The 54575-nt window shown below is 70.0% G+C and carries 58 protein-coding genes and 2 tRNA genes (2 of these 60 only partly in view); 18 read left to right on the top strand and 42 right to left on the bottom strand.

The features are described 5' to 3' along the window. On the top strand, nucleotides 1–192 hold the end of the coding sequence (locus QNO12_RS06790; protein WP_257502016.1) for a 1-phosphofructokinase family hexose kinase. 804 nt of this gene lie to the left of the window's left edge; the window shows 192 of its 996 coding nt (coding positions 805–996); its start codon lies off the left edge, out of view; it ends in the stop codon at nucleotides 190–192. A 26-nt stretch (nucleotides 193–218) separates the two neighbouring features. Here the strand turns inward: QNO12_RS06790 and QNO12_RS06785 are convergent, their stop codons facing one another. After that, nucleotides 219–800: a DnaJ family domain-containing protein gene (locus QNO12_RS06785; RefSeq protein ID WP_257502015.1), complete on the bottom strand. Its 582-nt coding sequence runs from the start codon at nucleotides 798–800 to the stop codon at nucleotides 219–221. 67 nt (nucleotides 801–867) lie between these two features. Continuing rightward, nucleotides 868–1821 carry an aldo/keto reductase gene (locus QNO12_RS06780; RefSeq protein ID WP_257502014.1) on the bottom strand — a complete coding sequence of 318 codons (954 nt, stop codon included), beginning with the start codon at nucleotides 1819–1821 and terminating at the stop codon, nucleotides 868–870. Nucleotides 1822–1938: 117 nt separating this feature from the next. On the opposite strand from QNO12_RS06780, the gene QNO12_RS06775 reads away from it, so the two are divergent. Continuing rightward, on the top strand, nucleotides 1939–2988 hold the full coding sequence (locus QNO12_RS06775) for an LLM class flavin-dependent oxidoreductase (RefSeq protein ID WP_257502012.1): 1050 nt from the start codon (nucleotides 1939–1941) through the stop codon (nucleotides 2986–2988). A gap of 22 nt (nucleotides 2989–3010) precedes the next feature. Here the strand turns inward: QNO12_RS06775 and QNO12_RS06770 are convergent, their stop codons facing one another. The 5 genes from QNO12_RS06770 to QNO12_RS06750 form a co-directional block, all read right to left on the bottom strand. Next, nucleotides 3011–4036, bottom strand: coding sequence for an NAD(P)-dependent alcohol dehydrogenase (locus QNO12_RS06770; RefSeq protein ID WP_257502011.1), 1026 nt, complete (start codon nucleotides 4034–4036; stop codon nucleotides 3011–3013). Beyond that, the gene (locus QNO12_RS06765) at nucleotides 4033–4257 is read right to left on the bottom strand and encodes a helix-turn-helix transcriptional regulator (RefSeq protein ID WP_257502010.1); all 225 of its coding nucleotides are present in this window, start codon (nucleotides 4255–4257) and stop codon (nucleotides 4033–4035) included. Before QNO12_RS06765 ends, QNO12_RS06770 begins: the two co-directional genes overlap by 4 nt. Beyond that, nucleotides 4257–4691, bottom strand: a complete 435-nt coding sequence (locus QNO12_RS06760) for a hypothetical protein (protein ID WP_257502009.1) — start codon at nucleotides 4689–4691, stop codon at nucleotides 4257–4259. Before QNO12_RS06760 ends, QNO12_RS06765 begins: the two co-directional genes overlap by 1 nt. Nucleotides 4692–4809: 118 nt before the next feature. Continuing rightward, complete coding sequence (locus QNO12_RS06755; RefSeq protein ID WP_374761020.1) at nucleotides 4810–5313, bottom strand: bleomycin resistance protein; 504 nt, start codon at nucleotides 5311–5313, stop codon at nucleotides 4810–4812. A 60-nt stretch (nucleotides 5314–5373) separates the two neighbouring features. Continuing rightward, nucleotides 5374–5973: a M15 family metallopeptidase gene (locus QNO12_RS06750; protein WP_257502008.1), complete on the bottom strand. Its 600-nt coding sequence runs from the start codon at nucleotides 5971–5973 to the stop codon at nucleotides 5374–5376. Nucleotides 5974–6059: 86 nt separating this feature from the next. On the opposite strand from QNO12_RS06750, the gene QNO12_RS06745 reads away from it, so the two are divergent. Both QNO12_RS06745 and QNO12_RS06740 read left to right on the top strand, forming a co-directional pair. Then, on the top strand, nucleotides 6060–6719 hold the full coding sequence (locus QNO12_RS06745; RefSeq protein WP_257502007.1) for a response regulator transcription factor: 660 nt from the start codon (nucleotides 6060–6062) through the stop codon (nucleotides 6717–6719). After that, the gene (locus QNO12_RS06740) at nucleotides 6716–7807 is read left to right on the top strand and encodes a sensor histidine kinase (RefSeq protein ID WP_257502006.1); all 1092 of its coding nucleotides are present in this window, start codon (nucleotides 6716–6718) and stop codon (nucleotides 7805–7807) included. Before QNO12_RS06745 ends, QNO12_RS06740 begins: the two co-directional genes overlap by 4 nt. Here QNO12_RS06740 and QNO12_RS06735 read toward each other — a convergent pair. From QNO12_RS06735 to QNO12_RS06720, 4 genes are all read right to left on the bottom strand, one after another. Continuing rightward, nucleotides 7780–8247: a VanZ family protein gene (locus QNO12_RS06735; RefSeq protein ID WP_257502005.1), complete on the bottom strand. Its 468-nt coding sequence runs from the start codon at nucleotides 8245–8247 to the stop codon at nucleotides 7780–7782. The genes QNO12_RS06740 and QNO12_RS06735 overlap by 28 nt on opposite strands. A 130-nt stretch (nucleotides 8248–8377) precedes the next feature. Continuing rightward, complete coding sequence (locus tag QNO12_RS06730) at nucleotides 8378–9106, bottom strand: formylglycine-generating enzyme family protein (protein WP_306820640.1); 729 nt, start codon at nucleotides 9104–9106, stop codon at nucleotides 8378–8380. Between the two features lie 100 nt (nucleotides 9107–9206). Beyond that, nucleotides 9207–9485 (bottom strand): GlsB/YeaQ/YmgE family stress response membrane protein, encoded by a 279-nt coding sequence (locus QNO12_RS06725; protein WP_257502003.1) that lies wholly within the window; start codon nucleotides 9483–9485, stop codon nucleotides 9207–9209. Nucleotides 9486–9707: 222 nt separating this feature from the next. Continuing rightward, nucleotides 9708–10535, bottom strand: coding sequence for an SDR family NAD(P)-dependent oxidoreductase (locus QNO12_RS06720; protein ID WP_257502002.1), 828 nt, complete (start codon nucleotides 10533–10535; stop codon nucleotides 9708–9710). A gap of 159 nt (nucleotides 10536–10694) precedes the next feature. Between QNO12_RS06720 and QNO12_RS06715 the strand changes: the two genes are divergently transcribed. The 4 genes from QNO12_RS06715 (at nucleotide 10695) to QNO12_RS06700 (ending at nucleotide 13653) form a co-directional block, all read left to right on the top strand. Then, a complete protein-coding gene (locus tag QNO12_RS06715) occupies nucleotides 10695–11489 on the top strand; it encodes a glycosyltransferase family 2 protein (protein WP_257502001.1) in 795 nt (264 codons plus the stop codon). After that, on the top strand, nucleotides 11486–12322 hold the full coding sequence (locus QNO12_RS06710) for an endonuclease/exonuclease/phosphatase family protein (RefSeq protein ID WP_257502000.1): 837 nt from the start codon (nucleotides 11486–11488) through the stop codon (nucleotides 12320–12322). Before QNO12_RS06715 ends, QNO12_RS06710 begins: the two co-directional genes overlap by 4 nt. Next, on the top strand, nucleotides 12319–12969 hold the full coding sequence (locus QNO12_RS06705) for a DUF2238 domain-containing protein (RefSeq protein ID WP_257501999.1): 651 nt from the start codon (nucleotides 12319–12321) through the stop codon (nucleotides 12967–12969). The genes QNO12_RS06710 and QNO12_RS06705 overlap by 4 nt, the downstream gene beginning before the upstream one ends. 90 nt (nucleotides 12970–13059) lie before the next feature. Then, nucleotides 13060–13653 (top strand): TetR/AcrR family transcriptional regulator, encoded by a 594-nt coding sequence (locus QNO12_RS06700; RefSeq protein ID WP_257501998.1) that lies wholly within the window; start codon nucleotides 13060–13062, stop codon nucleotides 13651–13653. A gap of 41 nt (nucleotides 13654–13694) precedes the next feature. Here QNO12_RS06700 and QNO12_RS06695 read toward each other — a convergent pair whose 3' ends face one another. The 3 genes from QNO12_RS06695 to QNO12_RS06685 all read right to left on the bottom strand — a co-directional run bounded on the left by QNO12_RS06695 (nucleotide 13695) and on the right by QNO12_RS06685 (nucleotide 15752). Then, nucleotides 13695–14393 carry an ABC transporter ATP-binding protein gene (locus tag QNO12_RS06695; RefSeq protein ID WP_257501997.1) on the bottom strand — a complete coding sequence of 233 codons (699 nt, stop codon included), beginning with the start codon at nucleotides 14391–14393 and terminating at the stop codon, nucleotides 13695–13697. Between the two features lie 9 nt (nucleotides 14394–14402). Then, nucleotides 14403–15437, bottom strand: a complete 1035-nt coding sequence (locus QNO12_RS06690) for an FtsX-like permease family protein (protein WP_350338522.1) — start codon at nucleotides 15435–15437, stop codon at nucleotides 14403–14405. A gap of 239 nt (nucleotides 15438–15676) precedes the next feature. Then, nucleotides 15677–15752 (bottom strand) — tRNA-Glu (locus QNO12_RS06685). A gap of 104 nt (nucleotides 15753–15856) precedes the next feature. Between QNO12_RS06685 and QNO12_RS06680 the strand changes: the two genes are divergently transcribed. Further along, nucleotides 15857–16495, top strand: a complete 639-nt coding sequence (locus QNO12_RS06680; protein ID WP_257501995.1) for an MBL fold metallo-hydrolase — start codon at nucleotides 15857–15859, stop codon at nucleotides 16493–16495. Between the two features lie 74 nt (nucleotides 16496–16569). Here QNO12_RS06680 and QNO12_RS06675 read toward each other — a convergent pair whose 3' ends face one another. From QNO12_RS06675 to QNO12_RS06660, 4 genes are all read right to left on the bottom strand, one after another. Next, a complete protein-coding gene (locus QNO12_RS06675) occupies nucleotides 16570–16839 on the bottom strand; it encodes an HPr family phosphocarrier protein (RefSeq protein WP_257501994.1) in 270 nt (89 codons plus the stop codon). 67 nt (nucleotides 16840–16906) lie between these two features. Further along, entirely contained in the window at nucleotides 16907–18979 is a 2073-nt protein-coding gene (locus QNO12_RS06670; RefSeq protein ID WP_257501993.1) for a PTS fructose transporter subunit IIABC, read from the bottom strand. A 48-nt stretch (nucleotides 18980–19027) separates the two neighbouring features. Next, nucleotides 19028–20017, bottom strand: coding sequence for a 1-phosphofructokinase (pfkB, locus tag QNO12_RS06665; protein WP_257501992.1), 990 nt, complete (start codon nucleotides 20015–20017; stop codon nucleotides 19028–19030). Continuing rightward, the gene (locus QNO12_RS06660; RefSeq protein WP_257501991.1) at nucleotides 20014–20799 is read right to left on the bottom strand and encodes a DeoR/GlpR family DNA-binding transcription regulator; all 786 of its coding nucleotides are present in this window, start codon (nucleotides 20797–20799) and stop codon (nucleotides 20014–20016) included. The genes pfkB and QNO12_RS06660 overlap by 4 nt, the downstream gene beginning before the upstream one ends. 88 nt (nucleotides 20800–20887) lie before the next feature. On the opposite strand from QNO12_RS06660, the gene QNO12_RS06655 reads away from it, so the two are divergent. The 4 genes from QNO12_RS06655 to QNO12_RS06640 all read left to right on the top strand — a co-directional run bounded on the left by QNO12_RS06655 (nucleotide 20888) and on the right by QNO12_RS06640 (nucleotide 26358). Then, a complete protein-coding gene (locus tag QNO12_RS06655) occupies nucleotides 20888–21793 on the top strand; it encodes a phosphotransferase (protein WP_257501990.1) in 906 nt (301 codons plus the stop codon). A gap of 211 nt (nucleotides 21794–22004) precedes the next feature. Continuing rightward, complete coding sequence (locus tag QNO12_RS06650) at nucleotides 22005–23489, top strand: aldehyde dehydrogenase family protein (protein WP_257501989.1); 1485 nt, start codon at nucleotides 22005–22007, stop codon at nucleotides 23487–23489. Between the two features lie 95 nt (nucleotides 23490–23584). After that, nucleotides 23585–24643: an alcohol dehydrogenase AdhP gene (gene adhP, locus QNO12_RS06645; RefSeq protein ID WP_257501988.1), complete on the top strand. Its 1059-nt coding sequence runs from the start codon at nucleotides 23585–23587 to the stop codon at nucleotides 24641–24643. A 125-nt stretch (nucleotides 24644–24768) separates the two neighbouring features. Beyond that, nucleotides 24769–26358 (top strand): carbohydrate-binding protein, encoded by a 1590-nt coding sequence (locus tag QNO12_RS06640; protein ID WP_257501987.1) that lies wholly within the window; start codon nucleotides 24769–24771, stop codon nucleotides 26356–26358. Between the two features lie 196 nt (nucleotides 26359–26554). Here QNO12_RS06640 and QNO12_RS06635 read toward each other — a convergent pair. From QNO12_RS06635 to QNO12_RS06625, 3 genes are all read right to left on the bottom strand, one after another. After that, nucleotides 26555–26626 (bottom strand) — tRNA-Gln (locus QNO12_RS06635). A gap of 77 nt (nucleotides 26627–26703) precedes the next feature. Next, on the bottom strand, nucleotides 26704–28215 hold the full coding sequence (gltX, locus tag QNO12_RS06630) for a glutamate--tRNA ligase (RefSeq protein WP_257501986.1): 1512 nt from the start codon (nucleotides 28213–28215) through the stop codon (nucleotides 26704–26706). 59 nt (nucleotides 28216–28274) lie between these two features. After that, nucleotides 28275–29207, bottom strand: coding sequence for a LysR family transcriptional regulator (locus tag QNO12_RS06625; RefSeq protein ID WP_257501985.1), 933 nt, complete (start codon nucleotides 29205–29207; stop codon nucleotides 28275–28277). Nucleotides 29208–29288: 81 nt separating this feature from the next. Here QNO12_RS06625 and QNO12_RS06620 point away from each other — a divergent pair, with 81 nt between their 5' ends. After that, entirely contained in the window at nucleotides 29289–30353 is a 1065-nt protein-coding gene (locus tag QNO12_RS06620; protein ID WP_257501984.1) for an aminotransferase class V-fold PLP-dependent enzyme, read from the top strand. On the opposite strand, the gene QNO12_RS06615 is transcribed toward QNO12_RS06620, so the two are convergent. The 5 genes from QNO12_RS06615 to QNO12_RS06595 all read right to left on the bottom strand — a co-directional run bounded on the left by QNO12_RS06615 (nucleotide 30350) and on the right by QNO12_RS06595 (nucleotide 36354). Then, a complete protein-coding gene (locus tag QNO12_RS06615) occupies nucleotides 30350–31630 on the bottom strand; it encodes an MFS transporter (protein ID WP_257501983.1) in 1281 nt (426 codons plus the stop codon). The two genes, QNO12_RS06620 and QNO12_RS06615, sit on opposite strands and share 4 nt — an antisense overlap. A 23-nt stretch (nucleotides 31631–31653) precedes the next feature. Then, complete coding sequence (locus QNO12_RS06610) at nucleotides 31654–32418, bottom strand: fumarylacetoacetate hydrolase family protein (protein WP_257501982.1); 765 nt, start codon at nucleotides 32416–32418, stop codon at nucleotides 31654–31656. Nucleotides 32419–32469: 51 nt separating this feature from the next. After that, nucleotides 32470–33576 (bottom strand): branched-chain amino acid aminotransferase, encoded by a 1107-nt coding sequence (locus QNO12_RS06605; RefSeq protein ID WP_257501981.1) that lies wholly within the window; start codon nucleotides 33574–33576, stop codon nucleotides 32470–32472. A gap of 45 nt (nucleotides 33577–33621) precedes the next feature. Beyond that, nucleotides 33622–34719: a 3-isopropylmalate dehydrogenase gene (locus QNO12_RS06600; RefSeq protein ID WP_257501980.1), complete on the bottom strand. Its 1098-nt coding sequence runs from the start codon at nucleotides 34717–34719 to the stop codon at nucleotides 33622–33624. Between the two features lie 93 nt (nucleotides 34720–34812). After that, the gene (locus QNO12_RS06595; protein ID WP_257501979.1) at nucleotides 34813–36354 is read right to left on the bottom strand and encodes an MFS transporter; all 1542 of its coding nucleotides are present in this window, start codon (nucleotides 36352–36354) and stop codon (nucleotides 34813–34815) included. 106 nt (nucleotides 36355–36460) lie between these two features. Here QNO12_RS06595 and QNO12_RS06590 point away from each other — a divergent pair, with 106 nt between their 5' ends. Then, nucleotides 36461–37006 (top strand): TetR family transcriptional regulator, encoded by a 546-nt coding sequence (locus QNO12_RS06590; RefSeq protein ID WP_257501978.1) that lies wholly within the window; start codon nucleotides 36461–36463, stop codon nucleotides 37004–37006. A 15-nt stretch (nucleotides 37007–37021) separates the two neighbouring features. Here the strand turns inward: QNO12_RS06590 and serA are convergent, their stop codons facing one another. The 3 genes from serA to QNO12_RS06575 all read right to left on the bottom strand — a co-directional run bounded on the left by serA (nucleotide 37022) and on the right by QNO12_RS06575 (nucleotide 39662). Continuing rightward, entirely contained in the window at nucleotides 37022–38626 is a 1605-nt protein-coding gene (serA, locus tag QNO12_RS06585; protein WP_257501977.1) for a phosphoglycerate dehydrogenase, read from the bottom strand. A 146-nt stretch (nucleotides 38627–38772) separates the two neighbouring features. Beyond that, nucleotides 38773–39123: a bacitracin resistance protein gene (locus QNO12_RS06580; protein WP_257501976.1), complete on the bottom strand. Its 351-nt coding sequence runs from the start codon at nucleotides 39121–39123 to the stop codon at nucleotides 38773–38775. Continuing rightward, nucleotides 39120–39662 carry a DNA polymerase III subunit gamma/tau gene (locus tag QNO12_RS06575; RefSeq protein WP_257501975.1) on the bottom strand — a complete coding sequence of 181 codons (543 nt, stop codon included), beginning with the start codon at nucleotides 39660–39662 and terminating at the stop codon, nucleotides 39120–39122. Before QNO12_RS06575 ends, QNO12_RS06580 begins: the two co-directional genes overlap by 4 nt. Nucleotides 39663–39726: 64 nt before the next feature. On the opposite strand from QNO12_RS06575, the gene QNO12_RS06570 reads away from it, so the two are divergent. Then, the gene (locus QNO12_RS06570; protein WP_257501974.1) at nucleotides 39727–40644 is read left to right on the top strand and encodes an oxygenase MpaB family protein; all 918 of its coding nucleotides are present in this window, start codon (nucleotides 39727–39729) and stop codon (nucleotides 40642–40644) included. A 201-nt stretch (nucleotides 40645–40845) separates the two neighbouring features. Here QNO12_RS06570 and ilvC read toward each other — a convergent pair whose 3' ends face one another. The 6 genes from ilvC to QNO12_RS06540 are packed head-to-tail and all read right to left on the bottom strand — an operon-like array spanning nucleotide 40846 to nucleotide 48206. Continuing rightward, nucleotides 40846–41871 (bottom strand): ketol-acid reductoisomerase, encoded by a 1026-nt coding sequence (ilvC, locus tag QNO12_RS06565; RefSeq protein WP_257501973.1) that lies wholly within the window; start codon nucleotides 41869–41871, stop codon nucleotides 40846–40848. Between the two features lie 39 nt (nucleotides 41872–41910). Then, on the bottom strand, nucleotides 41911–42420 hold the full coding sequence (gene ilvN / locus QNO12_RS06560; protein WP_257501972.1) for an acetolactate synthase small subunit: 510 nt from the start codon (nucleotides 42418–42420) through the stop codon (nucleotides 41911–41913). Nucleotides 42421–42423: 3 nt separating this feature from the next. After that, a complete protein-coding gene (locus tag QNO12_RS06555) occupies nucleotides 42424–44226 on the bottom strand; it encodes an acetolactate synthase large subunit (RefSeq protein ID WP_257501971.1) in 1803 nt (600 codons plus the stop codon). 42 nt (nucleotides 44227–44268) lie between these two features. Continuing rightward, nucleotides 44269–45978, bottom strand: coding sequence for a dihydroxy-acid dehydratase (gene ilvD / locus QNO12_RS06550; RefSeq protein ID WP_257501970.1), 1710 nt, complete (start codon nucleotides 45976–45978; stop codon nucleotides 44269–44271). Nucleotides 45979–45987: 9 nt separating this feature from the next. Further along, nucleotides 45988–46785, bottom strand: a complete 798-nt coding sequence (otsB, locus tag QNO12_RS06545; protein WP_257501969.1) for a trehalose-phosphatase — start codon at nucleotides 46783–46785, stop codon at nucleotides 45988–45990. Beyond that, nucleotides 46782–48206, bottom strand: coding sequence for an alpha,alpha-trehalose-phosphate synthase (UDP-forming) (locus QNO12_RS06540; RefSeq protein WP_257501968.1), 1425 nt, complete (start codon nucleotides 48204–48206; stop codon nucleotides 46782–46784). The genes otsB and QNO12_RS06540 overlap by 4 nt, the downstream gene beginning before the upstream one ends. Before the next feature lie 131 nt (nucleotides 48207–48337). Between QNO12_RS06540 and QNO12_RS06535 the strand changes: the two genes are divergently transcribed. Continuing rightward, nucleotides 48338–48592, top strand: a complete 255-nt coding sequence (locus QNO12_RS06535; RefSeq protein WP_257501967.1) for a hypothetical protein — start codon at nucleotides 48338–48340, stop codon at nucleotides 48590–48592. A 60-nt stretch (nucleotides 48593–48652) separates the two neighbouring features. Here QNO12_RS06535 and QNO12_RS06530 read toward each other — a convergent pair whose 3' ends face one another. Genes QNO12_RS06530 through QNO12_RS06520 form a run of 3 tightly spaced genes read right to left on the bottom strand, consistent with a single transcriptional unit; the run spans nucleotide 48653 to nucleotide 51280 of the window. Next, the gene (locus QNO12_RS06530; RefSeq protein WP_257501966.1) at nucleotides 48653–49837 is read right to left on the bottom strand and encodes an acetyl-CoA C-acetyltransferase; all 1185 of its coding nucleotides are present in this window, start codon (nucleotides 49835–49837) and stop codon (nucleotides 48653–48655) included. Beyond that, nucleotides 49834–50502, bottom strand: a complete 669-nt coding sequence (locus QNO12_RS06525) for a CoA transferase subunit B (RefSeq protein WP_257501965.1) — start codon at nucleotides 50500–50502, stop codon at nucleotides 49834–49836. Before QNO12_RS06525 ends, QNO12_RS06530 begins: the two co-directional genes overlap by 4 nt. A gap of 1 nt (nucleotide 50503) precedes the next feature. After that, the gene (locus QNO12_RS06520; RefSeq protein ID WP_257501964.1) at nucleotides 50504–51280 is read right to left on the bottom strand and encodes a CoA transferase subunit A; all 777 of its coding nucleotides are present in this window, start codon (nucleotides 51278–51280) and stop codon (nucleotides 50504–50506) included. Between the two features lie 119 nt (nucleotides 51281–51399). Between QNO12_RS06520 and QNO12_RS06515 the strand changes: the two genes are divergently transcribed. Beyond that, the gene (locus QNO12_RS06515) at nucleotides 51400–52182 is read left to right on the top strand and encodes an IclR family transcriptional regulator (RefSeq protein ID WP_257502225.1); all 783 of its coding nucleotides are present in this window, start codon (nucleotides 51400–51402) and stop codon (nucleotides 52180–52182) included. A gap of 3 nt (nucleotides 52183–52185) precedes the next feature. Here the strand turns inward: QNO12_RS06515 and QNO12_RS06510 are convergent, their stop codons facing one another. The 4 genes in view from QNO12_RS06510 to QNO12_RS06495 are tightly spaced (each overlapping or abutting the next) and all read right to left on the bottom strand, a layout consistent with a single transcriptional unit that may run on beyond the window. Continuing rightward, complete coding sequence (locus tag QNO12_RS06510; RefSeq protein WP_257501963.1) at nucleotides 52186–53100, bottom strand: alpha/beta hydrolase; 915 nt, start codon at nucleotides 53098–53100, stop codon at nucleotides 52186–52188. Then, the gene (locus QNO12_RS06505) at nucleotides 53097–53849 is read right to left on the bottom strand and encodes a 3-hydroxybutyrate dehydrogenase (protein ID WP_257501962.1); all 753 of its coding nucleotides are present in this window, start codon (nucleotides 53847–53849) and stop codon (nucleotides 53097–53099) included. The genes QNO12_RS06510 and QNO12_RS06505 overlap by 4 nt, the downstream gene beginning before the upstream one ends. Further along, nucleotides 53846–54541: a TetR/AcrR family transcriptional regulator gene (locus tag QNO12_RS06500; RefSeq protein ID WP_257501961.1), complete on the bottom strand. Its 696-nt coding sequence runs from the start codon at nucleotides 54539–54541 to the stop codon at nucleotides 53846–53848. The genes QNO12_RS06505 and QNO12_RS06500 overlap by 4 nt, the downstream gene beginning before the upstream one ends. Next, nucleotides 54525–54575, bottom strand: the 3' end of a protein-coding gene (locus tag QNO12_RS06495) for a class I adenylate-forming enzyme family protein (RefSeq protein WP_257501960.1). Its footprint extends 1515 nt past the window's final position; 51 of the gene's 1566 nt are visible here — the last part of the coding sequence; the start codon falls outside the window, past its right edge; its stop codon occupies nucleotides 54525–54527. The genes QNO12_RS06500 and QNO12_RS06495 overlap by 17 nt, the downstream gene beginning before the upstream one ends.

Raw genomic sequence — 54575 nt, 5'->3', positions numbered from 1 at the left:
GGCGCCGGCGATTCCTTTCTGGGCGCCTTCGTGCTGCGGCTCGCGCAGGGCCGCGACCTTCGCTCCGCGTTCCGCGCTGCGGTGGCAGCGGGCAGTGCCACGGCGATGCTGCCCGCGACCGAACTGTGCCGTCCCGAAGACGTGGCGACGCTCGAGGCAGGACTCGAGCCGATCCCGACGGAGAACTGGTGACGTTCGTCCTGGACGAGTGAACCGGACTACGCGCGTCCTCGCCTCCAGAAGCGCCGCCCGGCACGACGTCGCGTCGCGGACTCCGCCTCCGCCGCGACGCGCCGGGCCGCGGCATCCCGCCGGTCCCTCCAGTCGCGCACCCATTCGTCGATGTCCACCGTGGGCGTGACCACCGGTGGACCCCCCAGCAGCTGGCGGCGCGCCTCGATGACGCGGTGGTTGAAGTCCGCGAGGTGCTCGCGCACCCCGGACTCGGCGTGCAGGTCGTCCAGGCGCGCCGCCAGGGTCGCGTACTCGGTGCGCAGGGTCAGGGCGGGCGGCCCCAGCCCGGTCAGCCGCTCGCGCTCGATCTTGCGCTTGATCCACCAGTCCGGATCGTGGGACGCGCCCAATCCCGGGATGGGCTTGCCGGCGCCGGGAAGATCGTCGAAGTCGCCGCGGCGGATCGCCTGTTCTATGACGACGTTGACCGCAGCGGCTCGCTGCGCCTCGGTCATGATGGCGGATTCGCCGTCCGGCTCGTCCTCCTCAGGGGGGTCCTCCCCCCGTTCCAGAGCCTCCCTGCGCAGGCGGTACCGCATCGCGGCATCCCGGCTGTCGTGCGCCACGCTCACCTCCACGTGTACCAGTCCAGGCTAAACGCGCACGGCGCCGGTAGCACGCTTCCGTGCCGGATCAGGCAGCGACCGCGCTCCAGGTCGACACGCGGGTCAGTTCTGCGATCTCGTCGGCGCTCAGTTCCACGCGCGCGCCGTCGAGCAGATCGGCGACCTGCTCGACGCGCGAGGCGCTCGCGATCGGCGCGACCACGGTCGGCTGGACGCGCAGCCACGCCAGTGCGGTCGCCGAGATCGAGACGCCGTGTGCCGTGCCCACGCTCTCCAGAGTGTCGAGGATCTGCAGGCCCTGGGCGGTGGCGTACTTCGCTGCGCCCCTGGCGCGCGGGGATGCCTGGCCGGCGGCATCCGTGGACCGGTACTTTCCGGTGAGGAAGCCGCTGGCCAGCGCGGAATACGGCACCAGGCCGAGACCGAACTCCTCCGCCACGGGGACGATCGACTCCTCGACCGTGTTGCGGTGCACGAGGTTGTAGTGCGGCTGAACTGCGACGGGAACGGCGCTGCCGGTCGCCTCTGCGATGCCGATCCACTCCCTGATGCGGTCGGCGCTGAAGTTGGAGACGGCGGTGTAGCGGACCAGGCCGTCGGTGACGAGCCGCCCGAAGGCGGCGACCGTCTCCTCGAGCGGCACCGAGGGGTCGTCGTAGTGCGCGTAGTAGAGGTCGATCGTGTCCACGCCCAGTCGCTGGAGCGATGCCTCCGCCGCCGCGCGCACGTTCTGGGCCGAGAGCCCCGGGAAGTCGGGATGCTTGCTGACCTTGGTGGCCACCACGATGTCGGCGGGGCGACGTGAGGCGAGCCAGGCGCCGATGATCCTCTCGCTGTCCCCACCCGAGTTCCCGGGGACCCAGGCGCTGTAGCTGTCGGCGGTGTCGATGAAATCGCCGCCGCCCGCGGCGAAGGCGTCCAGGATCGCGAAGGAGGCGTCCCGATCGGCGGTCCAGCCGAAGACGTTGCCGCCGAGGGAGAGGGGAAGGATGTCCAGGGAGCTGTTTCCGATGCGCGTCATACAGAGCCGCAACGGGTGCGGTGCGCGCCTATTCCCGATTTCCGGGAGCCGGCGGCGCCGTCGCACGAGAATCTCATTCACCGGAATGGAGTCGTCGACGGTACCGTTGCATCCGACATGCAGCGATTCGGAACCCTCTCGTTCGGACACTACGGCCCTCTGGGTGGCGGGCGGATGCTCTCGGCCGGTGACTCGCTGAAGCAGGCCATCGACCTCGCGCAGGGCATGGATGACCTGGGGGTGAACGGCGCCTATTTCCGGGTGCATCACTTCGCACGGCAGCAGTCCTCCCCGATGCCGCTGCTCGCGGCGATCGCCGCCCGGACCGAGCGGATCGAGGTCGGCACAGGCGTCATCGACATGCGCTACGAGAACCCGCTGTATCTGGCCGAGGAGGCTGCGGCGGTCGACCTGATCAGCGACGGCCGGCTCGCGCTGGGCGTCAGTCGCGGCTCACCCGAGACGGTGGTGCGCGGGTACGAGGCATTCGGCTACACCGGGTCGACCGACCCGCGGGGCGCGGATCTGGCGCGCGAGCACTTCGCGACCTTCCTCCGCGCGGTCGAGGGCGCCGGACTGGCCGAACGGGACTCCACCAGTCCCTTCGGCGGTGGCACCGGCCTGCAGCGCATCGAGCCCCACTCGCCGGGTCTTCGCTCGCGAATCTGGTGGGGGGCGGGCAACAGCGAGTCCGCCGCGTGGGCGGGACGCGCCGGGGTCAACCTGATGTCCTCGACCCTGCTCACCGAGGCGAGCGGACAGCCCTTCGACCAGCTGCAGGCTCAGCAGATCGACACGTTCCGCGCCGCCTGGCGGGATGCCGGCCACCCCGGTGAGCCCCGGGTCTCGGTCAGTCGGAGCATCTTCCCGCTCACCACCGCCGAGGACGAGCTGTACTTCGGCGGACGCCAGGACGGCGACCAGATCGGCGTGATCGACGGCATCCGCTCCACCTTCGGCAAGACGTATGCGGCCGCACCGGACCTGCTGGTCGAGCAGCTGCTTCAGGATGCCGCGATCCGCAGCGCCGACACGCTCATGCTCACCATTCCCAGTCAGCTGGGGGTCGAGTTCAACCTGCGGGTCATCGAGACCTTCGCCACCCACGTGGCGCCGGCACTCGGCTGGACGCCCACGCACCAGGCCGCGCGGGAACTCGACGTGTGACACGTCACCTGAGCTGCGGCGCTCATATGCCCCGCACGACCACTTTGCCCACGGTGTGCGCCGCGTCGATGTGCGCCAGCGCGGCACGGGCGTGCGCCAGCGGCCACACGCGTTCGATGTGCGGTGTGATCTCGCCCGCGGCCGCCAGGCGGGCCAGTTCCGCCGTGATCTCCGGCTTCGCGGTCGCCACGAGCGGCCGCAGGCGGCGCGAACCGAACACGGACAGCACCATCGCGCGGGCGATCACCGCGAGCGGACCGATCACCGGGCGACTGCCGCCGCTGACGAGCACGACGGTGCCGCCAGGCACGACGAGGCGGCGCAGCTGCCGCAGCGGATGATCGCCGGCGATCACCACGACGGCGAAGGACGCCGCAGCGAGCTGCGAGAGGTCGGTGCGCCGGTGCTCGAGCGCGCTGCTCGCGCCGAGCGCCGTCACCATGGCAAGGGCACGCGGGCCCGCCAGCGCAGTGACCTCGGCTCCCCGCAGGGCCGCCAGCTGAACGGTGAAGTGCCCCACCCCGCCGCCGGCGCCGATGATCAGCACGCGTGCCCCGCGCGCCGCAGCATCGTCGATCCCGGCCAGCGCGAGCGCTTGCCAGGCTGTGCCGCCGGCCATCGGCAGCGTGGCCGCGACCACGTCGTCCAGGCCCTCGGGACGGCGCACGAGCCGTGCCGCGGGCACCACGACGAAGGGCGCGAGCCCGCCACCGGTGGTCTCGCCCAGCACAGCGTCGCCCACCTGCAGCGTCGTGACGGCGGCGCCTGCGCCCACGACGGTGCCGGCGATGTCGCGCCCCTGCACCGCGGCGCGGGGGCGGCGCAGCCCGAATGCCAGCCGGAGGATCAGCGGGTCTCCCCGCATGACGCGGGCGTCGGCTGAGTTCAGCCCGGTCGCATGGACGCGCACCAGCACCTCGTGCGGACCCGGCGAGGGAACGGGCACGTCTTCGGGTGCGACGGCATCGGCGTCGCCGTAGCGGTGCTGGCTCCACACGGTCATCGCGGTGGGCAGGGCGGTGGTCTCGGCGCTGGCGTGGGTGGTCATGAGGTCTCCTCCTCGGGGTAGCGGAATACCGTGTCCAGGGGCGTCCGGAACACGCGCGCGATCTGGAAGGCCAGCTCCAGGGTGGGCGAGTACTTGCCCTGCTCGATGGCGATGAGCGTCTGCCGCGTCACGCCGATGCGGCGGGCGAGTTCGGCCTGTGTGAGTCCCGCGGCTTCGCGCAGGGCCCGGATGTCGTTGACCACCTTGGTGGGCTTGACCATCAGTTCAGGCCCCGGCGGTAGGCGATCACCTGTGCGATGCCGCCGATGAACGCCGACAGCGCGAACCCGAAGAACATGGTGTTGGCGATCCAGAACCAGGATGCCTCGACGGCACACAGGGCGATCACGCCCAGTCCGGCGATGACCATGAAGGCCTGACCGACGCGGGAGCCCAGGCGCGCGATGTCGCGGTCGCGGAGGTCCGCCGCGCCCACCCCGTCGGGGTCGCGCACGCCGGCGATCATGCCCCACACGATGCTGAGGACGATCGAGCCGGCGATGCTGCCGACGATCGTCCAGAGCATCACCGGCCACCACTCCACGTCGGTCAGCGGGCCGCCGGCGGCCGCCCGCAGGACGACGATGACGTACACCGTCGCCGCCACGAACGTGGCGATCAGCTGCGACCACGTGTTGCGTTCTTGATAGACCATGGAGCCCTCCTCAGAGTGTCAAGAATCTTTGACACTCCGAGTATGGGATGCCGCGGCATCCATGTCAAGAATTTTTTACATCGTGGAGAATCCGCTAGCCGCCCGCGATGTCGGGCCGCTACCCGGGCTGATCGGTGTGCTCGATGAGGTGCAGCTGGGTTCCGTCCGGATCGATCAGGTACCCCGCCCGCTGCCCCCATTCCCGCAGCGCGACCGGGATCAGCCGAGGGATCCCGGTCACCTCCTCGGGCACTCCGCTCGCTCTGACGGCGGCGTAGAGCCCGTCCAGGTCTGCGATGCGGATGCTGGCCATGAACCAGCTGGAGTAGGGATCGTGCTCGGGTGCGAGGAAGAACTCCAGCTCGACCCCGCCGCGCCGAATGATCAGCCAGCCTCCGTCCCGGTAGGAGACTGCGAACCCGAAACCGCCGTAGAAGGCGACTGTCGTATCGAAGTCGCGTGCGGGCAGGTTGGGCACCGCGCGATCCGCGCTGTACGGACCTCGCGGCGGCGTGTGCCGGGTGAACTCGTCCAGCGGAGCGTGCCGGCCGTCCAGGGCGTCCCGCGCCGCGCGTACCTCGTCCGCTCCACCGGGTTCCTCGGTTGCGTCGTGGTGCGTCATGGGGCGAACCTACCCCGCTGGGTTTGCCGGATGAAGAGGGACCTCCGGTCGGATGCGGGCTCAGCCCGCGGCGTCCTCCTTCATCTGCGGGCATACCCCCCCGGGCTGGGTCGCCAGTTCGAAGTGCCAGCGCTCGTTGGCGTAGGTCTGGCAGATCCCGTACCGGGCGCCGTGCTCGATCAGCCAGAGCTGCGCATCGAGCGGCACGATGTCCACCGCGTCGCCGGTGACGTGGCTGGAGCGATCCGGAGTCGCGACGTACTGGCGCGCGATGGTCTCGCTCGCATAGAGCTGGATCGCATCGTCGAGCAGCCACTGCTGGTACTGCGGACTGCGCCACCCGCTGGTCACCTCGAAGGCCAGTCCTTCGGCCGCGGCATCCGTCTCGGCCTGGAGCAGCGCAGTGCGCAGGGCGCCGTCCAGACGCGCGACCGCCGGTACGTTCTCGTCGGCGAGCGTGACGATTTCGCCCTCGGCGATGAGTCCGTCCGCGGGCGCAGGGGCGAACGGAGTGATCGCCGCGGAGAACGTGGCGTGCACCATCACCGTCGCCAGCGCCGCGAGAAGCGCGGCGATACAGACGCCGAGGGCCAGGAGGGTGACCCTGCGGGCGCGGGTGGGCGGTCGGACGACGGACGCGGCTGCCAGTGATGTCTGCATGGTGCTATCCCACGCGCCGGACTGTTGCCGGGACGTACGCGCAATCGCATACGCCGGCGATATCCGCACCCGCCTACTCTGGGTGCATGCGCGTGCTGATCGTCGAGGATGAGCCATACCTCGCCGAGGCGATCCGGGATGGGCTCCGCCTCGAGGCGATCGCGGCCGACATCGCCGGCGACGGCGACACCGCGCTGCAGCTGCTGGCGATCAACGCGTACGACGTCGTCGTGCTCGACCGCGACATCCCCGGCCCCAACGGCGACGAGATCGCCCGGTACCTCGCGACGCAGCCCGAGAGCCCCCGCGTGCTGATGCTCACCGCCGCGGACCGGCTCGATGACAAGCAGAGCGGTTTCGAAAGCGGCGCCGACGACTATCTGACCAAGCCCTTCGCACTGCGGGAGCTCATCCTGCGGCTGCGCGCGATCGCGCGGCGGCCCGCTGCGGGCGCACCGCCGGTCGTCGAGGTGTCCGGCGTCCGACTGGATCGATTCCGGCGGGAGGTCTTCCGCGACGGCCGCTATGTGGCGCTCACCCGCAAGCAGTTCGCGGTGCTGGACGTGCTGATGACCGCGGGCGGCGGCGTGGTCAGCGCGGAGGACCTCCTCGAGCGCGCGTGGGACGAGAACGCCGACCCGTTCACCAACGCGGTCCGGATCACGATCTCGACGCTGCGCAAGCGCCTCGGTGAGCCGTGGGTCATCGACACCGTCCCGGGCGTCGGCTACCGGATGAGCCCGTGACCGGCAGCGGACGGCCGCGCGGCCTGTCGGTGCGGGTCAAGCTCACGCTCAGCTACGCCGGCTTCCTGGTGATCGCCGGCATCGCGCTGTTCATCGTCGGTTTCCTGCTGCTGCGGTTCGTGCCGGACGGGAACCTCTCGATGAACGGCGGCGGGTTCGTTCCCAGCCGGCAGGACCTGGTCGAGGTGTTCGTGCGCTACGCGTGGTGGGCGATGGGCCTGCTCGTGCTGTTCGGGCTGGTGGGCGGATGGCTGCTGGCCGGCATCGTGCTGCGACCGCTCGGCCGGATCACCGCTGTCGCCGGCCGTGCCCGCGACGGCGAGCTCGATCAGCGCATCGATCTGCCCGGACCGCGGGACGAGCTCACCGAGCTGGCCGACACCTTCGATGCGATGCTCGAGCGGGTTCAGCGCACGATCGACGAGGAGCGCCGTTTCGCCGCGAACGCGTCGCACGAGCTGCGCACTCCCCTGTCGGTCATCCGCACGATGATCGAGGTCGCCCGGGCCGACCCTGCCGGGCGCGACGCGGAGGTCGTCCTGGAGCGCATCGGTGCGATGAACGAGCGGGCGATCCGGTCTACGCAGGCGCTGCTGACGCTCGCGCGCGCCGGGCGGGGCGTCGCGCTGGAGACCTCGGCACTGGACCTGGCCCCGCTGGTGGCCACGGCCGTCGACGATATGCGACCGGATGCCGCGGCCCGCGGCATCCGGGTGGCCGCATTCCTGGAACCTGCCCCCGTGCGAGGCAGCGCGACTCTGCTCGGGCAGCTGGCTGCCAACCTCCTGCAGAACGCGGTGGTGCACAACGTCGACGGCGGGTGGGTCCGCGTTCGTCTCGCGACCCTGCCGACGTCTGCCGAACTGGTGGTCGAGAACAGCGGAGTGCGACTGGATCCGCACGTCATCGCGACGCTGACCGAGCCGTTCGTCCGTGGCGCGGGACGGGCACGGACCGCCGAGGCGCACGATGGATCAGGACTGGGGCTGGCGATCGTGGCGTCCATCGTGCGGGCGCACGGCGGAAGCCTCACCATCTCGCCAGTGGACCAGGGCGGGCTTCACGTGCGGGTCACGCTGCCGCGCTGACGCGGTCGGGTCAGGGCAGCCAGCACGACCCGCACGACGGTGACGACGAGGACGCCGAGCGCACCGCCGACGGTGTTCCAGAGCAGGTCCTCGCCATCCGGCACGCGTCCGGGGATCGAGGCCTGCGCATGCTCGACCGCGGCCGAGAGTGCGAAACCGCCCAGGATCGCAAGCGGCCAGAAACGGCGGCTGAGCAGCAGCGCGAGCGTCGCGCCCAGCGGCAGGAACAGGACCGCGTTGAGCGCCCGCTCCGCCTCGCTGTACGGAATCCACACCAGCAGTGGGGCGGTGATGCCGTCCAGGAACTGCATGAATGCGCCCCGCGCGGGCGCGACCAGCCGCCGCGGCGCGAGCGTGAGGACGGTGACGGCGAGCGCTGCCAGGGCCGTTGCGACGACGCGGACGCCGCGGCGACGAGCCGTGGGTGTGGCGTGGCTCATGTGGAACCTTCCCGCCGGCGTTTCGGCGCGCCGGCAGGACCAGTTCACGCCGCAGCGTGTTGCGGGAGCGTATGCGGCGGCCGAATGGTCCTCGGTGCGTCGGACCACATCACTGAGCGCCTCGGCCCGCTCAGCGCTTCGGCGTCCACCCGGGCGGGAGGGGCGCCTGGAGGTCGGCTCGCTCCCGGTCCATGCGCGCCGACCAGCCCTGGGCCTGCTCGGTGCCGTCGAAGCCCCCGCGTGCCACCCGGAATCCGACATCGTCGTGCGTCGCCCGCGGAGGGCCGCCCCGACGGGTGCCGGCCCTGACGCTCCACGCGTCGTCGGCGAATCCGCCGCCGCGGAAGACGCGGTAGTCGTCGTAGCGAGCGGGATCGAGCAGGTCCCAGCACCACTCCCAGACGTTCCCCAGCGTGTCGAACAGCCCGTTCAGGTTGGGCAGCTTCAGTCCGACGTCCTGCGGTGCCGAAACGCCGTCGAGAGCGGTCCAGGCGACCTCCGGGAGTGGGCCGTACTGCGGGGCCGCCGATCCGGCACGGCAGGCGAACTCCCACTCCGCCTCCGTCGGGAGGCGATAGCCGTCGGCATCCACGTGCCACGTCACCTCGGCGCCGTCGAAGGTGTATGCCGGATCGAAACCCTCCCACTCGGATGCGGCGTTGCAGAACCGGATCGCCCGCAACCAGCTCACCTCGACTGCCGGGCGCCGTGGATGAGCAGACGGCTCGCCGATCACCTCGCCCAGTTGCTCCTGGGTGACCGGGAACACACCGATCTCGAACGGCTGCAGCTCGACCGTGCGCCGGATCCGGCGCCGTGCGTCGTGCAGCTGCACCCGCCCGGAAGCGATGCGCGCCATCTCCAGTTCAGCCACCGGGGAAGTCTCGCACGACCAGGAAACGCCGAAGGCCGCGCGAGGTGGGATCCCTCGTGCGGCCTTCGGTGGGACGCGCTGCGGCTCAGCGGCTGCGTGCACCCCGACGCGCGACGGCGACGTAGATACCGAGCACGACGATCGCACCGATGATCGAGCCGATGATGCCGGCAGGCTGCAGGAATCCCTGGGCCGGGTCGCTGCCGAAGATGAGGTATCCGAGGAAGCCGCCGACGAACGAGCCGACGATGCCGAGCACGATCGTCATGAGGATCCCCATGCTCTGCTTGCCGGGGATGATGGCGCGGGCGATGAAGCCGGCGATGAGTCCGACCACGATGAGGCCGAGAATGGTCCAGAGCATGACTTCTCCTTTGTCAGGTGGGTGCCGGCGAGGTGCAGACGCCCCAATTGAGACGCCGATCAGGCTAACAGGACGCTGAAATCTGGCCACTAATCAACGCTCGGCCCTTGACGGGTCGTCGTGGAAGACCCCATAATTCGCGTTCGCGGTCGTACGGGGCCTGCGCGCCGTTCCCACGTGCTCGGTGCGTCATCCGGAGCGTATGCAGTGGCCGGACGATCCTCAGGGCGTCAGACCGACCATCTCGGCACTGCGGTCCCAGAGCATCTTCGCCGCCAGGGGATCCTCCGCCGCGCGGATCGCGCGAGCGGGCCGGTTCTTCGCGTAGTAGCCGCCGGGCACCCAGTCCAGGCCGGGCCGGCCGAGAGCGAGCCACGTCAGCCGGGATCCGCCCACCTCGACGGTGTCCAGCAGCCTCTTGGTGAGCGGACTGGTGTACATGAAATGCCACGATCCGCGAGCGCCGGCGGCGAAGCCGCTGGCGATCACGCCGGGGTGGAAGGCGACGGCACTGACCCCGTCGTGCCCGTAGCGGCGATTCAGTTCCTTCGTGAACAGGATGTTCGCGAGCTTGGCGTTGCCGTACGCCGCGCCCGCGGAGTACCTCCTGTCACCCTGGAGGTCATCGACGTCGAACCGCGCGAACCGGCGGGCAGCCTCGCTCGCGGTCTGGATCACGCACGCGCGGCTTTCGATCAGCCGGTCCATCAGCAGCCCGGTCAGCAGGAAGCCACCCAGATGATTGACCTGGAAGGTCAGCTCGTACCCGTCCACCGTGGTCGTCCGCTCCCCGAAGACGCCGCCGGCGTTGTTGGCCAGGACATCGATGCGCCGGTACGCCTCGAGCAGGGATGCCGCCAGCCGGCGCACCTGCGACAGGTCGCTGTAATCGGCCACGAACGATGCCACGCCCAGGGACCGGGCCACCGCGGCGGTCTTCCGCGGATCGCGACCGACGATCACGACCTCCTCGCCGGCGTCGCGCAGCTGCCGGGCGGATGCCGCTCCGATTCCGTCGCTCGCTCCGGTGATCACGATCGTGCGCGGCATACTCCTCCTCAGGGTCGAATCCGGCCAGCGTAGTTATCCTGACACCGCAGCACCGTCAAGGCTTTGCGCCGGACCGGCGGGGTGACCGATGCTGGAGAGCCTCGTCGCTCGGCGAGGGACCCGCGCACCCCGGCGCGACCCGGCCCGGAAGGACACCAGGTGCCATCTGGCTCATCCGGCCGGCTGACCGTCTCGGTCGTGGTCCCCGTCAAGGACGACGCCACCGAGCTGGCGCGCTGTCTACGCGCTCTTGCGCTGCAGACCCGGACCGCGCACGAGATCGTCGTCGTCGACAACGGCTCGCGCGATCACTCCGCGCAGGTCGGGCGGGATGCCGGAGCGCGCGTGGTCCGCTGCGACCGGCCCGGCATCCCTGCCGCGAGCGCGTACGGGTACGACCAGGCGAGTGGAGACATCATCCTGCGGTTGGACGCCGACTGCCTGCCGGGCCCACGGTGGATCGAGACGATGGCGGTCGCCTTCGAAGCCCGACCCGAGGTGGCGGCCTTCACCGGCGGCGCCCGTTTCATCGACGGTCCGCGTCCGCTTCGCAGGTGGCTTGCCGCCGCGTATCTGGGCGCCTACGCCGCCGTCCTGATCCCGACCCTCGGGCATCTCCCCCTCTTCGGCTCGAACCTGGCGTTCCGCCGCGACGTGTGGCGCGGCATCCGCTCGCACGTCCACCGCATTAGCCCGTCGCTGCACGACGACCTCGACCTGGCGTTCCACCTCGGCGAGCGGCACCGCATCCGCTACCTGCCGGACGCGGCGATGGGAATCTCGATGCGCCCGTTCGCAGACCGGCGCGCGTTCGCGCAGCGCGTCGCGCGGGGCTTCGGCACGGTACTCGTGCACTGGCCGCAGGACTTTCCACCGGTGAGGTGGGTGCGCCTCGGGCTGCGCCGGGGGCTGCGCCAGCTCGGTGTGCCCGCGCCCGGACGCTCGGCGCGATGAGCGACGCGATCATCGGCCCGGTCGCACCGCCCGAGCTGCACATCATGACGTTCAACATCCGTCGCCGCATGGACGGGCTCGCACGGCGCCCGGCGGATCGGTGGCGCACGCGCCGCCCGCTGGTGCAGGAGCTGCTCCGATCGGAGCAGCCCACACTCGTCGGTGTGCAGGAGGCGCTGCCGGATCAAGCCGACACCATCTCGGACGCGCTCGGCGACCGGTACCGGTTCATCGGGTACGGACGGCGTATCGGACGCCGCGGCGAAGCGTGTCCGCTGTACTTCGATGCTTCCCGCCTGGAGCTGCTGGACTGGGAGCAGCGCGCACTCTCCGACTCCCCCGCGGTGGCCGGCTCCCGCTCGTGGGGGAATCTGATCCCCCGGGTCATCGTCAGCGCGACCTTCCGGGATCGCGCGACGGGCACCGATGTCTTCGTGGCGAACACGCATCTGGACCCCTTCTCGCAGCGGTCCCGGGTGCGCGCAGCGCGAGAGATCCGCCGCATCGTCGCCACCCAGCCACTGCCGGCCGTGGTGACCGGCGACCTCAACGCCGGCCCGCAGTCTCCCACCGTGGGCGAACTGCTCGCCCACGGCACTTTGACGGATGCGTGGCGGGCTGCGCACACGCGCCTGACACCCGAATGGGGCACGTTCCCGGACTACCGATCCCCGCGCCTGCGCGGCGGTCGCATCGACTGGATCGCGGTGACCCCGACGGTGCGGGTGTCGCGCGCGGCCGTCAACGCACGACGCGTGCGCGGCAGCTGGGCCTCGGATCACCTGCCGGTGCAGGCCGTCGTGAGGATCCCGCCGACGGAAGGACCATCATGAGGAGGAACTTCCTGCGGCTGCCCCAGGGGCCGGCTGAAGTCGCGGCGGATCTGGTGCGCGTCGTCGGCCTGGTCAGCGTCGTGGTCGCCGCGATCTGGTTCAGCCCCACGGATGCCGGCATCCTCGCCCTCGCCCTGCCCGCGCTGCTGGTGCCGCGCTTCGTCGGCGTGCGAGCGGCATTCGACATCGGCTACGGGGTGATCGTGCTGATCGCTGCCTGGAGCAATGTCATCGATCTGTATCGGACCGTTCCGGGGTGGGACCTGCTCGTCCACTTCCTGTGCACGGGGGTCATCGCAGCCGTTGCATACCTCGCGCTCGGCCGCTGGGGCATCGTCGCCGCTCCGGGCGGCGCATCCTTCGCGGCCCGGAGTCCCCTCGTGCTGGTGCCTGCCGTCGGCCTGGCCGTGAGCGCACTCTGGGAGATGATCGAGTGGGTCGGATACACGTTCGTCAGCGACGACATCTTCGTCGCCTACACCGACACGATCGGGGACATGGCGGTGGGCGGGCTGGGCGCGCTGGCAACAGCCGTGCTGGTCGCCTACGTCCGGCTCGCCCGCGCAGACCCGGCGGACGAACGCCGCGGTTCGCTAGTCGCCGAGCGCCGGGGCACCGGCACCGACGGTGTCGCCGGCGACGGCTGACTCGCGGCGGCGCACAGGCGGCAGGCCGACCGTGGCGAGCAGGCCGGTGGCTAAACTACGAGCATCGCCCGATGAAGGAGCCGCACAGGCATGCCGAAGATCTCCGCCCCGACCGTCGCCGAACACCGCAGACGGCAGCGCGAGGCGCTCCTGACGGCCGCGACGGACCTGCTCGTGCGGGGCGGCGTCTCCGCCGTCACTCCCGCCGCCGTGGGCGCGGCCGCTGGGCTCGCCCGCCCCAGCGTGTACCAGTACTTCGACTCAACCGCTGGGATTCTGGCCGCGATCATCGAGGACTCGTTCCCGCGGGCCAACGCCCGCCTCGCCGTCGCGCTGGACGGACTCGTCGAGCCGCTCGAGGTGATGGACGCGTACGTGCGCGAGACCCTGCGCCAGGCCGCCGAGGGCGCGCACCGGCCGGCTGCGGCGCTGTCCGGCGCCGAGCTGCCGGAGCAGTGTCGGGCCCGGCTGTCAGAGCTGCATCGGGAGCAGGTGGCGCCGTTCATGGATGCACTGCAGCGACTCGGTGTGCCCGACCTGATGATCACCGCGCGCCTGCTCGGCGGCGTGCTCGAGTCGGCCATGGGCGCCATCGAGTCGGGTGCGGAGCCCGAGGCTGTCACCCGTGCGACGATCGCCCTGATCCACGCCGCGGTCCAGCCGCCCGGCCCGGCGCCGGCGTAGCCGAACGCGGCCCGGGCGGTGCGGCCCGCGCGGCGTGGCCGCTATGCGAGGGCTGCGCGCTCGTGCACGCTCAGATTGCCGTCGACCATCGTCAGCACCGCATCCATCAGCGGCAGGTGGGACCGGTCGTGGGTCACCAGCAGGGTGGCGACACCGCGGGAGCGGGTCAGCTCGATGATCAGCTCGATGATCGCCCCGCCCCGCTCCTGGTCCAGAGCGCTCGTCGGCTCGTCCACCACCAGCACGGAGGCGTCGTTCATGAACGCCCGCGCGATGTTCACGCGCTGCCGCTCGCCTCCGGAAAGCGCCTGAGGGCGCTTGTGCGCCTTCTTCTCCAGGCCCACGGCGGCAAGAAGCTCGAGTGCCTTCCCGCGCGTCGCCGACCGCGATCGCCGCGTCCTGGACGAGCCGAGGTGGCTCATCAGCTCGAGCTGCTCGAGCACCGTGAGGGAGGCGAGCAGGTTGGGCTGCTGGAAGACGATGCCGATCTCGTCCCGGCGCAGGGCTGCGGGCTCGCGACGGGACAGGCCCGCCGTCGGCGTGCCGTTGATCAGCACGTCGCCGTGCTGCGGGGAGATCAGCGTGGACGCCACGGCCAGCACGCTGGACTTGCCGGACCCGCTCGGGCCGGTGATCGCGGTGATCTGGCCGGGCCCGACCTTCAGGCTCGCCGCGTTGATCGCGGTGATGACGCCGTCGCCGTCTGGGTAGGTGAGGGTGACCTCGCGAAGTTCGATCATGGTCGGTTCCTAGCTGTTCTGAGCGTTGAGGGCGGAAAGCGGGTCGGCTTTGACGACACTGCGCAGCGCGAATGCGGCTCCGACGAGACCGAGAGCGACCATCGCGATGCCGGGCAGCACCGTGGTGAGCGGACTGATCACGAAGGGGACGGCCGCGGGCAGCGCGGCTCCCGCTGCCACGGTGAGCCCGATCCCGAGCCCCACACCCACGAGGAGCACGACGAAGGCCTGACCGAGCGCGTCGCGCACCAGGCTGCCGGTCGAGGCGCCCAGCGCCTTGAGCACGGCGATGTCCTTGCTGCGCTGGATCGTCCACACCGTGAAGAACGCGCCGATGACCAGCGCGGAGATGCCGAGCAGCAGTCCGAGCATGAGCCCCAGCGAGCCGATCTCGCTCTTGAACACCTCGATCGCCATCAGCGACATCAGCAGCGAACTGGAGGCGGTGCCTGCCTGGGCGTCCACCAGAGCGGCGTCCGTCGGTGCGCCCCGGACGATCAGGGCCGTCGAGAACGGGGCATCCGCCGCCGTCTGCTTCGCCACGGTGGTGCGCCAGTCGTCGATCGGGATCCAGATCACACCGGTGTGGCTGTACTCGGCATCCTGTGAGATCCCGGCCACGGTGAAGGTGTCGCCGAAGATGGTGATCTCCTGACCGACATCGGCCAGCAGCGCCTCGTGCGAGCGCTCCGACAGGACCACGGTCCCCGCCTCGGTCGGAATCATCTGATCGGGCGAGATGTCCGCGAAGGAGCTGTCGACTCCGAACAGCGACGCGGTCTGCTCGCGGTCACCCGCTGCCGTGACGCGGCTGGTCAGGATGCCGAGCGGCTCGGCTGCCTCCACGCCGTCCGCCGCGGTCCAGATCGCCGCGGCCTCCGCGCTGATCGTGGAGTCCGAGAAGCTGAGGGACTTGCCCTGCGCGGGCTCCGAGAGCACCACCTTGTCGGCCTGGAAGGGAAGCACCGCCGAGATGTTGGCGTTGGCCAAGCCCTGGGTCAGACCACCGAGGAAGCCGACCAGGAGAGTGATGAGAAGCACCACAGCAGCGATGAGAGCGAATCGGCCCCGGGCGAAGCCGAGATCACGCCATGCAACGAACACAGTGAACCTTACTGACAGTTGTGTCGGCATAACTGCCGTGGCCAGGATAGCACCGCGGAACGGAGCCTCTCGCAGGTGGCTCACAGGCGGCGCGAGTGCCCCGGCACTGCGGCCGGGCGGCGCGGCATCCGCGCCCGGATACTCGAAAACCCCCCGGAAATCCGGGGGGTTTTCAGTGTTGGTGACCCCAGCGGGATTCGAACCCGCGTTACCGCCGTGAGAGGGCGGCGTACTAGGCCTCTATACGATGGGGCCGCACAGGACAACCGTATAAGTATGCCATGGGCTCGGCGTACCCGACAAATCCACCCGGGTGTCAAGAACTTGCCCCGACCGCCCTCGCCCGGTTGACTCGGACGATGCGAGTCACAAAGCACCTCCACGCCGCGCTCACCGTCCAGGACTCCGGCAAGACCCTGGTCATCGACCCCGGATCATTCACCGACCCCCTGGTAGACCTGGGTGAGGTGGTGGCGATCGTCATCACCCACGAGCACGCCGACCACTGGACGCCGGACCACCTGGACCGGCTCCTGCGCAACGCCCCCGACATCCCCATCTTCGCGCCGGAGGGTGTCGTGAAGGCCGCGGCCGGCTACGACATCACCATGGTGAACCCCGGCGACACGGTGCAGATCGAGCCGTTCACCCTCAGGTTCTTCGGCGGGCAGCACGCCGTCATCCATGAGACGGTGCCCGTGGTCGACAACGTCGGCGTCCTCGTGAACGATCAGTTCTACTACCCCGGGGATTCGTACGCCGTACCCAAGGGCGTGGACGTGCGGCTGCTGGCTGCGCCGTTGGGCGCACCGTGGCTCAAGATCGGCGACGCGATGGACTTCGTCCTCGCCGTCGCGCCCCAGCAGGCGTTCGGCACGCACGACATGACGCTCTCGGTGATCGGGCGGACGATGCACCGCGCGCGGTTGCGCTGGGCCACCGAGAAGAACGGCGGCGAGTTCCTCGAGCTGGAACCCGGGGACGCGACAGACCTGTGAGGCCGGAGACGACGGATGCCGCGACCCCGAGGGCCGCGGCATCCGACGTCATCGTCCGATGACGCCCGGACCCATCACTCCGCGTCGAGGTCCGTCTCCAGCAGCGCCACGAGCTCGTCGAGCGCCTGCTCCGAGCCCTCCCCCTCGGCTTTGAGCGTCACGACGGTGCCGTGCGAGGCGCCCAAGCCCATGAGCGACAGGATGCTTCCGGCGTTGAGATCGGCGCCCCCCTCCACGGCGATGGTGACCGGGATCTTCTTCTCCTGAACGGCCTGCACGAACAGCTTCGCGGGCCGCGCGTGCAAGCCGGAGCTGCTCGCGATGGTTGCCTGACGTTCGCTCATGGGTATTCACCTTTCGTAGAAGACGGCTGACTCCAGCATTCCGCATCCGAGGCGAGGGGGGCGAGGGTCACGCCGGAACCGCTACCGCGCCGATGTTCTCGGCCACCTTCAGCTCCTTGGGCGCGATGAAGCGCTTGAAGGCGACGACCAGGAAGGCGGTGACGAGCACGCCGGCGATGAGCGCCGCCAGGAAGCCCCAGACGGGACTGATCGCGAAGAGGACGAAGATGCCGCCGTGCGGTGCGTAGGACTGCACGTTGAACACCATGCACAGCGCACCGGTCACGGCGCCGCCGACCATCGAGGCCGGGATAACCCGCAGCGGGTCGGCCGCCGCGAACGGGATCGCGCCCTCGGAGATGAACGAGGCCCCGAGCAGCCACGCGGCCTTGCCGTTCTCGCGCTCCACCGGAGTGAACACGTTCCGGGCCAGGACCGTCGAAGCCAGAGCCATGGCCAGCGGCGGGACCATGCCCGCGCACATCACAGCGCCCATGATCAGCAGCGGTGCGGGGTTATCCGCCGATCCGGCCGCCAGTCCGGCGACCGCGAAGGCGTACGCCACCTTGTTGACCGGACCGCCCAGGTCGAAGCACATCATCAGGCCCAGGATCACGCCCAGGCCGATGGCAGCGCCGCCCGACTCGGTGAGACTGGTCAGCCAGTCGGTGAGCCACATCATCAGTGTCGCGATCGGGCGACCCAGGATGAGGATCATCAGACCGGACGCGATGATCGAGCCCACCAGCGGGATGATCACCACCGGCATCAGGCTCCGAAGCCAGCGCGGCGCCGGCAGGCGGCCCAGCCACCACGCCACCAGACCGGCCAGCAGACCGCCGACGATACCGCCGATGAAGCCCGCGTTCATCAGCACGGCGACCGCGCCGGCGACGAATCCCGGTGCGATCCCGGGTCGATCGGCGATCGCGAAGGCGATGTAGCCGGCCAGCGCTGAGACGAGGAAGCCCATCGACGTCGAGCCGATCATGTAGAACACCGAGCCCAGGTACTGCCCGAGCGCGCCCAGTGGCGAGGTGATCTCCTCGGTCGGCAGATCCCACAGCGAGTTCTGGGTGATCACCGTCGCGGCGTTGGCGGTGACCTCGTACCCGCCGAGCAGGAAGCCCAGCGCGATCAGCAGACCGCCGCCGGCGACGAACGGGATCATGTAGCTGACGCCGGTGAGCAGGATCCGCTGGATGCGCGCGCCGAAGGACAGCGGCGCGGCCGTGGGCGTCGACGCCGCGGTCGCGGTGCCGCTGACCCGTGCGGAGCTCGGATCGTTGGCTGCGGCGACCGCCTCGGCGATCATCTGATCGGGCTGTTCGATCCCCCGCTTCACCCCCGAGCGGACGACCGGCTTGCCGGCGAAGCGCTGCGGTTCGCGCACATCGACATCGGTGGCGAAGATGACCGCGTCGGCGTTGTCGATCACGTCTCGCGGCAGCGCCTGATATCCGCTCGAGCCCTGCGGCTCGACGACGAGGTCGATCCCCGCCTTCTTTCCCGCGGCGGTGAGGGCGTCGGCGGCCATGAACGTGTGGGCGATGCCGGTCGCGCACGCCGTCACGGCGACCACCCGGGCAGGGCGCCCGTCGACGCTCAGCGCAGCGGCGACGGGCGGCGCCGAGGCGGCTGCGCCGGCCGACGCAGCCGAGGTCGCGGTCGTCGCGGGTGCGGCGTCCGTCTCGCCGATGGCCGTGCGCACGATCGCGACGACCTCATCCGCGGTGGTGGCGGCTCGCAGACCGCTGGTGAACTCATCCTGCATCAGGCTGCGGGCGAGCTTGGAGAGCACCGCAAGGTGAGCTTCGGCCGCGTCCTCGGGAGCGGCGATGAGGAACACCAGGTCGGCGGGGCCGTCGGGTGCACCGAAGTCGACACCGGGCTTCAGCCGTGCGAAGGCGAGTGAGGGCACGGTGACGGAGGGACTCTTGGCGTGCGGAATGGCGATGCCGCCGGGCAGCCCGGTCTCGTCCTTCTGCTCTCGCGCCCAGGCGTCCTGGAACAGCGCGTCGGCGTCGGCTGCCCTGCCCTGCTCGGCGACGCGTGCCGCAAGGGCACGGATCACCGACGCCTTGTCGGCGCCGAGCGGGGTGTCCAGCGACACCAGCTCCGGGGTGATTGTCTGGGACACGATGACCTCCAATGGTCGGGAGTGCGGTGCAGTTGTGGCGGGGGGCGATCAGAGAGCGCGAAGGAGGACCTCGCCGGCGGGCAGGTCCTGCGGTGAGGGGGCTTGGGTGCCCGGAAGGGATGCCGCCGCCGCGCCGTAGCGGACCGCGCGACGCAGCCGCTCGGCGGGGTCGTCACCGGCCCAATCATGCGGGCCGTCCACGTCCGCGATGAGGTAACCGGCCAGGGCGCTGTCGCCCGCGCCGACCGTGCTGACGACGCGGATCGGGGGCTGCCTGGCCTGCCAGGCGCCGTCGGCGGTGACCAGCACAGCGCCCTCGGCCCCCAGGGTGACCAGGGCTGCGGCAACGCGGGCGGGAACGAGCGCACGTGCGACCGGAAGCACGGCCGCTGCCAGGTCCGTCCTGTCCGCGAGCGCGATGCCGGCCAGCTCGGCCAGCTCCTCCTCGTTCGGCTTGATCAGATCCGGTGCGGCCTCGTCCACGACCGCGCGCAGGGCGGCGCCGGACGTGTCGACGGCGACGCGCGGCGCCTGTGCGCCCCACCGCCGCCGAACGGCGCGGATGACATCAACGTAGAACCGGACGCCGACTCCCGGGGGAAGCGACCCGGCGAGCACCAGCCACGCGGCACCCTCGCTGGCGGCGACCACGGCGGCGATCAGCGCGGTCGCATCCTGCGCCGAGAGAGGCGCTCCGGGAAGGTTGAGCTTCGTGGTCACGCCGGCAGGGTCGGTGATCGTCAGGTTCGCGCGGACGTGTCCGTCGATCTGGACCGCATGCGCGGTGACACCGCTCGAGCGGAGCACCGCGGCGAAGGGATCGTCGCTGGCCAGCGGCAGGACCGCGAGGGTCTGGATTCCTGCCGCGGCGATCACCCGCGCGACGTTGATGCCCTTGCCTCCGGCGTCTTCGCGAGCGGATGCTGCTGCCTGCACCTCGCCGGGACGCAGGGTGTCGCACAGGGTGATCGTGCGATCCAGCGAGGGATTGGCGGTGACGGTCACGATCCTGCCGCCGGGCTGCGCGCGCGCACTCATGCCACCCACACCTCCACGTCGGCATCCGCCAGGGCGGCGCCCAACTCGGCGTCCGGCGCAGCATCCGTCACGAGGACATCGATCTCGTCCAGGGAGGCGAAGCTCACGAGGAGGTCATGGCCGAGCTTCTCCGCGTCCGCGAGGACGACGACCCGCCGCGCTGCCCGCACGATCGCGGACTTGACGGCGGCCTCATCGGGGTCGGGGGTGCTCGCGCCGAACGTGGAGGAGATGCCGTTCGTGCCGAGAAACGCGATGTCCGGCCGCAGCCTCTCGATCGCGCGCACCGTATCGGCGCCGACGGCGGCGGCGGTCGCAGTGCGCACCCGTCCCCCGATGACGGTGAGCGATGACTCGGATGCTCCGGCGAGGGTGTGGGCCAGTGTCATGGAGTGCGTGACGACCTCCGCCTGGCCGCCGGTGACCAGCAACCGTTCCTCGAGTTGCGCGGCGACCGCATGCGTGGTGGTTCCGGCATCCAGGTAGAGCGATCCATGGAATCGATCGCCGACCAGCGCCAGCGCGCGACGCGCGATCGCCGCCTTCGCTTCGCTGCGACGGTGGGAGCGCTCCGTGAGCGTCGGCTCGACAGTGCTCTCGCGGTCCCGGACGACTGCGCCGCCGTGGACGCGGCGCAGTGCCCCCATCCGATCCAGCTGGTCCAGATCACGGCGCACGGTCTCGGTGGTCACCTCGAAGCGGCGGGCCAGGTCGACGACCCTGACGCGTCCTTCGTCGAGCAGCAGTCGCTCGATCAGCTCTTGGCGCTCCATCGCGTACACGGTTCCTCCTCGAATTTCCCACAGATTACAACACATTCCCACACATACACAAGGTCCCTGTTGGGAACGCTTTGGATAGGGTCGATGGGTGCCCGACAAGCCCGCCGCCGAACTGGTCATCTCGGAGGAGCTCGTGCGCGGTCTGGTCAGAGCGCAGGCCGGCGCGGTTCCCGGCGCAGGAAACCTCTCCCTCGCGCATGTCGCGGACGGGTGGGACTGCTCGGTGTGGCGTCTGGGTGAGGCCTGGGCCGTGCGACTGCCCCGTCGGGCACTGTCCGCTCCGCTCGTTCTGCACGAACAGGACGTGCTCGGCCCGATCGCGGCGCGTCTCGCCGTCACCGGCGTCGGCGTCCCCGCGCCGGTGGTGAACGGCCGCCCCCAGCTCTCTTTCCCCTGGGCGTGGTCGATCGTGCCCTGGTTCGACGGCGCGGCCGGCCTCGGCATCCCCCGAGCCGAACGCGCGGGCTGGGCCGCACCCCTCGCGGCCGCGCTGATCGCCCTGCACGTCCCGGCGCCCGCGGATCATCCGGTCAACCCGGTGCGCGGCGTGCCGCTCGCGCACCGGGCCGCCGGTGTGGCCGGGCGCCTGGCGTCGCTGCGAGGGCGCATCTCAAGCGCGGCGCTGGCCCGTGCGGAGAGGCTGTGGGCGACCGCGCTGGCCGCGCCCGCGTGGACGGACGCTCCGGTCTGGATCCACGGCGATCTGCACCCCGGGAACCTCATCGCGCGGGGCTCTGCGCTGGTCGCGATCATCGACTTCGGCGATGTGACCGCCGGCGATCCCGCCTACGACCTCGCCGTCGCGTGGCTTGCCTTCGATCCCGTCGGCAGGGCGGAATTCATCGCCGCGACCGGCGAGCGGTACGACGCGGCGACGTGGACGCGCGCGCACGGATGGGCGGCAGCGGTGGCCCTCCTGCTGCTGGACCACAGCGACGACAACCCCGAGTACGCGGCGCTGGCCGCCGAGGCCCTCCGGGAACTGGTGCGCTGACCGCGGGAATCACGCCACGGCGCGCTCTGAGGAGGACGACACGGCAGCATCCATGGCTTCATTATGATCCCGTGCCTCTTGTCACGCTGATGCCTTTCAGCGAGACTGACAGACCACGGATCGTTGCAACCCGGCGCACGACCCGACCCGGATCACGCAGCGCTGCGCACGATCGGTTCCTTCCCGTCAGGGCTCTCGAAGAGGAGAAGAAGTGACTCAGACGACGGCCGCGGCCGCACCCGGGATCCGCACGGATCTGATGATCGCAGGTCGCTGGCAGGAGGCGGTGGACGGCGCCCGCATGGAGGTCACCAATCCGGCGACGGGCGAAAGGCTCGGCGAGGTCGCCGCGGCATCGACGGCCGACGTGGATGCCGCCGTCCAGGCCGCGCGAGCCGCGTTCGACGCCGGCAGCTGGTCGAGGATCTCGGGACGAGAGCGCTCTCGCGTACTCCTGCGCGTGGCCGCGCTGATCCGAGAGCGGGCCGAAGAACTGGCGCAGGCCGAGAGCCTGGATGTCGGCAAGCCCATCCTGTTCGCGCGGATGATCGACGTGCCGACCGCCGCGGACCAGTTCGAGTACTTCGCGAGCCTGGCGCAGCACCTCGACGGATCCGTCCGGGAGACGCCCCTGCCCGCGTTCGCGTTCACACGACGTGAACCGCGAGGGGTGGTCGCGGCGATCAGTCCGTTCAACTTCCCGCTGATCCTCTCCAGCTCCAAGCTCGCCCCCGCGCTCGCGGCCGGCAACACCGTCGTTCACAAGCCCGCCCCGCAGACGCCGTTGAGTGCGCTGCTGATGGCCGAGATCCTGCGGGACGCCGGCGTCCCGGACGGGGTCTACAACCTCGTCGTCGGACCCGGGGCCGAACTGGGCGACGCCCTGGTGCGGCATCCGGGCGTCGACATGATCGCCTTCACCGGGTCCACGGCCGTCGGCCGGATTGTGGCGCGCACCGCGGGAGAGCACCTCAAGCCGATCGTGGCGGAGCTCGGCGGCAACGCCGCCAACATCGTCTTCGCCGACGCGGACGTGGACAAGGCGATCGGGGCCGTGATCAATGCATTCGTGTTCAACACCGGCCAATTCTGCATGGCCGGTCCGCGGCTGCTGGTGGAGCGTCCGCTGTACGACACCGTCGTGGGCATTCTGGGTCAGGCCGTCGGTGGTGTCCTGCTGGGTCGTCCGAGTGATCCCGGCACCGTCATCGGGCCACTGGCCAGCCGGGTGCAGTTGGAGAAGGTCGAGGAGATGGTGCAAGATGCCGTCGCCTCGGGCGGCACGATCATCACCGGCGGTCATCGCGTCGAGCTGGACGGCGGGTTCTACTTCGCCCCCACCGTGATCGCCGGGCTCGGCAACGACGCGGTCGCCGTGCAGGAAGAGGTGTTCGGCCCGGTGCTGACGGTCCAGCCCTTCGACACGGAGGATGAGGCGATCGGCCTCGCCAACAGCACCGCGTACGGGCTGGCGGCCGGCGTGCAGACCGGCAGCATCAGCCGCGCCCACCGCGTGGCCAACCGGCTGGAGGCGGGCATCATCTGGATCAACGGCTGGGCGATGCTCGATCCCGCCGTGCCGTTCGGCGGGGTGAAGTCCTCCGGCTGGGGGCGCGAGAGCGGGCCGGAGGCGCTGGAGTCGTTCACCAGGTCCAAGTCGGTGATCATCGCGATCGATCCCGCGGACGTCTCGTAGCCCGAATCCGGAACGGGCGACGGGACCTTCGGCACGCGCGCCCGGACCTCCGTACGGACAGACTTCGTCCATGCGGGTCCGAACGAGGAGGAATCATGCGTGCAGCGGTCGTCACAGCCTTCGGGTCACCGGCGCGAGTCGAGGAGCGTCCCGTTCCTCAACCGGGCCCGGGCCAGGTTTTGGTCCGGCTCGAAGCCTGCGGTCTCTGTCATACCGACATCCACGCGATGCACGGCGACTGGCCCGTCAAGGCGCATCTGCCCCTCGTTCCGGGGCACGAAGGCGTCGGGATCGTTGAAGAGCTTGGGGAGGGTGTGACGACGCGGCGCGTCGGTCAGCGCGTCGCCATGCCGTGGCTCGGCCACGCCTGTGGGGAATGCCGCTACTGCATCGACGGACGGGAGAACCTGTGTGAAAAGCAGTTCAATAACGGGTACGCCGTCGATGGCGGCTACGCCGAGTACATGCTCGCCGAGGCACGCTTCGCCGTCCCGGTTCCGGACAACGTCACGCCCTTGGACGCTGCACCGTTGACGTGCGCGGGCGTCACGACCTATGCCGCCATCAAGAACGCCCGCATCACCCCCGGGGAAACAGTCGCGGTGTTCGGCATCGGAGGCCTCGGTCACCTGGCGGTCCAGTATGCCCGGCTCGTCGGCGCCAAGGTCATCGCGGTCGATGTCACGGAGGAAAAGCTGGAACTGGCCACCGAACTCGGCGCTGACTTCGTCGTGAACGCACGTCGTGAGGATCCGGTACAGGCGATCCGCGACCTCGGCGGTGCGGACGCCGCGATCATCCTCGCGGTAGCGCCGGCCGTCTTCGGTCAGGCCTTCGACGCGCTCAACCGCGGAGGGCGCCTGGTCCTGGTCTCACTGCCCGCCGAGGGAACGCTTACGGTGCCGATCTTCGACACGGTCCTGAAGGGCATCAGCATCATCGGCTCGATCGTCGGGACCCGGCAGGACCTCGCAGAGGTCTTCGCCCTTCACGCCGCGGGACGCACCCGCGTGATCACCGAGACGCGCGAGCTGCAACAGGTGAACGACTCGGTCGACGAGGTGCTTGCCGGTACGGTGCCCGCACGGCTGGTCTTCATGTACCACACCGCCGACCTCGTTCCGGAGGGGGACGGCAGCGGCGGGGGAAGATGACTGCGGCCTGAGCGTCGAGCCGTCGGCGGCGCAGTCAATACCGACTCGTGATATGGCGGATTCGTGTCACCACTAGACTCGGCGTCAGTCGGTGCGCCAACCGGCCATTTGGGGGAGGCACGGGCATGTCGACGACAACAGAGGAGTCTTCGCGGCCTGGCCGCCTGCACCGCGTGGTGACGCTGATCGCCGTGCTCGGGCTGGTCGCGAGCGGCGCGATCGCGGGCGTGTCGACATCCGTCTCGACCGCATCCGCCGCCGAGACCACCGGATGCGCGCCCTTCCACCAGCCCTACTCCGGCGACCCCGCGTACGTGAAGGGCGACAAGGTCACCTTCAACGGCAAGGTCTACGTGTCGACGTTCGCGCCGAACTGGTGGTCGCCGAGCGCCGCACCGCAGTACTGGAGCGAGACGACCTGCGACACGGTCGCCGGCACGCCGGCGCCCACTCCGACACCGACGGCCACTCCGACACCGACCCCGACGCCCACGCCGACCGTGACCCCGACGGCATGCCGCCCCTTCGTCCAGCCCTACTCGGGGGACCCCGCCTATGTGAAGGGCGACAAGGTCACCTTCAACGGCAAGCCCTACGTGTCCACCTTCGCGCCGAACTGGTGGTCGCCGAGCGCCGCACCGCAGTACTGGAGCGAGACGACCTGCGGCGGCACCACCACACCGACACCGACACCCACACCGACTCCGACTCCCACCCCCACCCCGGGCGGCGGCACACCGCCCCCGACGGGCACGCCCAGCGGCATGGTCTTCAGCCCCTACAAAGACATCGCGCAGGCGATGTTCTGGAGCACCGGCTACACGATGGGGACCACGGCCGTCAACGGCTCCCCCACCCCGCTCGTCGGCGCCGGCACGACGCTGCAGTCCACGCTGCCGCAGCTGAACACCATCACCCTCGCCTTCGCCACCGGTGAGTGCGGCGCCGAGAACTGGGCTGGCGTCTCCGGCCCCGATTTCGCCGCCGCCAACGTCGCCGGCCTCGATGCGGCCGACTACGACTACATCCTCGGCACCGGGGGCGCGGCGGGCAGCTTCACCTGCGCATCGGCCGCCGGCATGCGCACCTTCATCGACCGCTACGCGAGCGACAACCTCATCGGCGTCGACTTCGACATCGAGCGCGGCCAGTCGGCCGCCGACATCCGCAACCAGGTCGCAGCGGCGGCCGCCGTTCAGGATCTCTACCCGAACCTGCGCTTCTCCTTCACCGTCGCCACGCTCGGCGCCTCCGACGGCAGCTTCGGCGGAGTGAACGACACCGGAGACACGGTCATCAAGGCAGTGCTCGCGTCGCCGCTGCGCAACTACACGATCAACCTCATGGTGATGGACTACGGCCCCGCGTCATCCTCGGTCTGCGTGATGTCGGGTGCGATCTGCGACATGGGCAAGTCGGCCATCCAGGCGGCGAAGAACCTGCGGCACAGCTATCCCGCCGTGCCGCTCGACAAAGTCGAGCTCACGCCCATGATCGCCCTCAACGACATCCCCGACGAGACCTTCACGCTGCAGGACATCGACGAGATGACCGCCTACGCCGTGGCCAATGACCTCGCGGGCCTGCACTACTGGTCACTCGACCGCGACGTGCCGTGCGGCTCGACCGCCCTCTCCAACACCTGCAACTCCACTCCTTCGGTGCCGGCCCTGGCCTACACGAACCGCTTCCTGACCGCTCTCGGCCGGCTCTAGGGCGGTCGCCCGGGCGTCGCTCGACGACTTCGGGTACGGGCGGCAGCACGTCAGCCGGGCCGTCGCGCACGTGCCTGCCGAGCCTCAGATGCTCGTGCGAGTATGCGATCTCATTCTGGTCTCCGGGCCGTTCAGGCCGATCGCGAGACCCTCGAACCAGGGAGGATTCTGTGGCGGAATCCTGCGGAATTCACTGCTGGGGTACCTGGACTCGAACCAAGAACAACGGTACCAGAAACCGCCGTGTTGCCAATTACACCATACCCCAAGGCGCTCGGTGTAACCCGGTGCCAAGGGTCAAGTCTAGACGACTCGAGCGGCCCGACCAAACCGAGACGCGTCTGCTCAGGTCGCGCGGAACGCCTGGAACGCGGCCAGACGCCGGATCGACTCCGTCTTGCCCAGCAGCTCCATGGATTCGAACAGCGGCGGGGACACCCGGCGACCGCTGACGGCGACCCGCAGCGGTCCGTACGCGATCCGCGGTTTCAGCCCGAGACCCTCGATCAGCGCCGATGACAGCGCCTCCTGCACGGCAGCGGCGGTGAATTCCTCCTCGCGCACCTCCTCGAGCGCGCCGACCGACGCAGCCAGCACGACGCCGGTGTTCTCCGGGAGTCCGGCCAGCGCGTCCTCCTCGTAGAAGATGTCGTCGGTGAAGAGGAATCGCAGCAGCCCGGGCGCGTCACCCAGCAGCGGCAGACGCTCCTGGATCAGCGGAGCGGCCTTGGCCAGCAGCTGTGCGTCCGCGTCGCTCAGCGGCACCGTCACCACACCGGCGGAGGCCAGGTAGGGAACGATGCGCTCGGCGAAGTCCGCCGGCTCCAGCATCCGGATGTGGTCGCCGTTGATCGATTCGGCCTTCTTCTGATCGAAGCGCGCCGGGTTCGGATTCACATCGACGATGTCGAACGCGGCCACCATCTCGTCCAGGGTGAACACGTCGCGGTCGTGGCCGATCGACCAGCCCAGCAGCGAGAGGTAGTTCAGAAGCCCCTCGGGGATGAAGCCCTTCTCTCGCTGCAGGAACAGATCCGCGCGCGGGTCGCGCTTGGAGAGCTTCTTGTTGCCGTCGCCGAGGACCAGCGGCATATGTCCGAAGCGCGGGATGAACGTGGTGACCCCGGCGTCGATCAGCGCCCGGTACAGCGCGAGCTGGCGCGCCGTGGAGGGCATCAGGTCCTCGCCGCGCAGCACGTGGGTGATCCCCATCAGCGCGTCATCGACGGGGTTGACGAAGGTGTACAGCGGGATGCCGCCCGCCCGGAAGATCACGAAATCCGGGAACGATCCGGCCGGGAAGGTGACCTCGCCGCGGATCAGGTCGACGAAAGTGAGATCCTCATCCGGCACGCGGAGACGGTACGCCGGCTCGCGGCCCTCGGCGCGGAACGCGGCCCGCTGCTGGTCGGTCAGGCCGCGGTCGTGGTTGTCGTAGCCGAGCTGCTTCGCACGGCCGGCCGCCTCGTTGCGCGCGTCGATCTCGGCGGCGTTGGAGTAGCTCTCGTACACCGCGCCGGCCTCGATCAGGCGGGCGAGCACGTCGCGGTAGATGTCGTGGCGCTGGGACTGGCGGTACGGCGCGTGCGGTCCGCCGACCTCGACGCCCTCGTCCCAGTCGATCTTCAGCCACCGCAGCGCGTCCAGCAGCTGCAGGTAGCTCTCCTCGCTGTCGCGGGCGGCATCGGTGTCCTCGATGCGGAAGACCATCGTGCCGCCGGTGTGGCGGGCGTACGCCCAGTTGAACAGGGCGGTACGCACGAGGCCGACGTGCGGAAGGCCGGTGGGCGAGGGACAGAAGCGCACGCGCACGTCGACGCCGGAGGCGGTCGTGGTGCGGGGATCGGGGATAGACATCGCATCCCAGCTTAGTTCGCGAGGGCGATCCGCGCCGTGGCCGCGGCCCCCGCCCCGCGTCAGTGCAGCACGCGGGCCAGTGCGGCGAGGGTGGTGCGCACCGCTGGAACGCGCTCGGCCCCGTGCGCGGTGACGACGTGGATCGTCCGCGCCTCGGCCGCCGGCAGCGGCGCGGTCACGATGCCCGGCAGCAGCGGGAAGGACTCCACCGCCATCCGCGGCAGGGTCGCCACGCCGATCCCCTGTGCGACCAGCCCTTCGACCGCGACGAAGTTGTCGGTCTCGAACCCGATCCGCGGTTCGAACCCCGCGCGGCCGCAGACCTCGAGCAGGTGACCGCGGCACCGCGGGCAGCCGGCGATCCAGTTCTCCCCCGCCAGCGCCGCCATGTCCGCCACCCCTGAGCCGGCCGCCGGATGGCCGGTCGGCAGCACGGCCAGCAGCTCGTCCGTGCCGATCGCGCTCACCGCAAGGCCGCTCGCGCTGGATCCATGCGGGTCGTCGCGGTCGCCCGGATAGCTGAACGTGAGTGCGATGTCGGCGCGATCTGCGCGGACCGCCTCCACCGCCTCGGGCGGTTCGGCCTCGACGTAGGTGATCGTGACGCCGGGGTGATTCTGGCGAAGGTCGGCGAGCAGCCGGGGTACGACCGTCGGTGACGCGGACGGAAATCCGACCAGGCGAACGCGCCCGGCGCGAAGCCCCTGCAGCTCCGCGAGCTCACCCGCTGCGGCATCCAGCGCCGTGGTCACGGCGGGCGCGTGGCGAGCCAGCACGCGTCCCGCTTCGGTGAGCCGCACGCTGCGGCCGACGCGTTCGACGACGGCGACCCCGAGGCGCGCTTCCAGGCGCTTCAGCTGCTGGCTGACCGCGGGCTGGCTGTACCCCAGTGCCGCCGCCGCGGCGGTGATCGAGCCCTCGTCGCCGATCGCCTTGATCACGCGCAGGCTCCGCGCGTCGAACTCGGGATCATCCAGTCCGCGATCGGTCACGCCGAAAGCATAACGTCCGTGCATGATTCGCATCGAATACCTGCCGTAGACGAATGCCCCAGAGGCGAGCACCCTGGGGGCATGTCCACTCTCGCCCCGCCCGACCTGCGGGCCGCCCGCGCGGAGTTCACGGGCGGCCGTTCCTACCTCGCCGCCTGCACCGTGGGGTTGCCCACCCGCGGCACGCGCGCCGCCGTCATCGCCGACCTGGATGCCGCGGGCGCGGGCCGCGCGTCCGCGGTCGCCTACACCGCCGCCGTGGAGCGCACCCGCGCCCACTTCGCCCGCCTGGTGGGCGCGGATCCTGCGCGGATCGCGATCGGATCGCAGGCGTCGGTCTTCGCCGGCCTCATCGCGGCGTCGATGCCGGACGGCGCCGAAGTGCTGTGCGCCGAGGGCGACTTCTCGTCGATGGTCCTGCCGTTCGCGCACGCCGGCCGCGGCATCCGTCTGCGCACCGCGCCGCTCAGCCAGCTTGCCGCCGCGATCACGGCCGACACCCGGCTGGTGGTCTTCTCCGTCGTGCAGTCCGCCACCGGCGACGTCGCCGACGCCGCCGAGATCCGCGCTGCGGCCCGACGGCACGGCGCACGCACGCTGTGCGATGCCACCCAGGCGATCGGCTGGCTGCCGGTGCAGGCCACCGACTACGATGCCGTGATCTGTCACGCCTACAAATGGCTGTGCGCGCCGCGAGGCGTCGCGTTCATGGCGATCACCGCGGACTTCGCAGCCACCGTGCCGCCGATCTTCGCCGGCTGGTACGCGGGCGCGGACCCGTGGACGTCCTGCTACGGGCGAGAGGTCGAACTGGCCGCCGACGCCACGCGCTTGGACGTCTCCCCCGCCTGGCAGGCGTTCATCGGCGCCGAGCCCGCTCTGGCGCTGTTCGCCTCCCTTCCCGCCGCAGCCCTGTATGACCACGCGACGGGGCTGGCCGACGCCTTCCGGGCCGGAGCCGCGCTCCCCCCGGCTGATCGTCCCAGCGCCATCGTCACCTGGAGCGACCCGGACGGCTCGGACCTCGCCCGGCTCGCCGCGGCCGGCATCGTCGCGTCGGGGCGCGCGGGCCGCGCTCGCGTCGCCTTCCACGTCTTCAACGACGAGCAGGACGTCGCCGACGCGGTGGTCGCGCTGCGCGGCTAGCTCCGGGCGGGCAGCGGACGACGACCGAGGAAGGACAGCGCCGTCACGACGGCGACCACCGCCAGAGCGCACAGGGCCAGGCCGCCGTATCCGATCCGGCCCAGCACGACCCCGGCCAGGACCGCTCCGGTGGCCGCGACCAGGTTCATGATCAGGTCGCTGCGCCCCTGGCGGCGGGTGCGCAGATCCTCGCTCGAGGACTCGGTCAGCAGCACAGCGCCGGACACGGTGGAGGCGCTCCACCCCAGTCCCAGCAGGATCAGCGCGACCGTGACCGCGGATGCCGAATCCTGCCCGACTGCGGCGAGGATCAGCGACGCGGTCAGAAGCGCCTGCCCGACGAGGATGGTCGGAACCCGTCCGAGCCGGTCGGCCATGATGCCGAACACCGGTGACAGCGCGAACATCCCGGCGATGTGCAGGCTGATCGTCAGCCCGATGACCGTCAGCGTCGCCCCGTGATGCAGCAGGTGGACCGGAGTCATCGCCATCACGGCCACCATCACACCGTGCGCGCCCGCGATCGCGATGATCGCATAGCGCGCAGCGGTCGGCCGGTCCGCGCGCGCGATCGCCGCGGCGCCGCCGGCGACCGCGTTCGCGATCCGCTGCGCGAGCAGCAGCGGGTCCGGCCGCAGGGCGGTCGCGTACAGGGTGATGGCCGCCAGCTGGGCGACGATCGTGAACACGTACGGGCCGGTGAGCGCCGGCATTCCCAGGGTCGCGCCCAGAATCTCGCCCGGACCGACGAGGTTCGGCCCCAGCACAGCCCCGAGCGTGGTCGCCCACACCACGATCGACAGGTCGCGACCGCGCGAGGCGTCGGTGGCGAGGTCCGCCGCGGCGAACCTGGTCTGCAGGTTGGCCGCCTGGCCCGCTCCGATCAGCGCGAACGAGAGGAGCAGCAGCGGGAAGGACACGGTCGCCGCCGCCAAGATGACGCCCACCACCCCCATCAGGGCCAGAAGCATGCCCGAGGTCAGCGAGATCCGGCGGCCTCGGCGGTGCGCGAGGTGAGCCAGCGGCACCGCCAGCGCCGCGGCACCGAGTGTGATGAAGGCGGTGGCCAGGCCCGAGAACGCCTCGTCGCCGGAGATCTCCGCGGCCAGGACCGCGCCGAGCGACACCGTGGCGCCGAAGGCGACCCCGCCGAGCACCTGCCCGCTGGAGAGGACCCAGAGCGTGCGACGCCGGATGCGGATCAGTTCCTCCGGCGAAACGCCGCCGGGCGGCGCGGCATCCGCCTGAGCCGGGGATGAGGGTGCGGGATCGGACATGGGTTCCGGGTGGGCGATCCGGGTCACGCGTCCCGCGCCGTGTTGCGCAGCGTGCCGAGACCGGATATCTGGACTTCGATCGTGTCGCCCGCGACGAACGGACCGACCCCGGAGGGCGTTCCGGTCAGGATGACGTCCCCCGGCAGCAGGGTGAAGGCCGCGGACGCATAGGCGATGATGTCCGCGACCGAATGGATCATGTCGGTCAGCGGCGCGCGCTGCGCGACCTCGCCGTTCAGACGCGTCTCGAGCGTCGCCGAAGCGACGTCGAAGTCGGTCTCGATCGCCGGGCCGAGCGGGCAGAAGGTGTCGAACCCCTTCGCGCGCGCCCACTGCCCGTCGGTCTTCTGCAGGTCGCGGGCGGTGATGTCGTTGGCGATCGTGTAGCCGAAGATGACCTCGGAGGCGCGGTCCGCCGAGACGTTCTTCGCGATCGATCCGATCACCACGGCCAACTCCCCCTCGAACGAGGTGAACGTGGACTGGGGCGGGCGCACGATCGTATCGCCCGGGCCGATCACCGCGGTGTTCGGCTTGAGGAACAGCAGGGGCTCGGCGGGCACCTCGTTGCCGAGCTCCTCTGCGTGGGCGCGGTAGTTGCGCCCGACGCACACGATCTTCGAGCGCGGGATGACCGGGGCCAGCAGCACCACGTCGCCGAGCGGAACACGCTCCCCCGTGGTGTCGAAGCCCGCGAACATCGGATCGCCCTCGAGCACGACGAGGTCGATGTCGTCGACGATGCCGAAGCGGATGGCGTCCTGGTGGCTGAAGCGCGCGATTCTCACCCGTTCAGCCTACTCAGCCGCGGCATCCTCGGAATGAAGACCGTGCGGCGCTCAGGCGTCCAGTCGCAGCAGCCAGCCGTGCTTGTCCTCGGCGCGACCGTACTGGATGTCGGTGAGCTCCTTGCGCAGCTCCAGCGCGAGGGTGCCGAGGGGCTGCTGGTCGAAGAAGTCCGCGCCCTTGAGCACGCCGATCGGGGTGACCACGGCGGCGGTGCCGCAGGCGAACACCTCGACGATGTCGCCGGATGCCACGCCCTGACGCCATTCGTCCAGCGACACGGCACGGCCCTGCACCGTGTGTCCGCGGTCGCGTGCGAGCTGGAGGATGGAGTCGCGCGTGATGCCTTCCAGGATGGACGGGGACTCGGGCGTGACGATCCTGCCGTCCTTGTAGACGAACACGATGTTCATGCCGCCGAGCTCTTCGACGTTGCGGTCCTGGTCGAGGAAGACGACCTGGTCGCACTCGTGCTCGTAGGCCTCGGACTGCGGGAGCAGGGAGGCCGCGTAGTTTCCGCCGGTCTTGGCCGCGCCGGTGCCGCCCTTGCCCGCGCGGGCGTAATCCTCGCTGAGCCAGATGGAGACCGGGTTCACGCCGCCGTGGAAGTACGCTCCCGCGGGCGAGGCGATCACGTAGTACTTGACCTTGTGCGCCGGCCGCACGCCGAGGAAGGCTTCCTTCGCGAACATGAAGGGCCGCAGATACAGGCTCTGGTCCTCGCCAGAGGGAACCCAGGCGCCGTCGACGGCGATCAGTTCCCGCAGCGACTGGATGAAGTACGACACCGGAAGCTCCGGCAGCGCCAGACGCCGGGCCGACCGCTGCAGGCGGCGGCCGTTCTGGTCGGGGCGGAAGGTGTGGATGGACCCGTCCGGGTGGCGGTACGCCTTGATGCCCTCGAAGATCTCCTGCCCGTAGTGCAGCACGGCGGCGGCGGGGTCCAGGGTGATCGGCCCATAGGGCTGGACGCGCGGGCGATGCCAGCCGCCGCCGACGGACCAGCAGATGTCGACCATGTGGTCGGTGAAGTTCACACCGAAGCCCGGGTCGCTCAAGATCGCCTCCCGCTGCGCGGGATTCTTGGCGGCGAGGTTGCGGGTCACGGCGAACTGCAGGGGTGCGAGTCCGGTGTCGGGGTCGGTTCCGATGAGTGTCATGTCACGTCCAAGTTCGGTTGCGCTCACCAAGCGAGCGGTTTCAGATTACGCCTGCAGTCGCTCGACGATCGCGTCGCCGATCGCGGACGTCGGGCGTGCGGCGCCGTCGCGCGCCCGGATGTCCTCCTCCACAGCGCGGGTGACGCGCTGCGCCTCCTCGTGCAGCCCGAGATGATCGAGCAGGAGCGAGACGGACAGGATCGCGGCAGTGGGATCGGCCTTCTGCTGCCCCGCGATGTCGGGCGCCGAACCGTGGACGGGCTCGAACATCGACGGGTACGCGCCATCCGGGTTGATGTTCCCGGACGCTGCGAGGCCGATGCCACCGGTGACGGCGCCGGCCAGGTCGGTCAGGATGTCGCCGAAGAGGTTGTCGGTGACGATCACGTCGAAGCGGGACGGGTTCGTGACCAGGAAGATCGTTGCCGCATCGACGTGCAGATAGTCTACGGCGACGTCCGGGTGCTCTGTCGAGACCGCGTTGACGATCCGCTGCCACATCCCGCCCGCGTGCACGAGCACGTTCGTCTTGTGCACGAGGGTGAGTTTGCTGCGGCGTCGCTCGGCCAGCGCGAACGCGTACCGGACGACGCGCTCGATGCCGTAGGCGGTGTTGACCGACGTCTCGTTGGCGACCTCGTGCGGCGTGCCGGTGCGGATCGATCCGCCGTTGCCCACGTACGGTCCCTCCGTGCCCTCACGGACCACGACGAAGTCGATCTCACCCGGGTCTGCGAGCGGACCCGGCGCGCCTGGGTAGAGCTTCGAGGGACGCAGGTTGACGTAATGGTCGAGCTCGAACCGCAGTTTCAACAGCAGTCCGCGCTCGATGTTGGCGTCTTTGAGCCGCGGATCGCCGGGCACTCCCCCGACGGCTCCGAGCAGGATCGCGTCGTGCGCCTTGATGGCGGCCAGGTCGTCATCGGTGAGTGTGTCGCCGGTGTCGAGGAATCGCGCGGCACCCAGCGAGAAACGCGTCTTGTCGAAGCGGATGCCGGATCCTGCCGTCACGGCATCCAGCACCTTCTCTGCCTCGGAGATGACTTCGGGACCGATGCCGTCACCGGGGATGACGGCCAGTCGCACGGTCCTGGACTGCCCCGCCCGTTCTCCACCCGACCCTGTTACCTGAACGCCCGACATCGCTCTCCTCTTGTCCCTGCCAGCGTACCGGCGGGCGAGCCGCTCCGATCGCCGGCCCGCGCGCCCGCCCGGAGCAGAGCGCCTGGCCTGCGCTCAGCGGTTCGCGCCGGCCCGGCCGCCGAGCGTGAACGCGGCGATCACGGCAGCCACCACGATCAGCCCCGCTCCGATCAGGGCGGTCACGCCCACTCCGGCGTCGAACGCGGATGCCGCGGCATCCCGAAGCGCCTGGCCGAGCGTGGCGTCCAGTTCGTGCGAGGCGGCGACGGCACCGGCAAGGGTCTCGCGGGCGGCGTCGGCAGCAGCGCCGGGCAGAGCATCCGGCAGGACGAGATTGGCGCGGTAGAACGCCGCCAGCAGGCCGCCGATGATGGTGGTGCCGAGCACGGCTCCCAGCTCGTACGCCGTCTCGGAGACGGCGCTGGCCGCGCCCGCCTTGGCGGCCGGAGCGCTGGCGAGGATGAGCTCGTTCGAGACCGTCTCGGCTGCGCCGATCCCCACTCCCAGCGACACGAAGGCCGCGATCAGCAGCGGCAGCGAGGCCGAGGTGGTGCTGACGGCGACCAGCACGTATCCGAGGACGGAGAAGCACAGCGCGAGCGGCACGACCAGGCGCGGCGCTGCACGCTTGGCGATCGGCACGACGCCGATGCCGGCCACGATCATCGCCAGCAGACCCGGCACCAGGGCGAGGCCGGCCTGCAGCGGTGAGAGCCCGACCACGAGCTGAAGGTGCTGGGCGACGAAGTACAGGAAGCCGACCAGCCCGATGACGCTGAGCAGGTTCACCAGGACCGAGCCGGTGAAGCTGCCCCGGCGGAAGAGCGCCATGTCCAGCATCGGCGTCTGCAGCCGGTTCTGCCGTCGCACGAACAGCACCCCGAACAGCACCCCTGCACCGATCAGCACGAGCGGCAGGGGGCTCTCCGCGCCGTGCACGGCGAACTCCTTGATCGCGTAGACGATCGGCACCATGGTCGCCAGCGACAGCACGACGCTGAGCGGGTCGAAGCGACCCGGGCTGGGGTCCCGGCTCTCCGGAACGAGGATCGGGACCAGCACCAGCAGGGGCACGAGCACCGGAACGGCCATCAGGAACACGGACCCCCAGGCGAAGTGCTCCAGGAGGACGCCGCCGACGATGGGTCCGAGCGCGGCACCGGCCGAGAAGCCGGCAGCCCACACCGCGATCGCCATGCGGCGCTGGTCGCGATTGGTGAAGATCGTGCGCAGCAGGGACAGCGTCGACGGCATCAGCATCGCGCCGAACACGCCCATCGCCGCGCGGGCCGCGATCAGCCACTCGGGGCTGGGCGCGAAGGCCGCCAACGCGGAGACCGCACCGAACCCGGCCGCGCCGATCAGCAGCATCCGTCGTCTGCCGAATCTGTCCCCGAGCACGCCCATGGTGACCAGGAGGCTGGCCAGGACCAGCGGGTAGGCGTCGATGATCCAGAGCTGCTGTGTCGCGCTCGGCTCCAGGTCCAGCGCGATCTGCGGCAGCGCGAAGCTCAGCACTGTGTTGTCGACCGAGACCAGCAGCACCGGCAGCATGAGCACGACCAGGGCCGCCCAGCCGCGCCACCCGACGCGGGCGCCTGCCGCCGTCGGCGTGCGGGTCAGTGTGTCGGTCATGATCTTCCTCGTCCGTTGTCCGGGCGATTCAGGTAAACCGTCCAGCCGGTATAGTAACAGGCGTGAAACCCTCCCCGCTGATCCGGTGCTGGATAGCATCGAGCGCATGAGCCGTCCGCCGCGGGCCAGACAGAGCGTGCTCGACGCCTTCGAGACCATCCTGATCGACGCGGGTGAACGCGCGGCGACGCTGGAGGCGACCGCCCGCGCGGCGGGTGTCTCCAAGGGCGGGCTGCTGTATCACTTCGCCTCGAAGGACGCCCTGGCTGCCGGGGTCATCGAACGTCTGCGCGCCCTCGTGGACGCGGACGTCGCCGCGATCGGCAGCGCGCCGGAGGGACCCATCGCCTATTTCCTGCGCTCCTCCGCCCTGGAGAACGATCCGCTCGACCGCGCCCTCATCGCCGTGTCACGCCTCGCGCAGGGCGGGCACACGCCGGCCAGCGCGGCGCTGCGGGAGGTGCGGGCGGAGTGGGGCGAGGCGATGCGTCCGCATGCGAAGGACGCGGCATCCTTCGACCTGATCATGCTGATCAGCGACGGGCTCTATTACAACAACGCGCTCAAGGGCGACGGCATCGCCGGTCCGGTACCCCGAGGGGCGGCGATGGATGACCTCATCGCGCTGGTGGAGCGCGCCGCCCACGGGTGAACGGCGCGCCGCAGCTCAGGACTCGGTGATCTCGATCTGGCGGAACAAGTCGGCGTGGATGGCGCTCTGCACGTCGTCGAGCAGCTCGTCGCTGACCGGCGAGTCCAGGGTCAGGATGCTCAGAGCCTGCCCGCCGGCGCTCGTGCGGGCGATCTGCATGCCGGCGATGTTGATGCCCGCCTCGCCGAACTTCTGCCCGTAGATCGCGACGATCCCGGGGCGGTCGGTGTACAGCATCACCACGTGGTGCTTCTCGATCGGCAGCTCGAGAGCGTAATCGTTGATGCTGACGAGCTTCTCGATCTGCTTGGTGCCGGTCAGGGTGCCCGAGACCGACAGCTGCGAGCCGTCCGAGAGCGCCCCACGCAGCGTGATCACGTTGCGGTACTCGTCGCTGACGTCATCGACCAGCAGGCGCACGTCGACTCCGCGCTGCTCAGCCAGCAGGGGCGCGTTCACGTACGAGACGCTCTCGCTGACGATGTTCGTGAACAGCCCCTTCAACGCCGCGAGCTTGAGCACGCTGACGTCGTACTGGCTGAGCTCACCGTGCACCTCAACGTCGAGGCTGGTCAGCGGCGAGTGCGACAGCGATGCGAAGATCTGCCCGAGCTTCTCCACGAGCGGGATGCCCGGGCGCACGTACGGGTCGATGATCCCGCCGGCGACGTTGACGGCATCCGGAACCAGCTCGCCGCCCAGCGCGAGGCGGACCGAGCGTGCGACGGAGACGCCGGCCTTCTCCTGGGCCTCTTCGGTGCTGGCGCCGAGATGGGGTGTGACGACGACGTTGGGCAGGTCCAGCAGGCGCTGCGCGTCCGAGCCGGCGGCGGGAGGCTCTGCGCTGAAGACATCCAGGCCGGCGCCGGCGATCTCACCCGCGGTGAGCGCGTCGTACAGTGCGCCCTCGTCGATGAGTCCGCCGCGGGCGACATTGACCACGAACGCGGTCGGCTTCATCCGACGCAGCTGCTCGGCGCCGATCATGCCGGTCGTCTCGGGGGTCTTCGGCATGTGGATCGTGACGAAATCGCTCTGCTCGATCAGCTCGTCCAGGCTGACCAGCTGGACGCCCAGCTGCTGGGCCCGAGCGCTCGTGACGTACGGGTCGTACGCGATCACGCGCATGTCGAACGCGTTCAGGCGCGCGGCGATGAGCGCGCCGATCCGGCCCAGGCCGATGATCCCCACCGTCTTCTCGAACAGCTCGGTGCCGGTGAAGGACGAGCGCTTCCACTGGCCCTGCGAGAGCGACCCGTGTGCGGCGGGGATGCGGCGCGCGAGGCTGAGGATGTGCCCGATGGTCAGCTCTGCGGCCGAGATGATATTGGAGGTCGGTGCGTTCACGACCATGACTCCGGCAGTGGTCGCGGTCTTGATGTCGACGTTGTCCAGGCCGACGCCCGCACGGGCGACGACCTTCAGCAGCGGAGCAGCTCCGAGCGCCTCGGCGTCGATCTTGGTCGCGGAACGCACCAGCACCGCGTGCGCGTCCGAGAGGGCCGCGAGCAGGGCGGGACGGTCGGTGCCGTCGACCTGGCGGACATCGAAGTCCGGCCCGAGGGCGTCGATCGTTGCGGGTGAGAGTTCTTCGGCGATGAGCACGACAGGCTTCGGCACGGCAGCGGATCCTTTGGAGCAGTGGGCACGCGAGATGCGGCCTGAAGAGGGGTGGATGCTGCGCCGCACGCCATCGGGGCGCATACAGGTGCCACTCTATCGGCTCGCCCGCATCCGTCCCGGCCGCATGACGACGCCGACGACGCTCAACCCAGCAGCGACGCGGTGTTCAGGGTGGTGTACGCGACGACGTTCAGCCAGAACACGGCGACCAGCCCGAGGCCGCTCAGCATCACCAGGAGGAACTCGTGCGGCCGGCGCTTGTAACCCGCCGCGAACGCCGCGCCCCAGACGATGACGGGAAAGAGGATCGCGAAGATCCAGATGAACCAGCCCAGCCCATTGAGCCCCAGCGGCGCCGCCTGCACGAGGTTGCCGACCGCGTTCCACACGGCATACGCGTAGAACAGCCCGAGGGCGCCCGCTATCGTGGCCACCAGCCAGGTGGGCATCGCCCGGACACGGGATCCGGTGCCTTCTGCGGTCCTGCGGATCACCGTCCCACCGCCCCGATCATCACGAACGGCCATGGCAGCAGAAGCGCGACACCCGCGAGCAGCCAGGCGATGCGCACCCACGGCTTGGCAGCCGTCGTCAGCAGGAACACGGTGCCGAACCAGAGCACCGGGGCGAGCACGGCCAGCCACAGGCTGCCCTGGTACATCACATCGCTCACGAGGTACTGCCGCGCGCCCTGCAGACGCAGACCTCCGATCAGCCAGCCGATCGCATACAGCAGGTAGACGCCGCCCAGGATGCCGAGCGTGATGAGGGTTGCGTTGCCCAACGGCACCCGCTCCTGCGGCATCGTGACCGAACCGTCATCGTGCACGCGTCCGACGTCTGCGCTTCCTCTGCCCACGGCGGTGAAGCCGTCCGGCAGGGCTGTGGGCGCGGCATCCGCGGGCTGGTCGGCAGGCTCGTCCGACGCCGCAGACGTGGGCGGGGCATCCGCGGCCGGACCGGCGCCCACATCGAGTGTGGGATCGTCGTCACCATCCCATGCGAGGGCGTCGTCGTCTGTGCCGCGGGCCATGGCTCCAGCGTAGCCGTCGGTCGCGACCGGCCCCACCTGTCCGAGCGCATGGTGTACTGGCGGTATGGCGACCGTGCGCGACCGCTGGCGATCCCACCTGCTGCAGACGCTCTCCGGAACGGATGACGGGTCACCGCAGTGGGTGCGCAACCTCGCTCGGGGGGACGACGCCGGCTTCTTCGGCCCCGGATCGGCCGCGTGGGCGGTGCACGGCGGGATGGCGACGATGGTCGCCGGCATCCGCGCCCTCCTGGTCCAGGCCCTGCACCCGGGCGCGATGGCCGGCGTGCACGACTGGTCGCGCTACCGCGAAGACCCGCTCGGGCGGCTGAGCGGCACGATCCGCTGGCTGATCACCGTCACCTTCGGCGATCGCGCGACCGCCGAACGCTCCTCGGCCCAGGTCCGCGGCCTGCACCGTCGCGTGCAGGGTGAGTACGTCGACGCGTTCGGCAACCCGCGCCCGTACCGCGCCAGCGACCCGGAGCTGATCGAGTGGGTGCATCTGGCCTTCACCGATTCGTTCCTGACCTGCCACGAGGTCTGGGAGAGCGAGATCCCCGGCGGCCCGGACGCCTACGTGCGGGAATGGGCGACCGCCGGCGAGCTGATCGGCCTGTCCGACCCACCGCTGACCGCGCATGAGCTGCGCGGCAGGCTGCGCGCCATCGCCGATGCCGGCGTCCTGAAGACCGACGCCCGCGTCCTGGATGTCGTGCGGTTCATCCGCACCCCGCCGCTCGCGAAGGGCATGATCCCGCCGTACCGCGTCATGTTCGCCGGCGCGGTGGCGTCCCTCGATCCGTTGCACCGCCGGATGCTGGGACTCCCCCGACCCGGTTTCCTCGCCGTTCCCGCCACCGGCGCTGTGCTGCGCACCGCGCGATCCCTGCTGGGCGAGCGGTCCACATCCGAGGATGCCGCGCTGGCGCGGATCGCTCGCCTGCGCGACGCCTCCGCCGGGTCCCAGCCCGCCGCCTGACCCCGGCAGCCCTTCCCAGATTCGGAGACAGGTACCGGATTCGGATGCGCACGGCCACAGCATCCGAATCCGGCGCCGCCACCCGAATCAGACACCGCCCGGCCCAGCGGCCCCACCGCAGAGCGGCAGCGCACCACAATCCTGGAAACACCACCGGCGGGCACCCCACAGGGCGCCCGCCGGCGTATCGCGTGCGGAAGGTCAGCGCGCGGCGGAGCCTTCGGTGTAGTCCGAGTCGGTCTGCTTCCACGCGAACAGGGCGCGCAGCTCCTTGCCGGTCTCCTCGATGGGGTGCGTGGCGCCCTTTTCGCGCAGTTCCAGGAACTCGGGTGCACCGGCATCCTGGTCTGCGATGAAGCGCTTCGCGAACGCGCCGGACTGGATGTCGCCCAGGACGGCCTGCATGTTCTCCTTCACCCGCGGGTCGATGACGCGCGGGCCGGAGACGTAGTCGCCGTACTCGGCCGTGTCCGAGATCGACCACCGCTGCTTGGCGATGCCGCCCTCCCACATCAGGTCCACGATGAGCTTGAGCTCGTGGAGCACCTCGAAGTAGGCGATCTCGGGCTGGTATCCGGCCTCGACGAGGGTCTCGAAGCCGTACTGGACGAGCTGCGAGGTGCCGCCGCACAGGACGGCCTGCTCGCCGAACAGGTCGGTCTCGGTCTCTTCGGTGAAGGTCGTCTTGATGACGCCGGCGCGGGTGCCGCCGATGGCCTTGGCGTACGACAAAGCAACATCCCAGGCCTGGCCGGATGCGTCGCGCTCGACGGCGATGATGTCCGGGATGCCGCGGCCTGCCACGAACTCCCGGCGCACCGTGTGGCCGGGCGCCTTCGGGGCGATCAGGATGACGTCCACGCCCTCGGGCGCGTCGATGTAGCCGAAGCGGATGTTGAAGCCGTGGGCGAAGGCGAGCGTCTTGCCCGGCGCCAGGTTGTCCTTGATCGAGTCGGTGTAGATGCCGCGCTGGTGCTGGTCCGGCGCGAGGATCATGATCACGTCCGCCCAGATCGTCGCGTCGGCGACGGAGAGGACCTCGAAGCCGTCCTCCTGGGCCTTGGCGGCGGACTTCGAGCCGTCCTTGAGCGCGATGGCGACCTCGACACCCGAGTCACGGAGGTTCTGTGCATGGGCGTGGCCCTGGGAGCCGTAGCCGACGATCGCGACCTTCTTGCCCTGGATGAGCGAAAGGTCGGCGTCGGCGTCGTAGAAGAGTTCGGCCATGGGGATGTGTTCTCCTTGTGTTCTTGGTCTCTGTCCGAGTCAGCCGCGCAGGACGCGCTCGGTGATGCTCTTGCCGCCGCGGCCGAGGGCGAGGAGCCCGGACTGCGCCAGTTCCTTGATGCCGAACGGCTCCAGAGCGCGGAGGAACGCATCCACCTTGCCCTTGTCGCCGGTCACCTCGACCACGAGCGCATCCGGCGCGTAGTCGACGATCGACCCGCGGAACAGGTTCACGACCTCGAGGACGTTCGAGCGGCTGGCGTTGTCGGCGCGCACCTTCACGAGCATGTGCTCGCGCTGCACCGACGAGGTCATGTCCAGCTCGACGATCTTGATGACGTTGACCAGCTTGTTCAGCTGCTTGGTCACCTGCTCGAGCGGCAGCTCGTCGACGTCGACCACGACCGTGATGCGGGACAGCCCCGGCACCTCGGTGACGCCCACCGCGAGGGATTCGATGTTGAAGCCGCGACGGGCGAACAGCCCCGCGACACGGGTCAGCAGACCCGGTTTGTCCTCCACCAGGAGACTCAGCACGTGGCTCGGCATGGCTCAGGCCTCCTCATCGAACGCCGGCGAGTGGTCTCGGGCGTACTGGACGTAGCTGTTGCTGACGCCCTGCGGCACCATCGGCCAGACCATGGCGTCGGCGCTCACGACGAAGTCGATGACGACGGGCCGGTCGTTGGTCTCCAGCGCGAGCGTGATCGCGGCATCCACGTCCTCTTCCTTCTCGACGCGGATCGCCAGACAGCCGTACGCCTCTGCGAGCTTGACGAAGTCGGGGATGCGGACCGTGCCGTGTCCGGTGTTCAGGTCGGTGTGCGAGTACCGGCCGTCGTAGAACAGGCTCTGCCACTGGCGCACCATGCCCAGCGAGGAGTTGTTGATGATCGCGACCTTGATCGGGATGTTGTTGATGGCGCAGGTGGCCAGCTCCTGGTTGGTCATCTGGAAGCATCCGTCGCCGTCGATCGCCCACACGTGACGGTCCGGCTCGGCGACTTTGGCGCCCATCGCCGCCGGCACCGAGTAGCCCATCGTGCCCGCGCCGCCGGAGTTCAGCCACGCGTTCGGACGCTCGTACTTGATGAACTGCGCCGCCCACATCTGGTGCTGGCCGACGCCGGCGGCGAAGATGCCCTCCGGCCCGGTGAGCTCGCCGATGCGCGAGATGACGTACTGCGGAGACATGAGTCCGTCCGTCGGCTGCGTGTAGCCGAGCGGGAACTCATCGCGCAGCCCGTCCAGGAACGACCACCATTCCTCGGTGTCCGCCACGGCGCCGTCGGCCTGGCTGCGGTACGCGGCCTCGAGGTCGACCAGCACCTCCTTCAAGTCGCCCACGATGGGCACGTCCGCGGTGCGGATCTTGCCGATCTCGGCGGGATCGATGTCGACGTGCACGACCTTCGCGTTCGGCGCGAACAGTGCCGCCTTGCCGGTCACGCGGTCATCGAAGCGCGCACCCAGCGAGACGAGCAGATCCGCTTCCTGCAGCGCCAGCACCGCGGGCACCGTGCCGTGCATTCCGGGCATGCCCAGATGCTGAGCGTGCGAATCCGGGAACGCGCCGCGGGCCATGAGCGTGGTGACCACCGGGGCTCCGGTCGTCTCGGCGAGGGCGAGCAGCTCCTCGGACGCCTGCGAGCGGATCACTCCGCCGCCGACGTACAGGACGGGCTTCTTCGCGTGGGCGAGCAGCTGTGCCGCCGCCTGGATCTGCTTGCCGTGCGCCTTGACCACCGGCCGGTACCCCGGCAGGTCCACCTTGGGCGGCCAGACGAACGGCACCTCGGCCTGCTGGGCGTCCTTGGTGATGTCCACCAGCACCGGGCCGGGACGACCGGTGCCGGCGATGTGGAAGGCGGCCGCGATCGCGCTGGGGATGTCCTCGGCACGCTTGACCAGGAACGAGTGCTTCGTGATGGGCATCGTGATGCCCACGATGTCCGCCTCCTGGAAGGCGTCCGTGCCCATCAGGTTGGAGAACACCTGTCCGGTGATGCAGACGATCGGCACCGAATCCATGTAGGCGTCGGCGATGGCGGTCACGAGGTTGGTCGCGCCCGGGCCGGACGTGGCGATGGCGACGCCGACCTTGTTGGATGCTGCGGCGTAGCCTTCGGCCGCGTGACCGGCGCCCTGCTCGTGGCGGACGAGGATGTGGCGCAGCTCGGTGCTGTCCATGAGCGGGTCGTACACAGGCAGGATGGCGCCGCCCGGCAGACCGAAGACGTCGGTGACGCCCAGCAGTTCGAGCGAGCGGACGACCGCCTGCGCGCCCGTGAGCACGGGCGCGGGCGCGGTGCGAGCGGGTGGCCGGGGAAGGGCCGTGGCGGATTCGGCGGACATGATGATGATCCTCTGTCGAGAGATGAGTGTCTGGGGCAGGCCTTAACCCGTGACCGCGCCCTCCGCAGCGGAGCGCACGAGCTTCGAGTATTTGGCAAGAACGCCACGGGTATAGCGCGGAGGTAGCGGCTCCCAGCCAGAACGGCGGGAACCCAGCTCGGCCTCGTCGACGAGTAGGTCGAGAGTTCGAGCCGCGATATCGACCCGTATCAGATCACCATCGCGCACGAAGGCGATCGGACCTGCGTCCACCGCTTCGGGAGCTATGTGGCCGATGCACAGGCCGGTTGTGCCGCCCGAGAATCTGCCGTCCGTCAACAGTAGTACATCTTTTCCGAGGCCGGCGCCCTTGATGGCGGCCGTGATCGCGAGCATCTCGCGCATCCCGGGGCCGCCCTTCGGGCCCTCGTAGCGGATGACGACGACGTCGCCGGCGCTGATGCCGCCCGCCTCGAGGGCGTCCATGGCCGCGCGCTCGCGCTCGAACACGCGGGCGGGTCCTTCGAAGACGTTCGCGTCGAAGCCGGCGGACTTCACGACCGCCCCCTCGGGGGCCATCGTGCCGTGCAGGATGGTGATGCCGCCGGTCGCGTGGATCGGGTTGTCGAGGGTGTGGATGACGGTGCCGTCGACCGGGTCCGGGTTGAGCTCGCGGAGGTTCTCGGCCAGCGTCTTGCCGGTCACCGTGAGGGCGTCTCCGTGCAGCAGACCCTCATCGAGCATCGCCTTCATGATGACCGGGATGCCGCCCTGCCGGTCGACGTCGTTCATGACGAACTGGCCGAAGGGCTTCATGTCGGCGATGTGCGGCGTCTTGTCGCCGATGCGGTTGAAGTCGTGCAGGTTCAGGTCCACCTGGGCCTCGCGGGCGATGGCCAGCAGGTGCAGCACCACGTTGGTCGATCCGCCGAGCGCCATCGCCAGCGCGATCGCGTTCTCGAACGCCTCCTTGGTGAGGATGTCACCGGTCGTGATGCCGAGCTCCAGCAGGTTGACGACGGCTTCGCCGGAGCGGTGGGCGTAGTAGTCACGGCGGCGGTCGGCGGCCGCCGGTGCCGCGGATCCGGGCAGGCTCAGTCCGAGCGCCTCGCCGACGGCGGCCATCGTGTTGGCCGTGTACATGCCGCCGCAGGCGCCCTCACCGGGCGCGAATGCGCATTCGATCCGTTTCAGGTCGGCCTCGGTCATCCGCCCGGCCATGCACGCGCCGACTCCCTCGAAGGAGTCGATGATCGTGATCTCCTTCTCGGTGCCGTCGCTGAGCTTGACCCAGCCGGGCGCGATCGATCCGGCGTACAGGAACACGCTGGACAGGTTCAGCCGCGCGCTGGCCATCAGCATTCCGGGGATCGACTTGTCGCAGCCGGCCAGGAGCACGGTGCCGTCCAGTCGCTCGGCCATGACGACCGTCTCGACCGAGTCGGCGATGACCTCGCGGGAGACCAGCGAGAAGTGCATGCCCTCGTGGCCCATCGAGATGCCGTCGGAGACCGAGATCGTGCCGAACTGCAGCGGATAGCCGCCGCCGGAGTGCACGCCCTCTTTGGCCCCCTGCGCGAGCCGGTCCAGGCTCAGGTTGCACGGGGTGATCTCGTTCCAGCTGGACGCGATGCCGATCTGCGGCTTGTCCCAGTCGGCGTCGCCCATCCCGACGGCGCGGAGCATGCCTCGCGATGTCGTCGCCTCGATGCCGTCGGTGACGACACGGCTGCGGGGCTTGATATCGATGCTGTTGCCGGGCTCAGAAGACATTCCTCGATCCTATTCCCGTGCGCTGGTGCGGATTCGCGCGAGCAGCTGCAGCGCGGTGGCCAGTGCCCGGATATCGGCGACGCGGACCGTCGCGGCCGTCTCGCCGCCGCCCACCCGGATGCCGAGATCGTCCGGGCCCAGACTGGCCAGGGCGTCTTCGTCGGTGACGTCGTCGCCTGCGAACAGCACGGCCGTCGCGCCGAGCCGCCGGCGGAGGGTAGCCACCGCCGAGTCCTTGCCTTCGTGGCGGAAGGAGTACTCGACGATGTTGTGGCCGGTGCGCCGCCGCCAGTGCGGCGCACGCTGATGGACGAGCCGGTCCGCGGCATCCCTCGCGAACTGCGCGTCCTCGGCGCCGGCCAGACGAGTGTGGATGCCGAAGCCGAAGGTCTTGGGCTCGACCCACACCCCGTCCAGGTGCGCCAACCCGGCCGTCATCGCCTCGCGCAGCTCGTCCCGGAGGCCATCGGCCTCCGGGACGAACTCGATCGCGACCGTGTCCTCGCCGGGAACCCAGAACTCGGCGCCGTGCGAACCGGCCAGATGCACCGGCGAATCCTCGACGTGCTCGGCGATCTCTCGCAGATCGTGGAGGCTGCGCCCCGAGACGAATGCCACCGGCGTGTCCGGGATGGCGGCCAGCGCCGCGACCGCGGCGGCCGCCTCGGGCAGTGCGCGCGCCTTCATCGGCTCGTCCTCGAGCGGGGCGAGCGTGCCGTCGAAGTCGAGGGCCACCAGCAGGCGCTCGGATGCCGCGATCCTGCGCAGCGCGTCTTCGATCGCCGCCGGGTCTTCGAGTGCGCTCATCGGTCGGTCTCCGTAGTGCTGCGGAACTGCGCCAGCGCGTCCAGGAACTCGCGCGACCAGTCCTCGACACTGTGCTCCAGCACGCGTCGGCGTGCCGCCCGCATGCGGCGTCCCTGCTCGGCCGCCGGCATCTCCACCGCCCGCATCATCGCGTCCTTGAGCCCTTCGATGTCGTGCGGGTTGACCCGCACGGCGGTGCCCAGCTCGTCCGCCGCCCCGGCGAACTCGCTCAGGATGAGCACGCCCCGGTTGTCCACCCGCGATGCGACGTATTCCTTGGCCACCAGATTCATGCCGTCACGCAAGGCGGTCACGAGCATCACGTCGGCGGCGAGGAACAGCGCGACCATCTCTTCGCGCGGGTAGGCCTGGTGCAGGTAGCGGATCGCGGTGTGACCCATCGTGTCGAAGTCGCCGTCGATGCGGCCCACGGTCAGTTCGATCTCGTCGCGCAGCTGGATGTACGCCGCGACGCGTTCGCGGCTGGGACTGGCCACCTGCACCAGCGTGGTCTCCTCGACGTTCAGGCGCCCTTCGGCCAGCAGCTCGCCGTAGGCCTTGAGCCGGTGGCTGATCCCCTTGGTGTAGTCCAGCCGGTCCACGCCGAGGAAGATCCGCTTCGGGTTGCCCAGCGTTTCGCGGATCTCGCGCGCGCGGGCCTTCACATCCTCGCGATGGGCGAGCTCGATGTACGAGGACGCGTCGATCGAGATCGGAAAGGCCTTGGCCAGCGCCACGCGCGTGGTGCCGTCGCCGCGAGGCACCGAGATGCCGGACGCCTTGGTGTCGTAGCGGAGCTGGCGGCGGACCGCGCGGGCGAAGTTGCCGGCATCCGCCACCCGCTGGAATCCGATGACGTCCGCGCCGAGCAGTCCTTCCAGCACCTGGCGCCGCCACGGCAGCTGCGAGAACAGGCCGTATGCCGGGAACGGGATGTGGTGGAAGTAGCCGATCGTGACGTCCGGCCGCATTTCGCGCAGCATCTTCGGAACCAGCTGCAGCTGGTAGTCCTGCACCCACACGATCGCGTTCTCGGCCGCCGCGTTCGCGGAGGCCTCGGCGAAGCGCTGGTTGACGCGGACGTACGCGTCCCACCAGACGCGGCTGTAGCGCGGCTCGGAGATGACGTCGTGGTACAGCGGCCAGATGGTGTCGTTCGAGAAGCCCTCGTAGTACAGCTCGACGTCCTCCGCGGTGAGCTTCACCGGGACCAGGTGCGTTCCTTCGAAGTCGAAGGGCTCCGCGTCCAGATCGGGCTGGCCGGCCCAGCCGACCCACGCGCCGTCGGCCTTCTGCATCACCGGCTCCAGTGCGGTGACCAGACCACCGGGTGAGCGCCGCCATGCGTCCGCGCCCTCATCGTCGACGGTCCGGTCCACGGGCAGTCGATTGGCGACGACGACGAACTCTGCCTTGGTCACGAGGCTCCTGACGGTTGACGAGACGCTGGACTTCCAGGTTACCGTCCGGCACCGGCCCATCCGGCGCTGGCGGGTGAGGCGGGGGATGTCAAGAGGCGGCAGGATTTTCGGCCGCGCGCTAGCGTGGGGGCATGCGCAAGTATCTGTTCGGCACCGGCATCCTCACCGCGATCACCGGCGGCATCACGCTGCTGCGCGGCCTGCGAGAGGACGCCCCGTTCACCTGGCGCACCGCCCTGGGGTGGCTCAGCTGGGGCATCACACTGGCTCTGGCGATCGGCGCGATCGTGGACACCCGGCGCGCGTCGCACGGCGCCGTCATCGCCGCCGACTCCCCCGTCCACGGCAAGGAGCAGAAGCTGCTCAAGAAGCAGCTGCGGCGGTAGTCGCGAGCGGGATCTCGTACTGCACGAAACCCGAGTGATGTGCGGAAGACTCCAGCCGCGTCAGCGGGTCAGGATCAGGGCGTCGCCCTGCCCGCCGCCGCCGCACAGGGCCACGGCCGCGGTCCCGCTGCCGCGACGCAGCAACTCGTGCACCACGTGCACCACGAGTCGGTTGCCGGACGCGCCGATCGGGTGTCCGATCGCGATGCCGCCGCCGTGGATGTTCACCACGTCCTCAGCGAGCCCCAGTTCGCGCTGCGAGCGGACGACGACCGCACCGAACGCCTCGTTGATCTCGACCAGGTCGAGATCGGCGGGGCTGATCCCCTGCTTCCGGCATGCCTTCTCGATCGCCCGCGCGGGCTGCGCGTGCAGCGAGTTGTCCGGTCCCGCGACCTGACCCGAGGCACCGACCACGGCCAGAACCGGCCAGTCGTTGGCATCGGCATGGGAGCGGCGGGTCAGCACGACCGCGGATGCGCCGTCGGAGATCTGCGAGGAGTTGCCGGCGGTGATCGACCCACCCTCGGCGAACGCGGCGCGCAGTCGGCCGAGGGTCTCCACCGTCGTGTCCGGACGGATCCCCTCGTCGGTGCTCACGACGAGCGGATCCCCTTTGCGCTGCGGGATCTCGACCGGCACGATCTCTGCATCGAACACGCCGGCCTCGGTCGCCGCGGCGGCGCGCTGATGCGAGCGGGCGGCCACGGCATCCTGCATCTCACGGGTGACGTCGAAACGCTCGTTGTGGCGCTCGGTGGAGGCGCCCATGCTCTCGCGGTCATACGCGTCGGTCAGCCCGTCGTACGCCATGTGGTCTAGCACCTCGACCGAGCCGTAGGCCCAGCCTTCGCGGGAGTTCATCAGCAGATGCGGCGCGCGCGTCATCGACTCCATGCCCGCCGCCACCACCACGGTGGCGTCACCGAGGGCGATCATGCGCGCTGCGTCGATGATCGCCGTCAGTCCGGACAGGCACACCTTGTTGACGGAGCCGGAGTGAACGTCCCAGGGGATGCCGGCGCCGACCGCCGCCTGACGCGCGGGGTTCTGGCCGACTCCGGCGGGCAGGACCTGTCCGATCAGCACCGCGTCGACGGCGTCCGGGGCGATCCCGCCCTGCGCGAGGGCTCCGCGGATCGCGGCGCTGCCCAGCTGCACCGCGGTGAGCGCAGCCAGCTGACCCTTCAGCCTGCCCTGCGGGGTGCGGGCGGCAGCGACGATGACGACGTCCTCGGTGTTCATGCGTCCACCTTAACCGCGGTGGTGGTGAGGTGCTCCGAGACGGTCAGCGGCGGTTCCGTGGCCGCGATCACCTCGTCCACGCTCACGCCGGGCGCGGTCTCGACCAGCACGAGCCCGGCCTCCGTGACGTCGATCACGGCGAGGTCGGTGATGATGCGGTGCACCACGCCCTTGCCGGTCAGCGGCAGGGAGCAGGAGTCCACGATCTTGGCCGAGCCGTCTCTGGCTACGTGCTCCATCAGCACGATGACCTTGCCCGCGCCGTGCACCAGATCCATCGCGCCGCCCGGGCCCTTCACCATCTTGCCGGGGATCATCCAGTTCGCCAGGTCGCCGGTGGCCGAGACCTGCATGGCTCCGAGGATGGCCGCATCGATCTTGCCGCCGCGGATCATGCCGAAGCTCGTGGCGGAGTCGAAGAAGGCGGCGCCGGGCAGGGCGGTGACCGTCTCCTTGCCGGCGTTGATCAGGTCCGGATCCACGTTCGCCTCGGTCGGATAGGGCCCCACCCCGAGGATGCCGTTCTCGGACTGCAGCACCACCGTCACGCCGTCCGGCACGAAATTGGGCACCAGCGTGGGCAGGCCGATGCCGAGGTTGACGTACGAACCGTCGCTCAGTTCGGCGGCTGCGCGGGCAGCCATCTCGTTGCGGCTGAGAGCCATGTCAGTTCCCTTCCGTCGTCGTGACGGTGCGGCGCTCGATGCGCTTGTCGATGCCGGTGCCCACCTCGAGCACGCGGTGCACGTAGATGCCGGGCAGATGGACCTGGTCCGGGTCGAGCTCGCCGGGTTCGACGAGCTCCTCGACCTGCGCGATGCAGACGCGCCCGGCCATCGCGGCCAGGGGGTTGAAGTTGCGGGCGGACTTGTTGAAGACGAGGTTGCCGTAGCGGTCACCGCGCAGGGCGTGCACCAGCGAGAAATCCGTCTGGATCGCCTCCTCGAGCACGTATTCGCGGGGCTCGCCGGACACGTCGAGGATGCGCACGTCCTTCACCGGCGACGCGATCGCCACTCCCCCCTGACCGTCGTAACGGCGCGGCAGGCCCCCCTCGGCGACCTGGGTGCCCACACCGGTCTGCGTGTAGAACGCGCCGATTCCGGATCCGCCCGCACGCAGCTTCTCCGCGAGCGTGCCCTGCGGCGTGAGCTCCAGCTCGAGCTCTCCGGAGAGGAACTGCCGCTCGAACTCCTTGTTCTCTCCCACGTACGACGAGGTCATCTTGCGGATGCGCTTCGCGTTGAGCAGGATGCCCAGGCCCCAGTCGTCCACACCGCAGTTGTTGCTGACGATGCTCAGGTCGGTCGTGCCCTGCGCCAGCAGCGCCTCGATGAGGGCGATCGGATTGCCGGAGAGCCCGAAGCCGCCGACGGCCAGCGATGCGCCGTCCGGGATGTCCGCGACCGCGACTGCGGCGGAGGCGTAGGTCTTGTCGATCACGTGCGACTCCTGTGTCTGGGTGAACTCTTGCCTCCATCCTGCGCTCCGCAGCCCACGGCAGCCACGACCGCTGTTGCCATGTGGATCACGCACCGCATAGTGTCCATATCGTGGACACCATGCGGGATCGGTCGGTCCCCGGCGCGCAGTCCGTGGCGCGCGCGGCACGTCTGCTGCGCCTGGTCACCGGTGCCGGTGAGGGCGGACTCAGCGGTGCGGAGCTCGCCCGCCGCGCGGACCTGACCCGCCCCACGGCCCACCGCCTGCTCGCCGCGCTGGGCCAGGAGGGGCTCGTCGACCAGGACGAGCGGACCGGACGGTGGATGCCGGGCCCCGAACTGTACCTGATGGGCTCGGTCGCGGCATCCCGGTACGACATCACCGGCATTGCGCGCGATATCGTGCGCTCCCTCGCCGTGCGGACGGAGGAGAGCGCGTTCCTGTCGGTGCGTCGCGGCGACGAGACGGTGTGCCTGCTCCGTGAGGAGGGCAGCTTCCCGATCCGCTCGTTCGTCCTGTCCGAGGGGGTGCGCTTCCCCCTGGGGGTCGCATCGGCGGGCCTGGCGATCCTCGCCTTCCTTCCGCCCCACGATGTGGACGCCTATTTCGAGCGGCATCCCGAGCTGTCCGGCAGATGGGGCGCCGCGCATGGCGAGCAGCGGCTGCGGACGCGCCTGCGCGAGACCCAGGAGCGCGGGTACGCGCTCAACCCCGGGCTCATCGTCGAGGGCAGCTTCGGTCTCGGCGCGGCGGTGTTCACCCGCGAGGGGCATCCGCAGTGGGCGTTGAGCCTGACCGGAGTGCAGTTCCGCTTCGGGCCGGACCGGCTCGCGGACCTGGGGCGCACCCTGCTCGCCCACGCCCACCAGCTGACCACGCGGGTCGCAGCCAGCTCGCGCTGAACCTCAGCGCGAAACGGAGGACGAGGCGACCTGGACCTGGTCGCGGACGACGTCGGCGACCGCATCCGCCCCGCGCTCGGACAGCACGACGGTGTAGTGATTGACGTCGGGCACGGCGGTGTGGACCAGCGCGGGGTACGCGCGCAGCAGCTCCGGGAGGCGTTCGGCGGCATACAGCGCCGGCAGCTGATCCAGCAGCCCGCGCTCGGCGGTCAGCAGCACGGTGGGATGCCGCATCCGGGCCAGCGCCTGGCCGATCGCCGCCCCGGTGTTCTGGTCGATCGAGTCCTCCTCGAGCGTCGCGTAGCTGGTGGCCGGGCGCAGCTCCGGCTCCTCGCCGACGAGGTCGTAGGCGAGGTAGGCCTCCAGCTGGGGCGTCCAGTCGCGCGAGAACGCCGGATGCGCGCGCCAGAAATCAAGGTAGGCCTCCACCGTGGCGAAGCGCATCGCCAGCCGTTCTGCGGTGGGTCCGAGGACGAGCCGGATCACCTCGTCAGTGGGAAGCTCGTCCGGCACATCCAGCGGGAGCCCGCCGTCGACCAGGACCAGTCGGGATATCCGCTCCGGGTACCGCTCCCCCAGCACCAGCGCGACGAAGGCGCCCATGGAGTGGCCGACCGCCACGGCGCGGTCCACGCCGAGAGCGTCGAGCACGGCGAGCAGGTCGCGCGCGTGCGCGTCCAGCCCTGCCGGGCCGATCAGCGCGTTGCTGCGGCCTCGACCGCGCAGGTCCGGGGCGATCACGCGGGCGAACGGCAGTCGCGCCGCGACCAGCGGCCAGGACAGGTGGGATGCGGTCACCCCGTGGATCAGCAGGACGACGGGCGCGGCATCCGCCGGTGTGCCCTCGGGTTCCCAGATGGCCACGTGCAGATCGCCGCCGGCCACGGCGACCTCCGCCGTGCGGTAGCGGCTCATCGCGCCGTCCATCCGCCGTCCATCGTGTAGGAGGCGCCGGTGACCATTCCGGCGTTGTCGGAGACGAGCCAGCCGACCAGCGATGCGACCTCCTCCGGTTCGATCAGGCGCTTGATCGCGTTCTCGGTCAGGAGCACCTTCTCCAGGACCTCGTCCTCGGGGATGCCGTGCACGCGCGCCTGGTCGGTGATCTGATGCTCGACCAGCGGAGTGCGCACATACGAGGGGTTGATGCAGTTGCTCGTGACGCCGTGCGACGCGCCCTCGAGCGCGGTGACCTTCGACAGCCCTTCCAGACCGTGCTTGGCCGTGACGTACGCGGACTTGAACGCACTGGCGCGCAGCCCGTGTGCGCTGGAGACGTTGATGATCCGCCCCCAGCCCCGGCGGTACATTCCGGGCAGCACCGCGCGGATGAGCAGGAAGGGGGATTCCACCATCAGGCGCTGCATCAGCCGGAAGGTCTCCGGGTCGAACTCCGGAATCGGGCTCACGCGCTGGATGCCGACGTTGTTGACGAGGATGTCGACGTCGAGTGAGAGGTCCTCCAGCTCCTTCGTCTCGGCCAGGTCCACCAGCCAGGGGTCGCCGCCGACCCCGTCCGCGATGGACTCGGTGAGGTAGACATGGTGATCGGCGACGATGACGTGGGCACCGCGGGCGGCGAACTCCTGCACGCACGCGAGCCCGATGCCGCTGGCACCGCCTGTGACGAGGGCCCGTTTGCCCGCCAGATCCTGATCCGTCATAGCTGCGTCTCCCCTGTCTCGGATGTCATCGTGTTCGGACGCGGCGCGAGGGCGTTGTCGATGAACCTCATCATGTCGTCGAATACCTTCGGATCCAGAACCGAGGGCGGTTTTCCCGCCGTGTCCCGCTCCCACAGCAGGAAGCGCATACCGATCAGCTCGCCCATGCCCATCAGCGCCCACGCGGTCACCTCAGGGTCCAGCGCGCGGTCCACGTCACCGGTCGCCTGTGCGGCACTCAGCCCGGCCTCGTAGCCTTCGACGATGCGCGTGTAGTGAAGGCGGAGCGTCTCCGGGGAGACGAACTCGGCCTCGCGGACCACGCGGTACAGAGCCGGGTGCTCGGCGGTGAATCGGAAGAACCCCGTGAAGCCCGCCCGCTCGGCCTCCAGTCGCGAGGATGCTCCTGCCATCGCCTCGGACATGGAGTGACGCACGCGGCGGTTCAGATCGATCACCAGCGCCTCGAAGATCGACTGCTTGCTGTCGAAGTACAGGTAGAACGTGCCCAGGCCGATCCCGGCGCGCTCGGTGATCTTGACGATGGATGCCTCGTGGTAGCCCTGCTCGGCGAAGACGACCTCGGCGCTCTCGAGCAGTCGGCGACGGGTCGCCTCACCGCGTTTGGTCAGCGGCCGTCCGGTCGCGGACGAGACCGGCCTCGCCTCACTGCGCTCATCGGGAATCGTCATACCGTGCACCTTCCACGAGCTCTCGGGCACGCTC

Origin of the sequence: Microbacterium sp. zg-B185 (assembly GCF_030246885.1) — a bacterium.
Classification (GTDB): domain Bacteria; phylum Actinomycetota; class Actinomycetes; order Actinomycetales; family Microbacteriaceae; genus Microbacterium.
This window is presented reverse-complemented; position numbering and strand designations above follow the sequence as displayed.

Excerpts from the sequence above, each read along its gene's own strand:
- QNO12_RS06525 (WP_257501965.1), bottom strand. The coding sequence starts at position 50,502 with ATGGCTCTCAGCCGCAACGAGATGGCTGCCCGCGCAGCCGCCGAACTG.
- QNO12_RS06680 (WP_257501995.1), top strand. The coding sequence starts at position 15,857 with ATGCGAGTCACAAAGCACCTCCACGCCGCGCTCACCGTCCAGGACTCC.
- QNO12_RS06730 (WP_306820640.1), bottom strand. The coding sequence starts at position 9,106 with ATGGCGCGCATCGCTTCCGGGCGGGTGCAGCTGCACGACGCACGGCGC.
- ilvC (WP_257501973.1), bottom strand. The coding sequence starts at position 41,871 with ATGGCCGAACTCTTCTACGACGCCGACGCCGACCTTTCGCTCATCCAG.
- QNO12_RS06555 (WP_257501971.1), bottom strand. The coding sequence starts at position 44,226 with ATGTCCGCCGAATCCGCCACGGCCCTTCCCCGGCCACCCGCTCGCACC.
- QNO12_RS06720 (WP_257502002.1), bottom strand. The coding sequence starts at position 10,535 with ATGCCGCGCACGATCGTGATCACCGGAGCGAGCGACGGAATCGGAGCG.
- QNO12_RS06500 (WP_257501961.1), bottom strand. The coding sequence starts at position 54,541 with ATGACGATTCCCGATGAGCGCAGTGAGGCGAGGCCGGTCTCGTCCGCG.
- pfkB (WP_257501992.1), bottom strand. The coding sequence starts at position 20,017 with ATGAGTGCGCGCGCGCAGCCCGGCGGCAGGATCGTGACCGTCACCGCC.
- QNO12_RS06760 (WP_257502009.1), bottom strand. The coding sequence starts at position 4,691 with ATGGTCTATCAAGAACGCAACACGTGGTCGCAGCTGATCGCCACGTTC.
- QNO12_RS06700 (WP_257501998.1), top strand. The coding sequence starts at position 13,060 with ATGCCGAAGATCTCCGCCCCGACCGTCGCCGAACACCGCAGACGGCAG.
- otsB (WP_257501969.1), bottom strand. The coding sequence starts at position 46,785 with ATGAGCGCACTCGAAGACCCGGCGGCGATCGAAGACGCGCTGCGCAGG.
- QNO12_RS06605 (WP_257501981.1), bottom strand. The coding sequence starts at position 33,576 with ATGACACTCATCGGAACCGACCCCGACACCGGACTCGCACCCCTGCAG.
- gltX (WP_257501986.1), bottom strand. The coding sequence starts at position 28,215 with ATGTCTATCCCCGATCCCCGCACCACGACCGCCTCCGGCGTCGACGTG.
- QNO12_RS06775 (WP_257502012.1), top strand. The coding sequence starts at position 1,939 with ATGCAGCGATTCGGAACCCTCTCGTTCGGACACTACGGCCCTCTGGGT.
- QNO12_RS06640 (WP_257501987.1), top strand. The coding sequence starts at position 24,769 with ATGTCGACGACAACAGAGGAGTCTTCGCGGCCTGGCCGCCTGCACCGC.
- QNO12_RS06620 (WP_257501984.1), top strand. The coding sequence starts at position 29,289 with ATGTCCACTCTCGCCCCGCCCGACCTGCGGGCCGCCCGCGCGGAGTTC.
- QNO12_RS06535 (WP_257501967.1), top strand. The coding sequence starts at position 48,338 with ATGCGCAAGTATCTGTTCGGCACCGGCATCCTCACCGCGATCACCGGC.
- ilvN (WP_257501972.1), bottom strand. The coding sequence starts at position 42,420 with ATGCCGAGCCACGTGCTGAGTCTCCTGGTGGAGGACAAACCGGGTCTG.
- QNO12_RS06705 (WP_257501999.1), top strand. The coding sequence starts at position 12,319 with ATGAGGAGGAACTTCCTGCGGCTGCCCCAGGGGCCGGCTGAAGTCGCG.
- QNO12_RS06615 (WP_257501983.1), bottom strand. The coding sequence starts at position 31,630 with ATGTCCGATCCCGCACCCTCATCCCCGGCTCAGGCGGATGCCGCGCCG.
- ilvD (WP_257501970.1), bottom strand. The coding sequence starts at position 45,978 with ATGTCTTCTGAGCCCGGCAACAGCATCGATATCAAGCCCCGCAGCCGT.
- QNO12_RS06575 (WP_257501975.1), bottom strand. The coding sequence starts at position 39,662 with ATGGCCCGCGGCACAGACGACGACGCCCTCGCATGGGATGGTGACGAC.
- QNO12_RS06765 (WP_257502010.1), bottom strand. The coding sequence starts at position 4,257 with ATGGTCAAGCCCACCAAGGTGGTCAACGACATCCGGGCCCTGCGCGAA.
- QNO12_RS06750 (WP_257502008.1), bottom strand. The coding sequence starts at position 5,973 with ATGCAGACATCACTGGCAGCCGCGTCCGTCGTCCGACCGCCCACCCGC.
- QNO12_RS06570 (WP_257501974.1), top strand. The coding sequence starts at position 39,727 with ATGGCGACCGTGCGCGACCGCTGGCGATCCCACCTGCTGCAGACGCTC.
- QNO12_RS06675 (WP_257501994.1), bottom strand. The coding sequence starts at position 16,839 with ATGAGCGAACGTCAGGCAACCATCGCGAGCAGCTCCGGCTTGCACGCG.
- QNO12_RS06710 (WP_257502000.1), top strand. The coding sequence starts at position 11,486 with ATGAGCGACGCGATCATCGGCCCGGTCGCACCGCCCGAGCTGCACATC.
- QNO12_RS06510 (WP_257501963.1), bottom strand. The coding sequence starts at position 53,100 with ATGAGCCGCTACCGCACGGCGGAGGTCGCCGTGGCCGGCGGCGATCTG.
- QNO12_RS06530 (WP_257501966.1), bottom strand. The coding sequence starts at position 49,837 with ATGAACACCGAGGACGTCGTCATCGTCGCTGCCGCCCGCACCCCGCAG.
- QNO12_RS06780 (WP_257502014.1), bottom strand. The coding sequence starts at position 1,821 with ATGACGCGCATCGGAAACAGCTCCCTGGACATCCTTCCCCTCTCCCTC.
- QNO12_RS06735 (WP_257502005.1), bottom strand. The coding sequence starts at position 8,247 with ATGAGCCACGCCACACCCACGGCTCGTCGCCGCGGCGTCCGCGTCGTC.
- QNO12_RS06505 (WP_257501962.1), bottom strand. The coding sequence starts at position 53,849 with ATGACGGATCAGGATCTGGCGGGCAAACGGGCCCTCGTCACAGGCGGT.
- QNO12_RS06695 (WP_257501997.1), bottom strand. The coding sequence starts at position 14,393 with ATGATCGAACTTCGCGAGGTCACCCTCACCTACCCAGACGGCGACGGC.
- QNO12_RS06515 (WP_257502225.1), top strand. The coding sequence starts at position 51,400 with ATGCGGGATCGGTCGGTCCCCGGCGCGCAGTCCGTGGCGCGCGCGGCA.
- QNO12_RS06595 (WP_257501979.1), bottom strand. The coding sequence starts at position 36,354 with ATGACCGACACACTGACCCGCACGCCGACGGCGGCAGGCGCCCGCGTC.
- QNO12_RS06600 (WP_257501980.1), bottom strand. The coding sequence starts at position 34,719 with ATGTCGGGCGTTCAGGTAACAGGGTCGGGTGGAGAACGGGCGGGGCAG.
- QNO12_RS06745 (WP_257502007.1), top strand. The coding sequence starts at position 6,060 with ATGCGCGTGCTGATCGTCGAGGATGAGCCATACCTCGCCGAGGCGATC.
- QNO12_RS06590 (WP_257501978.1), top strand. The coding sequence starts at position 36,461 with ATGAGCCGTCCGCCGCGGGCCAGACAGAGCGTGCTCGACGCCTTCGAG.
- adhP (WP_257501988.1), top strand. The coding sequence starts at position 23,585 with ATGCGTGCAGCGGTCGTCACAGCCTTCGGGTCACCGGCGCGAGTCGAG.
- QNO12_RS06725 (WP_257502003.1), bottom strand. The coding sequence starts at position 9,485 with ATGCTCTGGACCATTCTCGGCCTCATCGTGGTCGGACTCATCGCCGGC.
- QNO12_RS06755 (WP_374761020.1), bottom strand. The coding sequence starts at position 5,313 with ATGACGCACCACGACGCAACCGAGGAACCCGGTGGAGCGGACGAGGTA.
- QNO12_RS06770 (WP_257502011.1), bottom strand. The coding sequence starts at position 4,036 with ATGACCACCCACGCCAGCGCCGAGACCACCGCCCTGCCCACCGCGATG.